The organism is uncultured Campylobacter sp., from assembly GCF_938030145.1.
Classification (GTDB): domain Bacteria; phylum Campylobacterota; class Campylobacteria; order Campylobacterales; family Campylobacteraceae; genus Campylobacter_B.
Map to the genome: position 1 here is coordinate 1 of NZ_CALHGM010000009.1, position 57671 is coordinate 57671.

Genomic DNA, 57671 nt, shown 5'->3' on the forward strand with positions numbered 1-57671 from the left:
CGGTGCGAAACAGAATTGTGATTATACAAGAGCGATGCTTAAAGGGGGCTGAATACGCATTAAGAAATTTAAAAACGGTTTTGAAATTTCAAATTTTATTACGAAATTTTAATTTCGGCGTGTTCCGATACAAAATTTCATATTCTCCGCCCTCCGTAAAAATTTTATAAATTTCGCAAACGACCGCATCCAAACTAAAATTTGATTATACCGCGATATGCCGCAATATCGCTACTGCCGACCGCACCCATTCGCCCGTAAAACCCGCTTGCAAAACACTTAAGCGCACGATTATAAGATTTCGCTATAATCACGTCCGATTTAAAATTTATCAAAATTTAAAAGGACCTTTATGCGCACAATTTTTTCTATTTATATCTTCATCATAGCAGCCCTTATCGGCATCGAGCTCTCACTCGGCGCACTCGTCGCACCCGTAGTATTTTTCCCGCAGCAGATTATCGGAGAGGGCGTGCTATCGCACTTTCAAAGCGGCAAGCTAATGAGCGAGATCTTCGTAAAATACGGCGGCATCCTCATCGCAGTCTCGATCATCTGCCTCGTTTTTGAGATGATAAATTTCAACAACAACAAATCGCAATCCTTTCGCTTGCGCCTTTCGACCCTGATGCTGACGCTCGTAAATATCATACTTGCCCTACTTTTCGTGCTTTACTTTACCGACTACGTCATAAATGCCCAAAAGATCGGCGCAGAAGCGACGATGACGCCGGAATTTGCCCAAATCCACGCGGCTAGCGAGTGGTGCATGAAACTCATCATCGTGTTTCAAACGGTGCTGTTTTTCGCAAAAATTCTCCCCGCCCTCACCGCAAAAAAGGCAGCACCGGAGCAAAGCGCAGCCGATGCAGATTAAGATTTACTACGAAGATACCGACGCGCAGGGCATCGTGTATCACGCCAACTACATTAAATTTTGCGAGCGGGCGCGCAGCGAGGCGCTTATGCAGGCGGGAGTGGACTTCGCGCACGCGGACGCACACTTCGTAGTTAGCGAGCTTTGCGCTAAATTCTTCCGCCCCGCGCACCTCGGCGATACGCTTGAAATTCGTACGAGCCTAGCTGCGCTCAAAAACGCCAGCGCCCTTTTGCGACAAGAAATTTACAAGATCAAAGATATTAAAAACGTATATTTCAGCGAGCTTTTATACGCGCAGGACGTAAAAATCGCCTTCGTAAAAGACGGCAAGCCGATCAAATTTAGCGCCGAAATTTTAGAATTTTTCAAATCTTTGAGATAAATTTATCTCGCGAGTTCAAATTTACCTAGTCGTGTGGTGCAAACATAGCGCAGATCGGCTTTTCAGCGTAAAGTTTAAGAATGCGCAGAGCTCTTGGACAGTAATAAAATTTGCAGGCTAGATAAAATTTTACGACATAGAATTTCGCTCGGCGTTAAGGTTTAAATTTTGATGCTACATCGCGACATAAATCCCTCACGCACCCGAGATAGCCAGATAGAAAACAAAATTTAAAATATCGGAATTTTGCAATGGCGTTAAATTTTGCCTTGCCCCGCCGCTTTATGAAATTTCTCGTCTTCAAATTTCAACCCGCGCAGATCGAGTCTGTGTTTTGCCTCGCTAATCCCGCTAGTCCGTGAAATTTAAGCAGGTCAAATTCGCCCCGTCTGCTTGCCCGCCGCAATGAAAATCGCGGCGCCCGCGCAAAAAGCTGCACACAAAATTAAAATAGCACGCAAAGAAAGCGCCAAAATGCGCCTCACAGCAGCTCTTTTATCTTCTGCAGATCCTCTTTGAAAAGCTCCGCCTTGCTCGGATTTTGCGCGATGAATGCAGGATCGAAGCTCGGCACGAAGCTGATGCCGCCCTCGTTAAAGACCGAGCCGTGTAGCACGTCCATGCCCGCTAGATCGCCGTTTCGCAGCACGATTTTACAGCAGAGCTCCCCTAGGCAAAGCACGACTTTGGGCTTTAAAATTTTGATTTCGTCGGTCAGATAGGGCGCGCATTTTAAAATTATTTCCGAGCTTATGCGCCTATTTTGTGGCACTGCGCACTTTATCAGAAAGCTAAAATAGATCTGCTCGGGCGCGCAAATTTGATCTAGCGCCGCTGCTACTTCAGCCTCCAAACCGCCGCCAAAACCCTCGTTAGCGCCTGGCGCGAGAGCTACGATCATAAGTTTTACGTTCGCGGGAGTTTTAGAATTTTTAAAATTTTTGATAGTTTTGAAATTTTTAAAATTTTGCTCGCTAGAGCTCGTGCGCGTTTTGGCAAGCTCGCAGAGATTGCACTCGGAGGTAGCGGATTTTAGCGCATCCAGCGCCTTAAAAAATCGCGCGCCGCCGCTTAAAATTTCGGCGCCTACGTAGCGGTAGCCGAACGCTTTGTAGTAAAGCAGCCTGCGTAGTTGCGAGCTTTGCACGGCGCGCCTACGATCTGTTTAAATTTCGCGCGACGAATCCGCGATCAAACTGCGCCAAATCTTTGTAAAATTCCGCTCTAAAGCCCTGCTCGCGCAAAAACGCCGACAGGCTCTGTTTTTGATCATAGCCCATCTCGCAGGCTAGAAATTTTGCGCGCCGTGCGGCGATCAGCACGATGCGTTTTAAAATTTCATCCCCCCGCTCGCCGCCAAACAGCGCCTGTTTCGGCTCTTGCAGCACGCGCGCGTCCAATGCGTAGGAGTTTGCGATGTAGGGCGGATTTGAGACGATGAGATCAAACTCGCCCGCGATCTCATCAGCGTAGGCGCAGTGCACGAACTCGACGTCCGCGCCTAAATTTGCGGCGTTTGCGCGCGCCACCTCAAGCGCATCCGCGCTGATGTCACTGGCCGCGATGCGGCAAGAAGGAAGGAGTTTTTTTAAGCAGATAGCGATTATGCCGCTGCCCGTGCCGATCTCGCAAATGCGCGGCTCGCCCAAGCTCTGCGCCAAAGTAAGCGCCTTTTTCACTAAAATTTCGGTCTCGCAGCGCGGTATCAGAACCCGCTCGTCGACGTAAAATTTAAAGCCCATAAACTCGCAGCTTTGCGTGATGTATTCAAGCGGCCGACCGTCTTTGAACTCGGCTATCTTGGCGCGAAAATCCGCTTCATGCGCGAGCTCTTCCGAGCATCTTAGCACGAGCTCTTCGCTGCTAAGTCGCTCGCAAAGCTTTAAAATTTCGCGTGCGACGTATTTTGAGCCGCACTGCCCCAAGCCCCATCTTAGCGCCTCAGCGATCCTCATCAAGCTCTCTTATGCGCTCATACAGGCTCGGGTGCGAATGATACACCGCGGCGTAAATTTTATGAGCGAGCGGAAACGCCTTGTTTTCGCTGCCCAGCTTCTTTAGCGCGCCGATCATGCTCTTTTTATCCTGCATGCTAGCGCCATGCTGGTCCGCGCTAAATTCGTGCATGCGGCTAAGCTTGGAGATCACCGGCTCAAAAAACGCATGCAAAATCGGCGCAAACAAAATCATAAAAACTAGCGTCGCGCCGCCGCCCTCGCTAAGCCCTAGCGCGCCGAACACGCCCGCGGGAAGGTTTCCGAATACCGCGAACGTCGCGCCTAAAAGCACAAAGCTAAGCGCTAAGCCTTTCAAAATATCGCCGTGTTTGAAATGCCCGAGCTCGTGCCCTAAAACGGCTAAAATTTCATCCTCGCTCAGCTTCTCTATGAGCGTGTCGAAAAGCACGACCTTTTTCGTCGCGCCGAAGCCGCCGAAATAGGCGTTTAGGCGCTTGTCGCGCTTACTTGCGTCAATCGTAAAAACGCCGCTACTTTTAAAGCCGCAGCGCTGCAAAAGCTCCTCTATGCGCTCTTTTAGCTCGCCTTGCTCTAGCGGCTGCATCTTATTAAACAGCGGCGCGATAACGGTCGGATAGATTAAATTTATCAGTAAAACTATGCCGAAGCTTAACAGAAAGCCCCAAACCCACCAGTGCGCGCCCAGGCTGTTTACGCAAAAAACGAGCGCAGAGGCTACTGCAAAGCCAAAAACCAGCATGAGCGCGAGCGATTTTAGCGCGTCTTTTACGAAAACGGCGGGCGTTATCGTGGAAAAGCCTAAACGCCTGTCTTTGACGAAGGTTTTGTAAATCTCAAGCGGAAGCGATATCGCGCCGCCGATGATTAAAAATGCCGTTACAAAGCAGCTCCCCGCCAAAATCCCATCGCCCGCTAGATCATATATCGCGCGCTGTAACGCGCCAGCGCCCGCAAGTATCCAAATAAGCGCCACCGCAAACGAAAAGCAGTGCGAAAATATATTAAATTTTAAATTTACCGCGCCGACCTCGCCCGCCTTGCGATAATCCTCCTCGCTAAGCACCACCGCAGGCTCCTTTAGCTTAGCGCGGATGAAACTTAGCTCGAGCAGATCGAGCGAAATTTTATAAATCGTGTAAAGCGCGTATAAAAAGATCAAAAACCAAACCATCGCGCCTACTTTAGGCTCTCGGCGAGCGAAAGCACTTCGTAATATTCATTTTCCATACTGTTTAATGTTCCTCTTTTTTCTTCAAGTTCTTCAAAAAGCCCCTGCATACCGAGCTTTTGATAAATTTCAGGCGTCGAAAGCGCGTGATTTAGTTCTTTTATGCGCGCCTCGATAGCCTCGATCTTAGCGGGATACTCCTCTAAAATTTTATTCTGTTTGTAGCTAAGTTTGGCGGCGCTCGTTTTCTCCTTTTTATTTTCGCGACCGCTCTCGTCTGTGCTCGCGCTCGCGCCAGCGTCGGCCTCGATCTGATCAATCTCCGCCATCTCGTCTTCAAACTCCAAATACTGCGAATAGGGCATTTGAATTTGATCGATCGTGCCGTTTTTTTCAAAAACCCAAAGCTTATTCGTGATCTTATCGATGAAATAGCGATCGTGGCTTACGATGATTACCGCACCTTCGAAGCTTAGCAGATAATCCTCCAAAATATTGATCGTCGCGATGTCAAGATCGTTCGTCGGCTCGTCCAAGATCAAACAATCGTACTGCTCGGTAAAGAGCTTGGCAAGCGCCAGACGGTTCTTTTCGCCGCCGCTAAGCACGCCCACTGGCTTATCCAAAAACTCCTTCGGAAACAAGAAATTTTTCAAATATCCGTATACGTGCATGTAGCTGCCGCGGACGCTTATGTGATCGCCGCCATTGGGGCAGAAAATTTCGATTATGCTTTTATCGTCCGTAATGCCGCTGCGGGTCTGATCGAAGTAGCCGATCCTGATCTCGCCGCGTTTGATCTCGCCCGCATCGATCTTGCTGCGGCCGAGTAGAATTTTAAGCAGAGTGCTTTTGCCCGCGCCGTTAGCGCCTACGATACCGATGCGCTCGCCCTGCAAGACCCGCGCCGAAAAGCCCTTAAAAAGCACCTTGCCGTTTAAAATTTTACCGATATTCGTGCATTCAAAAAGCATCTTTTTGCGATTGTCGCCGCCCGTGCCGTTAAAGCTCCTACTCGCGCGCTCCAGCTCGAGCCGCACGCGACGGATCGCGCCCGGGTTTTTCTTCGCATCCTGCCTCATCTGCATGATACGCGCCTTGCGCCCTTCGTTGCGTTTTAGGCGCGCCTTTACGCCGCGGTGCAGCCACTCCTCCTCGGCGCGCAGCTGTTTAAGCAGCGTCTCGTGGGACTTTTCGAGCGAGGCGAGCATCTCCTGCTTGCGCCTTAAATAATTTTCATATCCGCCGTCGAAATTTGAAATTTTACCCTCTTCGATCTCGATACTGCGCGTCGCCAAGCGGTCGATGAAGTAGCGATCGTGACTGATAAAAACGATCGTCTGCTTCGAGCTAAGCAGCATGTCCTCTAGAAATTTCACCATATAGACGTCGAGGTGGTTCGTGGGCTCGTCCAGCAGCAGCACGTCGGGCTTTTTAAGCACCAGCGCGCCCAGCGCCACGCGACGAATTTCGCCGCCGCTAAGCGTGCAGACGGAGCGGTTTTCGTAAATTTTAAGTCCGAAATTTTGCAGCACCTGCTCGATCTTATTGTCGATCTGCCAGCCGTCCTTAGCCTCGATAAATTTAATCAATTCGTCTTGGCGCGCTAAAAGCTCCTTGTTTTCGGGCTGCGCGGCGATTTCGCTTGAGATCGCGTCGTATTCGCTAAGGGCGGCGTAAATTTCAGCTAGCTCCCTTCGCAGCGCGTCTTTGACCGAGAGATTTTCGTCAAATTTCGGCGTTTGAGCGAGCATCTGGATATTTAGCCCGTTTTGAGTGATGATCCGCCCCTCGTCGATCTCGCACAGACCTGCAATTATCTTCATCAGCGTGGACTTGCCGCCGCCGTTTTTACCGATCACGGCAACGCGTTCATTGGCGTCCAGTGCGAAATTTACGCCGTCTAAAACGACGTGGGAGCCGAATTTTTTCGTAACATCGATAAGCTCGATCAAAGCCAATTTTAAGTTCCTCTAGTGTTAAATTTGATGATTTTACACAAAATTCTATTAAATTTTAATAACTTTTAAAGGTTCAGCGATGCAAAGTTTGGAATTTAACGACCTGCGCGTAGAAATTTTCGCCCCGCACGCGCCGTCTTTTGGGTCAGCCACGCGTGCGCAGCCTCTCAGATCCACGCTGGATACCCTGCTCGACACCTCTGCATCCGCGCAATTTGTCTCATCTGAGCTTCCCGCACCTATCACGTCCGCTCAGGATGATCCACCTGCCGTTTCGTTCGGTCTGTCTGCGCAGGCTACTTCATCTGAGCCTCCCGCGTCTACAGCACCGAATACACCGCTCGTTACGCCCGCCGTACCCGTTTCGCGCTCCTCTCTCGCCGCGCCTAAGGCACAGGCCATTCAACCTGCCGCGTCGCTTGTGTTAAATACTAGAGCAGAATTTACGGCGGCTATCGACTCGATTTCGTCCGCGTCATCGATGCCGAATACAGTGCCAGCCGCGTCCGCACAAACCGCCTCGCCCCGCTTGGGTGCCGTGCCGATCATCTACCTGCACGCCTTGGAGTTTAGCGCGGCCAGTGTGGGCGAAATTTACGAACTCGTCTCGCGACGAAGCGGCGCGGATTTCGTGCTTGCGGCGATCTATCTAAGCGAGGCGCAGTGGGGCGATAAGCTCAGCCCGTGGGCGGCAAAATCGCCGTTTAAGGGGGTGCGCGATTTCGCAGGCGGCGGCGCGGCGCACTTGGAAAAATTTACGAACGAGTTGATCCTGCGTGGCGAGCGGCACGTATTCGGCGCGGGCAAACCTGCGTGGCGAGCGTGCGCGGGATACTCGCTGGCAGGGCTTTTTAGCGCGTACGCGGCGTTTGCAAGCGATAAATTTCAAAAGATCGCCTGCGTCTCGGCGTCGTTTTGGTTCGGCGGATTTGACGCCTTCGTCGCCGCACACTCGCCGCAAAGGGGGCTGGCGCACGTCTACGCGTCCTTGGGCGAGGCCGAGATGAACCCGAAAAATCCGCGCGGAACACTCTGCGGCGAGACGGCGCGAAATTTCATCGCAAAATGCCGCGGTGCGGGCGCAAAAGCGGAGTTTGAGCAAAATCCGGGCGGGCATATGCAAGATGAGATCGCAAGAATTTCAAAGGCGCTTTTAAAGCTGGTAAACTCCTAAAATTCGGGTAAATTTAAAATTTAGCTGGGCGGGCAATTAAATGGCAGGCTCGACAAATTGGCGCTGCGAGAGATTGAAACAAACGAGCCGAGAAGCGACACGAAGCGTAAATTTAAAGCGAGCCGCCGCTAGAATTTTTCGCGCAACGGTTTTTTGTGTGATGCGATGAAATTTAAAACAAACTCGCATTAAAATTTTATAGCGCAAGCGGTGTGGCAAGGATGGTGCAGCGCAATTCGGCGCGAATAGGACAGCGCGTCGTCATACTATACTCGCGTAAAGCGGTAGTTCCGCCATAAGTACACTAACAACACGGAACGTCGTTGGTATTTTAGCAGCTTTGAGCGTAAATCATACGACGCGGCGCCGATGCGGCACAGGCGGCGTGGTGTATGCGGATTTCAAGCAGACTGCCGCTAAATTTTTGCAGGTTGCGCTAGCGGTTTGAAACTTAAAACGAGCCGTCGTTGTAAAATTTAAAGCAAATCGTGTCGCGGCTAGGATTTAGCGTGCCTGCAAGCTAAATTTAAACAGCAGCGCGCCGCGTATGATCTCGCCGTTTCATTTAGTGTAACTGCTAGCTAAATTAAATCACTGAAATTTCAAGATTTGCGCTGCGCCAAAGAGTGTTTTGATACTACGATACACGCCGATAGGTTTAAATTTTAAAATTTAGCGTCGAGTGAATGTACTCGACCAATATCTGCCGAATTTGCGGCGGCGTAATCGGCGTAATATGCGGAATTTTGCCCTGTGAAATTTCGCGGCGCATGCTTCATTATCAGCTCTCTACTGAGCGCTTTGCCCGACGCACGTTTCGCCTTTTCTCTCGCTATACAGACAGCGCCGACCGCTCCATTACTCGCGCTCACTATGTCATTTGCTACATTTGCTCGGAACCAACTGCGAAAAGCTGCAAATGCACCGAATTCTAACCGCACGCCCGAATTTCACCGTCTACGCAAAGGGCAGAATTTTTTTGTAATTGCTCCACAGCTCGCTATCCTCGCCGAAATACGCGAGCAGTCCGCGTGCGTTGCGATCGAAAGGGTTGGGCTCTTTATGCAGCGCGATACGCTGCGACAGACGCAGATCGTAGGTATTGTATATCGCAGAATACGGCACCGGAAAGTCCGAAGCGTAAAGCAGGCGCGAGTGCACGTCCGTTTGGCTCGCCAGATGCGGCAGGGCTTTCGCGCGCACCGGCGTCATTAGCGCGGAAACGTCGGCGTAGAGGTTTTTGTGCGTACGCAGAAGCGCCAGAAGCGCGAAATAATCGTGTCCGAAATTTCGCGGACGACGCGAGAGCGCACGAAAGATATGCGAGTACTCATAGTTAATCGCCATGTGCGCGCACACCGTCGTAACGCCCAGCTCAAGCGGCGCGTAGATCATCTCCAGCGCCTCGCAGCGGCGAGTGCTCGGCACCGAGCTTTCGTTGCCGACGTGGATCACCAGCGGCAAGCCAAGCTTGGCGAGCTTTTCAAAATACGGCACGTAGCGAGGCAGCCTCGTATCCAGATCCCAATAGTTTTGTAAAAATTTCGCCCCCTTAAATCCTAGCTCAAAGCAGCGATCGATCTCATCGAGCGCGTCCGCTCGCTTCGGATTGATGCTAAAAAACGGCACGATGAGATCTGGGTTTTTTTGATAAATTTCAAACACGCTGTCGTTGTCCGCGCAAACGGTCTTATCGCGATGGATTAGCTCGCCTGCGTCGCTAAATTTAGCATCCACGCCGAAAAGCACCGCTTTTTTAACGTATTTCGAAGCTCTAAGCCCGCCGAGTAGAGCGTCCACATAGGCTTCATAGGGCTCTTTGATCGCGCGCGATACGTCTATGCCGAAGCGCCTGCCGAAAAGGCGCAGCGCGAGCCTGTCGTAAGGGCGATCGAAGCGCACCTCCTTGCTTAGCAGATGGACGTGAAAATCAAGCGTTTGCATCGGGGATCCTTGGGAAAATTTTGCCGAGTTTATATCAAATTGCGGTAAATGGTTAGATTTTAATTCGGGTTTAAATTCGCGCTCCGTGCCTTGCCGCGCCTTTAAATTTTAAAATTTAAACCTCTCCGCAAGAGCCGCTAATTGATATTTAATGCCGTTTTAAAGCTATGGCGATATACTTGCGATTTGAAAAGCTATTTCAATTAAGGAGCGAAGATGGAGTTTGAAATTTTAGAAAATTCCGCCGATTTCAAGCCTAGTGATCTGGATGAGATAATGATCGGGGTCGCTGGGATACGAAGCAAAACGCAGCCTCCGTGCCGCCGCACGAGACATACAGAGTGTGGCGCACCTATGATTACGTGGCGATCTCCAAAACGCAGGGCAAGACCTTGGGGGTGCTGGAGGCGTTTTGCGACCGCGACAACTTCGCTACGAGCTATCTTTACTGCGTGATAGTTCATAAAGATTATCAAAGGCGCGGTATCGGCACGGCGCTCGTAAATGCCTTTAATAAGCGCTTTGCGCACACCACCACCTTTGTCGTAACTCCTCTGCATAAGGCTGAGGGCGCCGGAGAATTCCTACAAAAGTGCGGCTTTAAGGACGCGTCGGAGCACTTCACGGTTCATATGAGGAAGCGAAATTCGATCTAGCGGGCGTAAATTTTAAAATTTTATCGAGCTTTAGCTCTAAAACGGTTGGAATTTTAAATTTAGCTATGAGCTGCTATAATCGCTAAAATTTAAGGAGCCAAAATGATCACTATGCAGATCCAAAGCAGTGTCGATCGCGATACTCTCGAAACTTTTAAGAAGCTTTTTTTAAAAATTGATCCCTCCGCACAGATCACTCTAAGCGGCGAGAAAAGCTTAGAAACGATTCTATCGGAGTTTAAATCCGGCGAAAGTTACGACGAGATAAAAAACGGAATGGATACAGATTTAAAATCATACGCAAACGGCGATCTAAGCGGCTTCGAGGAGCTAGGCAAGGGCTGGAAAAATTGAAAATAATCCAGTCTAAAAGATTTCGTGCGCAGCTTAGCAAGATCGTAGAATTTATCGCAGAGCACTCAGAGGATGCGGCGGAAAATTTTAAAAACGAGCTTTTTGCGCGAGCAGGCAAGCTTGGCTTTATGCCGTACAAATTTCGTAGATCAAAAAGCTTTGACGATGATAAAATTAGAGATTTCATATTTAAGGGTTTCGTAATCCCGTATCTAATAGACGAACCCAACGATACAATCGTTATCCTGGCGATATTTAAGCAAAATTTATTGAGATAGCTTGACGCCTGTTTAAAACATCCGCGTTTAAATTCCGCGCTCCATTTATTAAAACCGCTCATTCGCCGCCGCGGCAGCGCCAAATAAACCAACCGCTCGCCCCGCTAAATCACCGCATATTCGCGCCGGGCGCCGTAAATTATAATTCTATGCGCGGCGCGCGAAAACAACTCCGCTCACCCCCTGCGCAAAAGCAAACCTAAAAGATTTTTCGGCTACAATTTCCCCCCAAATAAAGGCAAAATATGAAAGAAATCTCGCTGTTAAGGCTCTCGCTCGCAATCTACGTCGATATGTTTTTGCGCCTAGTAACCACGTTTATCAACACCTACATGATCTCGCGCGTGGACGTCTCGCTAGTAGGCGCGCTGGGGGCGGGCAACGAGATATTTTTGCTCTTCGTCACCGTTTTCGGCTTCCTCGCCGTGGGCTGCTCGGTTCTCGTAGCGCAGGCGCTGGGGGCGAAAAACAAAGTCCTAGCGATGCGCGCGATCCACACAAGCATCGCATTCAACGCGCTAGTGGGGCTTTGTAGCGGCTTTTTCGTCTTTAGCTGCGCGCCATTTTTACTCCGCGCGCTGCAAGTGCCCGCCGAGCTTTTGAGCGAAAGCGCGATCTATCTTAAGGTCATCAGCATTGTCTTTGCGATAGACGCCGTCGCGATCGTGCTTAGCGCCATCGTTCGCGTCTACGGATACGCAAATTTCATCATCGCAGTCTCCGTGGTGATGAATCTAGTAACTCTCGCGGGCAACTACGTCGTGTTATTTAGGCCGTTCGGACTACCGTACTACGGGCTTGAGGGTATCGGCGTGAGCACGATCGCGGGGCGCATGATCGGCGTATTTTTATTCTTTCTCATCATCACGAAGGTGCTAAAGATAAAATTTTACCTCACGATGTTTTTAAAGATCAAGCTCGCCACGCTGCGTAAAATTCTATCCGTAGGGCTTCCGAGCGCGGGCGAAAACATGCTGTGGATCGTGCAGTATCTAGTCGCCTTCGCCTTCGTCGCGAGCATGGGCGAGGCGAGCCTTACCGTGCAGACGATCTATTTTCAAATTTCATCATTCATCTTCTTCGGCGGAAGCGCGATCAGTATGGCAAACGAAGTGATCGTAGGCCGCCTCGTAGGCGCCGCCAAGCCACAGGAGGCGTACCGACACACTTTTACCGCGCTGCGCTTCGGGCTCGGGGCGACGGCGCTTTTCGTCGCGATCGTATTTTTAGCGCGCGAGCAGATCATGGAGATGTTAAGCCTAAGCGAGGCGCACAAGCAAGTCATGCGGCCGCTTTTTTACCTAACGCTCGGGCTTGAGTTCGGGCGGACGCTTAATATCGTGTTCGTAAACGCCCTGCGCGCAAGCGGCGACGCGAGGTTTCCCTTTGCGATGGGCGTGATCTTTATGTGGGGCGTCTCGATCCCGGTGGGCTGGCTTTTGGGCATCCATCTGGGGTATGGAATTTTGGGCGTTTGGATCGGGTTTTTCTGCGACGAGTGGCTGCGCAGCAGCGCGAATACGGCGCGATGGATAAGTAAAAAATGGCAGAGCAAAAAGTTAGTCTAAATTTGCTAGGCTTGCCGATCAGCCTGCGCTTTAAGCGGATGAAATACGCGCGCATCCGCATTAACAAGGACTGCGAGATCAGCGTGAGCGTGCCGCGCTCCTACACCGCGGCGCAGGCGAAAGACTTCATCCTAAAGCACGAAAGCTGGATTCGTCAAACGCTAGAGCGGCTGCGAAGCAAGCTCTTAGCAAGCGATCAGGTTAGAATTTTAGGCAAAATTTACAAGCTGAAATTTAGCCGCGAGGTTGAGCTCGGTACAAACTGCGGCGCAGATGAAAGTTTAGGTGAGAGCGGCGCGCGGGACTGCGTAAACTGGGCGAATGGCGATGCGGGCGACGACGCAGGCGGCGTAAATTCAGCTCATTTACAAAGCAGCGCAGGCATAAGCGGTAGCGGCGGCGATGGCGACGATGTGAGCGGCAGCGCAAACAATGCTATGGGCGACATGGGCGACGGTGCGTGCGGCGGCACGGGAAGTGAAATTTTAAAATTTCACTCGGGCGAACGCACTTCGCAAAGTAGTGCGGCGGGCGAGAATTTGAAATTTGACCTACCCGGCAATGCTGCGCAAGGGCTCGCGCAACAGAGTGAAATGCGACAAGGCGGCGGGTTTATAAATATCGCAGTGCAAAATGGCGCAGCGGACGCAGATTTGAAATTTAATCTCGCACGAGAGGACGCAAGCCTGGAAGGCGGCGAAAATTTAAAATTTAACCCAAATGCTTTGGGCGCGCGGGGGCAAAATTTAAATCGCGACGGCGCACAAAATTTAGCGGGCGAGGAATTTTTCAAATCGAGCCGTATCCAGACAGAAGCGCTAGAGCAAAACGGCGGCGAACAATCCTGCAGCGAAAATTTAAAATTTCACTTGGGTGGGCGCGTTCCGCAAAGCAATGATGCGAGTAAATTTAACTCCGCCTCAAGCGGCGAAATTTTAAAATTTGATCCCGCCGCAAAGGGCGAAATTTTAAAATTTAAACCTATCGCGGGTGATGGAATTTCAAATTTTAAACCCGCTGTGAGCGGTGAAATTTCAAATTTTAGCTCTGTCGTGGGCGAAGGAATTCCGCTCATGAGCGAAAGAATTTCAAAATCCGCGAGCAAAAACGTGCCGCAAAATGTAGCACAAAGCGCGCAAGCGGCGGATATCGAGCGCGACGAGCCCGATTTTACGATCAAAAATTTTATCCAAAGCTCTAAATTTAAAGATAAAATTTTCGTATCGGGGGGCGCGATCTTTTGCGAGAGCGAGGGCGAGTTTGCGGCGTTTAAAAAGGCTTTTGCGCTTGAACTTTATCTGCGCTATATCGAGAAATTTTCGCCGCGGATAGGCCGCAAGATCGCGCGGGTGCGGGTACGCACAATGCAGACGCGCTGGGGCAGCTGCAACCACGCTAAGGGCTATCTCAACTTCTCGCTAAGCCTGATAGAGCGGGATCCGCGCTTCGTCGAATACGTCGTGCTGCACGAGCTCGCGCACCTCATCCACGCAAACCACGGAGCGGACTTTTACGCGCTCATCGCGCAGATCATGCCCGATTTTAGGGAACGTATCAAGCTAGGCAAGGGCTAATTTGCGAACGGGCGCTCGTTTAAATTTCACGCCGCTGCGGCACAGTTCTTGCCGCAGTCGATAAATTTCAACTGATCTTTCACTCCTCTTTCGCCCCGCCGTAGCCGCGCAACCCGCCCCGAACTTGCGCAGCGTAGGCGGCGAAATTTCGCAAATTTTCGCGGATCCAAACGCTAATCTAAAGCCGCAAATTCCACGTATTTCTCCATCGCAACTAGCAGGAGCCAGCGCGCGGTAGGGCTGAAAAAATAGTGGTGTTCAGGGACCTGCTCCATTATAAATTTTAAAAAATCGTAAAAATATTCAGGCGCAAATTTAACCTCGGCGCTCGTTAGACTATCGCCCAGATAGTAGATTTCGCCGCTCAAAATCCTCGCTTTTACCGCGGGGGTTGCGTCTATGAAGTTCCCGGCGCCAGCAAAGCTCAGGCAGTCCGCGGTCGCGTAATCTTTCAAACCCCGCAAGACGGGCTTGGAGCCGACAAAGGTAAAATTTTCCTCTATAAAGCGCGCTCCGCCCTCGCTCACCTGCCAGCAATCGCCCAAACTCGATAAAAACGCAAACATCTCATCATCCGCGGATTTGAAATTTATAGGCTCATTTTTGCGATCCATCTTTGTCCTTTTTAAATTCATAGTTGCTTTTATTTTGAAATTTTTACGATAAAGAATAGAAAATATGTTTGATTTAATCTTTTTAAAATCATTATATTAAATTAGGCTAATCAAGGTTTTCCGAGCTCTTTTTATTTCAAGCGAAATCCTTTACCGCCCTTTAAAATTCAACCAATTCAAATAATCGTTCTTTCTTTATTTTTTTTGAACTTTATTTATTTGTTATCATCAGTGAACTGCTCTTTGACAAGATCTTTGATATCGCTTTTAATACTTTTAGTATCAACTATTGAATCCTCACCCAGCTTCTGAAATTTTTCTTTATCCGCCTTCGTATATTCCTGTTCATCATCATATTTTTTTGTGATCAACCGAATCATCTTGCGACGCAAAAACTTCTCATCTCTAATATTTGACCTCTCTTTGATCCACCCAATTAGTAATACCATCAACATTATAAAACCAATATAACCTAGAATTGGATACATAATCGATACTAATTTTTTAAAGCCCATAAAGGATAATATATACCCTACAACTACGGTGCCAATCATAATTGGATAAAAACGTTTTGATTGATTAGATGAGAAACGTTTTGCTAAGGCATAGAATAAACTGAAAGCAGTATTAAAGATCAAGCCGAAGATAACAAGTGCATACACAAACGCAAATGCAGGGTGAATCTGTTTGGCAATAGCCAACATAGGAATATCAACAGTCGTTGCAAGTTTTACATTTGCATATAAGATACAGGTTGTAACTGTGATGATAATACCGATTATAAATCCACCCAAAGTACCACCTTTTTCTGCTACACCAATCCTCATAATGGATCCCCCTAATACAAAAGCCATTGATACACCTGTCATAACGCAGAGCGAAAAATAATTCAGAACAGAAAACCAGATATTTGGCATTGGAGTAGAGATTGTATTTGCAAGTGTTTCTAATTCTTTAAAATCAAAACGTTGACTTGCAAAGGTATACACTGCCATAATCATAATCATGATAAAAATAATAGGCGTAAATATTCCGATCACATTCGTGATTTTTTCAAAATTAAGAAAGCTAACAAGGATTATCAATACGGCACATAGGAGTGCTCCTGACCAGAATGGCATGCCAAATTGCTGATTAAGATTTGATCCAGCCCCGGCAATCATGACAAAACCTACCACAAAACAGCAAATAATTAAAGAAATATCAAGAATTTTATTAGTGATAGATCCAGCAATTTGTGAAAGAACTTCAAAGTGATCATTGGATCTAAAATAACTACCGAATGTAATAATGATTTTACCAAAGACGGCATTGAGGATACCAAGAATAACGGCTCCAAGAATACCCCATTTGCCAAAACTGACGAAATATTGCATCAGATCCTGACCGGACGATAATCCAGCACCGACAATAACCCCAACATATGCTAACGCTACATTTAAAATTTGTTTTAACATCATCCTACCTCTTAATTATAAAAATTTTAATTTGCTTTACTAATATTAAGAATCTTTAAATTTAAATAATATTAAATGCTAATTAAATTTTATCCAAATAATGACACGAAATTTACACCGAAATTACATCCAAACTCTTAGCGAGATTCCAAGCGAAAATCCCGTACTTTGGTGAATAAAACCGCAAGACCACCGCGCAAAACAGATCAAGGCAAATCAAGGCAGTTTACTTGAAAAAATTCTTGATTTTATCGAGTATCCCCTCGTCGTCTCCGCCCTTGCTACCGAAGCTTTCTTGAAGCTCGCGCAAAAGCGCCTCTTGCTTCTCGTTCAATTTTTTAGGGGTTTGGACGTTTACCTGCACGATCAGATCGCCGTTTTTCTTGGTGCGGATATTCGGCGCGCCCTCGCCGTAGATCGTGAAGCGCTGCTTGTCCTTCGTGCCTACTTTGAGCTTCAGCTCCGCCTTGCCACGCGGCGTCGGCACCTCGATACTCTCGCCCAAGATCGCCTGCGTGAAAAACACCGGCACCTCGATATATAGGTCATCTCCATCGCGCAGGAAGTGGCTGTCTTCCTTCACGCGCACTATCACATACAGATCCCCGATCTCGCCGGTTTTAGAAACGTTGCCCTTGCCGCTTAGGCGCACGCGCTGTCCGTCGTCTATGCCTGCTGGAATGTCAAATTTAAGACTTACGTCCTCTTCGGTAAAGCCCCTGCCGCCGCAATCCTTGCATCTATCCTTTACGATCTCGCCCGTACCACCGCATTCGGAACAGCTTTGGATGAAGCTCATATATCCGCGCCTGACCGCGACACGCCCCGTGCCGCCGCAAGCGGAGCAGGTATGTCTTTTTTTGTCCTTCGAGCCGGTAGCGTCGCAGGCAGGGCACGGCTTTTTGATTTTGTATTTTATCTCCTTGTGAACGCCCTCTAAGGCCTCTTTAAACTCCAGCGTTACGGCCAGCTCTGTATCTATGCCATATGGATCGCTAGGGCGAGTCGAGCGACCGCCGCCGAATGCCTGCTCAAAAAAATCGCCGAAAATGGAGCTAAAATCAAATCCTCCGCCGCCCGCGCCGCCATATGCGCCGCCGATGCCCTCTTTGCCGTAGCGATCATACATCCTGCGCTTTTGATCGTCACTTAAAATTTGATACGCTTCGTTGATCTTTTTAAATTTCTCCTCCGACTCCTTGTCGCCTTGGTTGCGGTCAGGGTGGAATTCTAAAGCGAGTTTTCGAAACGCCTTTTTTATCGTCTCGGCGTCCGCGTCGCGCGCCACGCCTAAAATTTCATAATAATCCTCTTCCATGGAATTCTCCTTAAGCTATAACAAAAGGGGCAATTTTATCTAAATTTAATAAAACTCAAGTTAAGACTTAACTATTTTTATGTATAATGCAATATTTAAAATTTCAAATCAACGATTCAAAGGATAAAAAATGATAAATGTATTGATGATAGAAGACGACAGCGAGTTCGCACAGCTTCTAACCGAATATCTGGCTAAATTTAACATCCAAGTTACAAACTTCGAAGACCCGTATTTGGGCATTAGCGCTGGGATCAAAAACTACGATCTGCTGATTTTAGATCTTACGCTTCCTGGGATGGACGGACTTGAAGTCTGCAAAGAGATCCGCGAGAAATATGACATCCCGATCATCATCAGCTCGGCTAGAAGCGACGTGAGCGATCGCGTCGTAGGCCTTCAGATCGGAGCGGACGATTATCTACCCAAGCCTTATGATCCAAAAGAGATGCACGCGCGCATTATGAGCCTCATCCGCCGCTACAAAAAAGCTAGCGAAAAGGAAGAAACCGCCGCAGACAGCGTATTTCGTATCGACGATAAGCGCCATGAAATTTACTTCGGCGAGGAGTCGCTCGTGTTAACGCCTGCGGAGTATGAAATTTTAGAATACCTAATCAAGCAGCATAGCTTTTCGGTATCTCGCGAGCAGCTCGTATACCATTGCAAGAGCCTAAAAGATAAGGACTCAAAGAGCTTAGACGTCATCATCGGACGCTTACGCACCAAAATCGGCGACAGTTCCAAGGCGCCTAAGCATATCTTTTCGGTTCGCGGTATCGGCTACAAGCTCATCGGATGAAACACTCCTTAATCACTAAAATTTCGGTTTTTTTTGTAATCGCGATCATCTTAGTCTGCGTGCTTTTTATCACGTTCGCACGGATGCAGATGAATAGAGCTTTAGGCAGCATGCAGGCTAATCAAATAAACGCGGTCAATAATCTACTTGAGCTATACAAGCGTAATGCCCCTCCCAGCGATATTGAGCGCTACTTCTCCAGCTATGGCTTGGAGCTTGTAAAAGACAAAAATATCATCCAAAACATCATCACGAGCGGTAAAATTTTTTTCGTCCAAGACACCTCTATCGGGGAGTTTAGCTCGGTCGAGTATAATAATTCACTGTTTTTAAATATCAAAAACAACTCTTTCGTCGTGGTTTTCGAAAGCCTCGGCACGAAGAATTTAAACGATCCGCTTTGGGTCGGGTTTTTGCTTACGATGGCGGTTTTGATCTCACTTTATCTATCGATAGTGCGAAGCTTCACGCCGCTAAAAAAACTAAGCAAAAATATCAAAAAATTCGCCCAGGGCAACTTGGACGTAAATTTAGCCGCCGCGCACAGCGAGGATGAGATCGGGCAGGTCGCGCAGGAATTTAACAACGCAATTGCCAAAATTCAAGAGCTGATCCGCTCGCGCCAGCTGTTTTTGCGCACCATCATGCATGAGCTTAAAACCCCGATCGGCAAGGGCAGGCTCATCACCGAAATGCTAGATGACGAAACACAAAAGGTGCGGCTCGTAAATGTCTTCGAGCGGCTTGAAATTTTAATCAACGAGTTTGCCAAAATTGAGCAACTGCTCTCAAAAAGCTACTCGCTAAATTATCAGGATTATCATTTCAGCCTCATTTTAGAGCAAGTAAAAGATATGTCGATGCTCGATAACTGGGACGAGCTCATCAGCACGGATATCGAGTGCGATGCGGTGATAAACGTGGATTTCGGGCTATTTGCACTAGCGATTAAAAATTTAATCGATAACGCCCTAAAATACTCCAGCGATAAAAAAGTCCGCATCATCTGCGATGAAAACAAAGTAAGCGTCGCCAACCGCGGCGCAGCGCTTGCAAAATCATTCGAGCACTACAAGCAAGCCTTTATCAGAAATAAAGACGAGAAAGCCACCGGCATGGGGCTTGGGCTTTACATCATCGATAAAATTTGCGAGCTGCATAAATTCCGCTTCGAGTACAATTACAGCGACGGCACACACTACTTCTCGATCGTCTTTTCGCCAAAAGGCGCCATATGAGCGGCGGAGATAGGTTCGAAGAGCTCGTTGCAAGCTTTGAAAAGCTTCCCGGCGTGGGCAAAAAGTCCGCCCTGCGCTTTGCGTACTACGTAAGCGTGCAAAATTCCTTCCTAGGGCTAAATTTAGCGCACAATATCGAAGAGGCGGTGCGCGGACTGCACAGATGCCGCATCTGCGGTGCGGTATGCGAGGGCGAGATCTGCGAATACTGCGCTGACGATGAGCGCGAAAGCGATAAAATTTGCATCGTCGAAAACCCAAAAGATATCTTTATTTTAGAGAGCAATAAAATTTACAACGGTCGCTACTTCGTGCTAGACGCCGCTGACGAAGATAAAATCGCGGCGCTGCGCGAGATGGTGAGCCGAAACGGCGCGCGCGAGCTGATATTTGCGCTGACGCCGGGCATCAACTCCGACGGCATCATGCTTTATGTCGAGGACAAACTCGCGGATCTGGGTTTGAAATTTACCAAGCTCGCTCAGGGCGTGCCTACGGGCGTGAGCTTAGACAACGTCGATATGCTCTCGCTAATAAAGGCGATCAACGGGCGCACCGATATTTAAAATTTCGACGAAATTTTAAATTTATGCGGGTAAATTTGAAGCACAAGGCGACAAATAGGATTTGCCGCGAAGCTCAAGCGGCGAAATTTGAGGCGTAAATTTATATAGTTTGGTGCGCGATGAAATTTACCGAAATTTACGCGGCTTCGGCGGCGCGATACGATGCGGCAGGCACGGCGGCAAACGGCTTCTCGCTCGCTGCGAGGTTTTAACAGCGGATTTGAGCCGTAAAATTTAAGCACGCCGTTTCGAAGCGGAGTTTCGGGCGCGGAATTTCTAGCGCTTAAATTTTAAAAGGCGAAATTTTAAGCAGCAAATTTCGGGCGCTAAATTTTAAAAGCGGTTTGGGGGCTACCGAGACTGCACGACGCAGCGAGCTCGTAAAACTAAAGGTGAATTTTAAGGCGCACGGGAATGGTTTAAATTTTTCAATTTCGCCGGCGCGGGTGGGATTTAAAAATTTAAACGTAATTTTCCATTATAATATTTAAGGACAAAGGTGAAAAAGGTTCATTTTATCGGCATCGGCGGCATAGGGATATCGGCATTGGCGAGATTTTTACACGAGAAAAATTTTATCATCTCAGGCTCTGACATCAAAGAGAGCGAGACGACCTACAAGCTAAGAGCGGACGGTATGGAGATCATCACTCCGCACGACGCTTCGGCGATAAAAGATCAGGAGATCGTCATCTACTCCGCCGCGATCAAAGAGGACAACGTCGAGCTGCAAGCCGCGCGCAAAAAAGGGATCGTCTGCCTCTCGCGTAAGGAGGCCCTGCCCTTCGTGCTAAAAGACAAGCGCGTCTTCGCAGTCGCCGGCGCGCACGGCAAAAGCACCACGAGCGCGATAACCTCGGCGCTGATAAACGGCTCGGTCATCATCGGCGCGATCTCCAAGCAGTTCGGCTCGAATATGAAGTACGAAAACAGCGAAAACATCATCTTCGAAGCCGACGAGAGCGATTCTAGCTTTTTAAATTCCAACCCCTACGTCGCGGTCGTGACCAACGCCGAGCCCGAGCATATGGATCATTATGACAACGATTTGGATAAATTTCACGCGGCGTATCGCGGCTTTTTGGAGCGCGCCAAGATCCGCGTGATAAACGCCGAAGATGAGTTTTTAAGCTCGATTAAACTCGGTTGTATCAAACTCTTTCCTTCGCGCGACATAACGGATCTGAAGGTGCTGCTGCGCGATCATCAGCCGTTTATGAGCTTTAATCTTAAAGAGCTCGGGCGCTTTGAGGTTTACGGGCTAGGAAGGCACATCGCCATAGACGCGTCACTAGCGATCCTAGCCGCTGCATGCGAGACGGGGCTAGAGCAGATCCGCAAAAATTTACTGAATTACCAAGGGATCAAAAAGCGCTTCGACATCCTGTGCGCCACCCCAAACTTCGTGCTCATCGATGATTACGGCCACCATCCCACCGAGATCAGAGCGACGCTGCAAAGCGCGCGCGAATACGCTAGCCTGCTAGGGCTTAGCAAGATCACGGCGATCTTTCAGCCGCACCGCTTCAGCAGGCTTAAGGCGAATTTAAACGCTTTTAAGGAGTGCTTTACGGGCGTGGAGGAGTTAGTCGTACTGCCCGTTTACGCCGCGGGCGAGCCGAGCAACGGCATCGATCTGAAAGAGGAGTTTAAGGGGCTCGGCGCGCTATTTACCGAGCGGGTCTTTAGAAACGGCGAGAAGATAGAATTTAGCGATATTTTCGGCGTCCGTCACATCATAAACGATGGCCTCGTGATCGGATTTGGCGCAGGCGACATCACCTATCAGCTGCGCGGAGAATTTTAGACTTGAAAACTCTCGCCGAATTTACGAGCCAAACTCCGCTGCGAGCGGGCAAGGATAAAATTTGAGATTTTTAGTGTTTATTTTCGCATTTTTATTTATCGCGGCGATCTTTTTCGTGCGGGACGAAATTTTAAGCAAAAGGGCTAAAATCATCGCCACGGCGCTGATCGTGCTGCTGTGCGCGGGGGCGTATTTTTACGAAAGCGTGAGCGAGCGATCCGCCAAGCTTGAGGAGGAGATGGTGTTTAAATTTAACGCGGGCGCGCGGCTAAGATGCGGCGGCGCGATAAATTCCGCTGCCGAAGCTCGCGGCGCGGCAAATTCCTTCTCCGAAAAACATAGCGCGGATGCGAAAAATTTGGGCGCGAAAGCCGGCGAGGCAAATTTAAACGCGCAGAGCAAGGCCGCTTCCACCGCGCAAGCAAATGATACGCAAAACTCCGCGGTGCAAACGAACGAGCAGGCTTCCGCCGCGCAAGTAAACGGCGCCGTCTCGGGCGGGCAAAATTTCGCACAAAGCCCTACTTCGAAAAATTCTAAGCAGCAAGGCGATACGCAGAGTCTCACGCCGCAAAATTCCGCGAATCAAGGAGGTACGCGAAGCTCTGCCTCACAAAATTCTACGCAAAATTCCGCGCAACGAGACGACACGCAAACCTCCAATCCGCAAAGCTCCGCACAGAATTCTAAAACTACGCAAAATTCCGCGCCGCAGAGCTTAAATTTGCAAAGCTCCGCGCAGATCGTAACGCGAGAAAATTTCACCTACTCCTTTTCGATGGGCGCTTTCATCGCCAAAAAGAGCGCGGGCGCGGAGTTTAAGGGCAAAACCTACAAGATTAAAGAGTGCGTTTATGATCAGTGACGAACTCTTTACGCGCCTCGATCTGGGCGAGTATCTAGCCAAATTTAAAAGCTTTTTGGCGCGCGAAAAGCCGCTGTTTTTAAGCGGCGATAGCAAGCTAAATTTTGAAAAAATTTCAGAGCTTACGAAATTTGATCTCGCGCAGTGCGAGAGCGTTGCAAACCTAGACGACGCGCTGATGCGCATCTCAAAGCATGGCGTGCTTCATATCAGCGAAATTTACGAGTTTAGCAAGATCGTCCGATATTTTCTGTACCTTAAAAAGCAGCCCTTCGAAGGCAAACTCGCCGCTTGGCTTGCAAAGATCGAGATTCCTGCGCCCATAGCGCAATTAAAGGATTATTTCGACGACCAGGGCGGCTTTCGCGACGCGATAGACGAGCGCTTCGGCGCGCTAAACGAGGCGTTTAAGATAAAAAAGGGCGAGATCGAGCAGACGCTAAAAAGGCTGATCTATTCCAAAGCCCTTTCGCCCTATCTCGCCGACACGCAGATCCACTACATAAGCGACACCGAGGCTCTGCTGGTGCGCGGCGGCTTTAATCACGTGCTAAAAGGCAGCGTCGTAGCGCGATCAAGCGGAGGCTATTTTTACGTGCTTCCAGACGCGATCGCGGCTCTGAAGTCCGCTCAAAGCGCGATTTTGGATAAAAAAGAGCAGATCGTTTTCGAGCACTGCAAGCAGATCAGCGCGGTTTTTAATAAGAATTTAGCTTTTTTAAAATTTATAAACGCCGCTTTCGATGCGATCGATGCGCTGATTGCGCGCGCGGCGATGGCAAGAGCGAGCGATTATGAGTTCGTCCTGCCTGATCCCTCGCGCGACATCGTCCTAGATAGCTTCGCCCACCCCGCGCTTAAAAATCCAAAGCGCGTGAGCGTGGAATTTAGCGGAAAAATTCTGCTCATCACCGGCGTGAATGCGGGCGGAAAATCGATGCTTTTAAAAAGCATTCTAAGCGCGGCGCTGCTAGCTAAGTACCTCCTTCCGATGCCTATTCGCGCAAGCGGCAGCCGCATCGGCACCTTTAAAGAGTTCGAGCTCATAATGGAGGATCCACAAAACTCCAAAAACGACATCTCGACCTTTGCGGGCAGGATGGTTGCCTTTAGCAAGCTGTTCGGGCGCAAAGAAATTCTAATCGGCGTCGATGAAATCGAGCTGGGTACCGATTTTGAGGAGGCTGCGAGCCTATACGGCGCGATGATCGAGCAGTTGATAGGCGGCGACGTGAAGATGATCATCACCACCCATCACAAGCGCCTGGCGATGCTACTTGCGAAGGATCCGCGCGTGGAGCTGCTGGCGGCGCTTTACGACGAGAAAAACAGCGCGCCGAAGTATGAGTTTTTAAAGGGCACGATCGGCAAATCTTACGCCTTTGAAACCGCACTGCGCTACGGCATAGCGCAAAATTTGATCGCCGCGGCGCGCAAAAACTACGGCGAGAGCAAAGAGAACTTAAACGAAGCGATCTCAAAAGCGATAAATTTAGAGCTTGAGCTAAAGCAAAAACTAGCTCAGACGCAGCAAAAAGAGGAGAAGCTGGATGCGCTGAGCGAAGCGCTAAAAGATCAGCGCGAGCGCGCGCAAAGCGAGCTGAAGGCGGAGCTTTCAAGGCTACAAAACGAATACTACCGCGCCATTTCGGAAGCCAAACGCAGCGTGAGCCTAAGCGACGTGCGCGAAAAGCAGCGCGCCATAAACCGCGCAAACGAGCTCGCACGGGCCGTGCAACAGCCCGAATTAAGCACGCCGGAGCCGCAAAGCCTCAAGGTGGGCGATCGCGTAAAATACGGAAAGATCAAGGGCGAAATTTTATCGCTTAGCAAAACCCAGGCGCTGATGCTAAGCGACGGCATTAGGCTGCGCGTGCCGCTTAGTGAGCTAAAACGTAGCGGTGCGGCGCCCGCGCCCGCAAAAAATATCAGTATCAAGGTGCAAAAGCCCTCCTCTGCGTCGCTCGTGCTCGATCTGCACGGCTTGCGCGCCGAGGAGGCAATCAGCAGGCTCGATAAATTCATCAGCCAAAGCCTCGTGATGGGCTTTGATGAGATCATCGTAAAACACGGCATCGGCACGGGCAAGCTCGCTTATGCGGTAAAGGAGTTTTTAAAATCGCACCCGAGCGTCAAGGGGTTTCGCGACGGCACGCCCGCAGAAGGGGGCTTCGGCTCAAAGGTCGTCTCACTTTAGGCTTTGACTAAAGAGCTTTTCGCTCCAGGCGTGAGCGCGAATGATGCGGAATTCGCTCATTTCATCTATGCCTTCGCCGAGGTTTTTTAAGCGCGGGTACTTTTAACGTAGAATTTCGCCGCGGAATTTTAAATTTTACGCCCGCGAAGCTATAAAGCTTTTAAATTTAAACTTAGGATTTTAAAAATTTAAAACGCAAGAGCTCAATTTGAAATTCTAAAATTTTATGCGGCGTAAGCCGCTAAATAAAAATGCGCGGACGCAGTCCGCCCCTTGAGCGTACCAGGGGTTAGGGGATTTTAAGGGGGAAGGGGAGCGCCTCGCAAGTAGCGCCCCTTCCCCCTTAAGAGAAAACGCCGCCACGCCCCAAATTCTAGAGGTAAATTCTACATAGAGAAATTTTAAATTTATTACAAAATGAAATTCCGTTTAAATTTTAGTCCGTGATATGTTTCTATTGGGACCGAAAGGGGCCCCATTGCGAGGTCACACTTCTCGCAGAGGCGACGTTGTCCCACAGCACCGCATTGCTCTGCTCGCCCACAAGCCCCCACCCATCCCCCTACGACGCTTTAAGCGGTGCGAGCCTTATGGCTCGCGCAATTTATTTAACGGGGCGCGGCGTGAAATTTTAAAATTTGCAAACAGGGACGTAAAAATTTTAAAATTTCACCGCTACGGAATTACAAAATTTAGCCGAAATTTATAGCTCACAAAATTTTAAAATTCCAAGCGCAAAAGAATTTTGAAATTCCAAATACGATAAAATTTAAATGGCGGCGGAATTTTAGAATTCCTATTGGCGGCGAAATTTCGGAATTCTGATCGGTAACAGAATTTCAAAATTCCGTAAATTTGAGCGGAATTCTGAAATTTCGTAAATTTAAAACGATTGAATAAGGAGGCCTCATTGAACCCGATTACCGAAAAGCGCAGCGTTTCGGGCTACTACTACGCCGAGGATCGCGAGTATGTGTACTTCGTGACGGACGCGCCGCGCGAGCAAAACTATCGCTTTATTTTTGATGCGGGTGCGATCTATTCGCAAGATGACGCGGACGGCGAGGTACGGCTTAGCAGCGAAGCGGAGTTTTTCGCGATCGTTAAAAAGATCCTCGCGCAGTACCGCGATAAAATTTTAGAGCACTCCGCAGAGCTTGAGAATTACGAAAAGATCTACACGCGCCGCGGCGATTTTTCAAAATTTATGAAAAGGCACTCTGTCCTAAAATACGAAATCCGCAAATTTCAAAACAAAATTTCGCATTTCTACGAGGCGCTTCTCATCTGCGCAAATGAGCAGCCGGCGCTTAAAAAGCGGTTGAAAAACTACGCCTACGAAGCGGGCGTTTTTAAAGGCGTAATGAGCGAATATGCCGTCAGGATCGAGGATATCTATCAATTCATCCAAGGCCTCAAAAACGACAAAATTAGCCGCAACATCTACATTCTCACGATCATCTCGTCGCTGCTGATGCCGCTAAATTTCATCACGAGCTTTTTTGGGATGAACACGACGGGGCTGTTTTTAAGCGGCTCGACGCATGGCACGCTCATCGTGACGCTTGCGATGTGCATGATCTTCGCGGCGATGGTTGGCTTTCTTATGCTCTACACCAAAAAGCGAAACTAAAGCGGAGAAATAAAATTTGAATAAAAACGAGCTAAGAAATATCCTAGGCGGATACCTCGGCAGGGAGATTGCGGGCGATTTTAGAGTGCTGAAAGAGTATGAGATCGCACGCTGCAACGATGCGGTGAAATTTCCTTTTGAGGGCGATAGCGAGCTGCTGCGCGAGTTTTGTATCTTCGCAGACAGCGGCAGCGGCGATCTTTGGCTCGCGAGCTTTAATAGCGGCAAGATCGCGTTTTACGACCATGATTTGGAGTTTTTGTCCGAGGCAAATTTGAAAAAATTCGATCTAAATCTTGCGGGCTGGCTAAAGATCGCCGAGCTTTTTTCCAAATTTGAAGCCCTTGGCGACCCGAGTAGCACGCAAAAGGCGGAGTTTAAGCAAAGCGTAGCTAAAATCTGCCCGCAAATTTTAGAAATTTGGGAAATTTAGGCGCTATTTGCGGCGCTAAATTTAATCGCAAAAGCGCAAAATAGGAGCAACGATGAAATTTATATCATATTACGACTCGCCGCTTGGCAAAATCACGCTCGCGGGCGATGAGGCGGGACTTTGCGGACTGTGGTTCGAGGGCGAGAAGTACTACGCGCACGCTCTTGCAATGGGCAGCACGGACAGCAAATTCTGCGCGCGCGATATTGCGACAAAAACAGATGCCGCCGCGAGAAAGGGTTGCTACGAGAAGAGAGGCTGTGCGCTAGAGGCGAAAAGCGGCGCGGATAAAAAGCGGGACAGCGCCGATCTGCTCGCAAAAGAGCAGCGCGCCGCGAGCGAAAAATTCTTCACGCGCGATTTTGTGGCTCAGGATGCGGGCGAAAAATCTCGCGCGACCAATCTTTCGGTGCAAAGCGCGGGCGGAAAATTCTGCGCAAACGAGCAAAGCGGATACTTCGAGGAGAGAAACCTGGTCGTTTTCGATCAAACCAAGCGCTGGCTCGATCTGTATTTTAGCGGACGCGAGCCGGGTTTTACGCCCGCTCTAAATCCCGTGGGTTCGGCGTTTAGGCGCGCCGTGTGGGAAATTTTGCTTAAAATTCCTTACGGACAGACCACGACCTACGGGCAGATCGCGCGCGAAATAGCCGCAGCACGCGGGCTAGCGAAGATGTCCGCGCAAGCCGTAGGCGGCGCCGTAGGGCACAACGAAATCTCAATCATCATCCCATGCCACCGCGTCGTAGGCACGCACGGCAGCCTCACGGGCTATGCGGGCGGCATCGATAGGAAAATAATAAAGCTGCTGCAGCCAGGGGGCGTCGATATGCGAGGATTTTTTTCACGCCCCCAAATAGCACCGCGCCGTAAGAATGCAATTTAAGCGGCTGGTAGCGCGCCCAAGGCCTAAATAGCTAGCCCGGATAGCAAAACCGCGCAAGATGTGGGGCCTGCCGCCAAAAGGACGATAAGCGTTGCGAGCTGTATTGCTAAATAAGCCTAGCTGCGCCGCCGAAACGGCGTCCCGTGCGAAGCTCAAATCGGCGCACCGCAAAACGTCCCGCACCGGTGCGCTCAAAGAGCGGATTGAGTAAATTTTAAAATTTCGCCGCTTTTTCTCCGCCTCCCACAGAAGCCGCATCGATTTAAAATTTTAACGCGCCGAGGACGGACAGATCGGCCGCCAGTTCGGCCGCTACAAAATTTGCGATAGCCAAAATCTATAAGCGGCGCCGAAACGGGCGCAACAAAGCCTGCAGTGAAAAAACTAATAGGCGGCGTCGCGCCTGCTTCGTAAAACTGCGGTGGGCTGATTACCAAGGAGCCCGCTTGAATTAGCGTTTTAAACCGCCGCGCAAAAAAGATAAAATTTATCTTTTCGCGCATGATGATTTGCGCCGCATCTACAAACAAATGAAGCTCGCAGGCTCTTAGCGATCGGTAGCGCTGCCGCTACGCCGCTTAAACCTGCGCGGATCTAAAAATTTTATAAATTAAAATTCCATGTCGCGAACAATTCAAAATTTCGCGCTTCAAACGATCCGCAAATTCCGTGCTTCAGTCTGCGGCGATTAGGTCTTAGCACTCCCAGCGGTGCTTTTTCATACGGGCGCGCTCGCCTCTAAATTCCACGCCTTCGGCCTCTAGCAGTTCGCGCTGAGTCGCAAAGCTCGCCGCCAAGGCTCCTGCGTGGTTTACGACGCGGTGGCACGGGTAGCTGCCGTAAAGCTCTGCTTGCGAGAGCACGCGCCCCACGAGCCGCGAGCAAGCGGGTAGCCCGATCAAGCGTGCGATCTGTCCGTAGCTAGCGACCCTGCCCGCGGGGATCTCCTCCACAAGGGTAAAATTTCATAGATCAAATTTTGTGTCAAAACCATGGCGTAATTATACTTTTTCGCATTTAAATTTAGACCTAAATGTAGCCGCTTTGCAGCGCCAAATTCGATATAATTTCTAAAATTTAGCGCTTTAAAAGGAGCGAGCTGTGGACGAGAAATTTCAATCAGACACGAAAGAGCTGGACGAGAAATTTGCCGCTATCCCTGAAAATTTAAAGAAGCGATACGATATGCATAGATTTATTAGACGCGTGATTATAGGGTATTATTCGTCGGCGGCTACAACCATCTATTTCTCGCTAATGCTACTGTTTTTTCTTGATTTGCTTTTTTCGAATATCGGTATAGAATCGTCGTCTAAAATTTTTAAAGATATCCGTGATATCGCGATAATAGTTTTGCCCATATGCGCGACGATCTGCTTTTTAAGATGCACTAAGACTAAGCGATACAGCAACCTTTTTATTAAGGATCAAGGAGATAGTTTGTTGGTCTTTACGATAGAAAATTTTGCCAGTATAATTTTGCTTTTATATCCGACCTTGATTTTTACCGGAATATTGGAAGGTGCCGCAGCTCATATATTTTTGTACGCCTTAATCGTAGCGCCGATTTGCGGAATAGTTTTTGGGGTATGCTATTTTTTCAATACGGGCTCATATACCCCGAAAGACGAAGCGTAAATTTCATTAAATTTAGCCGCGCTTTTAAAATTTTACAGCGCGGCGCCTCGTCGAATTTTGAAATTTAATAGCTTTAAAATTTTACCTTGCCGAGAGCTCCGCGCAAGCGAAATTTAAACCGAATATTCAGCCCCTCTTTATATGCAAAGGAATATAATTTCAAAACAGATATCAACTTTGATTTAAAGGAGAAAAGATGCAAAATCAAAGACGAGACCTACTAAAGGTAGCCGCTTTGGCGGCGGGCGTTGCGATGCTCGGTACGAGCAAACTAGCTGCGAGCGAAAAGACGTTTAAGCTCTCAAAGCGCGATCATAGCAAGCAAAGAGCGCTGCTGCTCTCAAGCTCGGGCTACAAAGACACGAAGTATCTATCGCACGCGGTGTCGTGGATCGGTAAATTTGCGCAGGAGAACAACCTCGCGGGCAAAAAGATCGTTTTCATCCCTTACGCAAGCCTTCGCAGGAGCTACGACGAATATGAAAAGCGCGTCAAAGAGGCGCTTGCGAGCTTAAATTTAAACATAGTCGGCGTCCATCACGCTAAAAACGCCGCGAAGGAGGTCGCGAGCGCGGATTGCATATTCGTAGGCGGCGGCAACACCTTCAAGCTCGTGCACGATATGTACGAAAACGAGCTCATCGCTCTGATTAGCAAAATGGTCGAGGACGGCACGCCGTATATCGGCTGGAGCGCGGGCTCGAACGTCGCGGGCGCTACGATGATGACGACGAACGATATGCCAATCATCGAGCCTGAGTCGTTTAATACCTTCAACATCTTCCCGCACCAGATCAATCCGCACTTCATCTCGGGCAAGCCTGCGGGGCACAACGGCGAGAGCAGAGAGGAGAGGCTGGAGGAGTTTCTGATCGCCAATCAAAAATCGACCGTTTATGCGATGCCGGAAGGTACGGCGCTTTGGCTTGAAGGCGAGAAGGCGACCGTGCTCGGGCCTGCTGCGGTGCTAAAGATGAATTATAAACAAAAGGTTAAGTTGATCGAGCCGGGCAGCTCGTTTAAGTATTGATCGCACCCGCTTAAATTTAACCAAGAGGTGCGCCTGATCACACCGCTCGTTTGAATGCGCAAATCGGTTAAATTTTTAATTGCGGCGCTCGGCTAAATTCGGGCGCCGCTTTTTAAATTTATGCGGCAAAGCGCGCTACTTATGTGGACGCATGGTCAAAAGATAAGCATCGATTTAAAGCGACGCGCGACCCCTGAAGCCATAAAAAGTAAAATTTAAAACGCAGATAAAATGCCCCGCGTCCGCCTTCCGATGCCTCTTTTACCTCATATATCGCGCAGATGTCCTTGCCGGCTGCGGCGGGACGGTATATTTGCAAAAAGAGCGCCTATGGTGCCGCCAAAACCAGTTCGAATGACCTCCGAAACTTAACCGACCTGAGGCAAAGCTTAAAATTTTTTATTTCGCTGGAATCGCCGCAAGAGCCCGAATTGCCTGCAAAGGTATTTTACGACGATCTATATCGAAGCATCATAGAAGGCACGGGCGAGCAGAAACGCAAGAAGCTATAGAGATGATCGCGCTGCGACTCGTCGCAAAAAAATCCGGGCGCGGCTACTTGGGAAAATTTTCTCCGGAAATAAACTAGAAAATGACGAGGCGATCCGTCACGGGCTTAGCTGCGGCGCTTCTTTTTACAAAGATTATTTTTACGCGAAGCGCTGCGTGGACGGTAAAATTTTGAAATTTGATCTGAACAACGACAAACTGCCGAATATTACGACGCCGTAAACGGGCGGCATCGTTAGCGCGAGCAAAAGGTGGCGCCTACGCAAAAAAGCGCCGCTTGGATCACGCGCGCTTTTAGAATTTAATCGTTTTCCCGCCTAAACGGCTTGGTTATGCAAGAAAAGGCGATCACTCGCACAAGGGCGTCCATGTAAGCAAAAATCGCTCCGCCGCATCGTAAGCCGCACGATCTCAAAGCCGCCTTCGCCGCCGCTAGTTTGCGCCGCTTCGCAGACGGCTCGCAAAGGGCTATAAATTTAAAACGCCTGCAAAATTTAAGCGTTTAGCCACTATAAACGTATCCACTCAGACGCCACATTAGGCTTCGTTGCAGGCGCAAATTTAAACGGCAGGGCACAAGCAAATTAAATATAGCTAACCCTGTAATGATCGCAGCTAGGCTTACGCTCCTCGCATTTAGCGCCGCTTTTACCGATCGCAAGCGAGCAAAGCGGCGAGTATCCCTCGGGAATGCCCGCACGAGCTGCGAGAACAGGCTCGTCAAAAAGCGTAACGACGACTGTATTTATCGGGCACGAAGTAAGCTCAAGCGAGGTTGCGCGAAGCTGCATATTTTGCATCACAGAACCCATCGCCCAGTAAATCCCGCGGTGTAGGTTTTCAAGCTTGGCGCCTTCGCATTCCTTCGGCAGTTCCGTCGCGAGTTTACCCGAAAGCAAGATAAGAACGGGCGCGCCGTAAAGTGTAGTTTTGGTTTTCATCCCCATGTTTTCAAGCATTTTGCCGAATTTCTTAACGGCCGCCGCATCAAGCTCGCGCAAAAGATCTTTGTCCGTAATAACGCTTATGTGAGCGTCCTTCGTGGTAAAAAGAGCGGGCGCCAGATACGCTGCCTCCAAAATCGCCTGGATTTCCTCTTTTGACGGGACTTCGGCGTTAAATTCGCGCACGCTTCGACGCTTTTTCATAGCTTCGAGTAGTTGCATTTTCTCTCCTTAAATTTGATTTTATATTTCAGGCTCGCCGCGCTTTACTCAAGCGCCCGCGAGCAGCCGTTTAGCCTAGTATTTTTTTCACGCACGCTTTTATCTGTTCAAAGCTAGCCGTCGGCTCAAATCTCGCTACGACTTCGCCGTTTCTATCCACTACGAATTTCGTAAAATTCCATTTCACGCCGTCGCCTTCTAAAATTTCGGGGAAGTTGCTTTTTAGCGATTCTTCAAGTTTTGCGCTTAACGGATGGGCTGCATCAAAGCCTTTAAATCCCTGTTTTGAAGTTAGAAATTTAAACAGCTCTATCGCGCTCTCGCCGCGCACGTCGCCTTTTTTAAATAGCTCAAACGTTACGCCAAAATTTAGCTTGCAATTTTGCTCTATCGTCTCGTCGTCGTCGGGTTCCTGATGAGCGAAATTATCGCTAGGAAAGCCCAACACGCAAAGTCCTTTGTCTTTAAACTCCTGATTTAGCGCCTCAAGCTCCTCGTATTGGTTCGTAAAGCCGCATTTACTGGCCGTATTTGCGATGAGCAACACCTTATCGCGGTACTCGCCTATAGATTTTTGCTCGCCTCTGCCTGTAATTACGTTAATGTCGTAGATTTGCATTTTTTCTCCTTTGTGGCACTTTTCGCCTTAAAATTTTGGATGGATTTTAGCGAGCGAATGTGTTCTTAGTGTGTTCTTTTGCGATTTTAAAAATTTATCTGCCGTCCCATTCGCCGCTCCTGCATTAAATTTGCCGAATTTTAACATAATTCGGCCGCTTCCTTGCAGCACGAACGATCTTTTTGATCGGCTCATTACGAACACGGACGAGCCTGCGCGGCGCCGTATAAATTAGCAAGACGAGGCGCGGAATTTCCGTCCGATTTGCAAAGCTTGGGTTTGAGCTTAAATTTAAAAATCCGTCCCGTCGCCGTAAGCTGAAATTTTGCGCGATTGTTTTAAAATGCGTTTAAAATTTTAAAGAGAGCTCATGGCATTTTCAGATTTTTTCAAAAAAGGCGGCAAAAATAGCGCAAACGCCGCAAAGATCGGCAAGACCGCGCAGGAGCGCAAGGATATAAGCATCGAAATTTTAAAATCGCAGGGCGTGCCGTATATAGATCATCTGCCGCTACGGTACGAGACGAGCGAGATCACTCCGCGCGAAAAAGACGAGGTCATCGCTCGCGCGATCTGTTCGTACGCGGCGATAATGTGCGCCTGCTCGATCAGAGACGAGGGTAAGCTTGCAGACGAGGATAAGCAGGGCGTGCGGGGCTTTCTAGATAACCGCTACGGCTGCATAGGCAAGCTCACGCGCATGGAGCGCCGCATCGTGCAGGGCGAGGCGAGCCGCGACGAGGCTGTGAATATGGGCTGGAAATACGAGTCGCTGTGGGCGCTGATGTGGGCGATGGGGCTCGTGGAGGAGCTTAGCTTTCCAAGCAAGATCTGCGACTGCACCTTTGTGATGGACACCTTTGGCGGCGATTTTTCGGCGCGCGTGAAGCTGCGCGATACGGATGAAATTTTACAGGCGCTCGATCTCGTCTACCGCTACCACTGGGCGTGCGTCAATGCTCGCGTGCACGGCTCAGACAGCGCGGGGCTCGACGAAGAGGTCGTGATGGAGAGACGTGGCGGGCTAGAGTGGCTGTGCTGCAAGGGAGCGGAGAATGATAATCTGACGGATGAATATAATGCGTGGGATTATCCGGACTTGAACACGTAGCAACCCCTTTTTCCTTTATACGTCGTTAGAAATTTCGCCGAATTTCAGTCACGTATTATAATATACGCTCCTTCATTCGGCTCATTTCCGCCTCGTCTAAAGAAAAATACTGCGCCTTATCTCGCGAGCGTCTTTAAATGAGTTTGAAATTTTAAGTCCGCAATAGGCTATATGCCTTATCTTGACTTAAAATTTCTGCACAACATTTAAATCCATCTCGCGATACTGCCGCTCTTGCATTCTTTAACTCAAATTTCAACTAGCCTACGCCTAAAAATTAAATTTCGCCTCGTTTAAGCGAAAAATACTTCGCCTTAATTCCCGCGTTTTTTCTTTTTGCTATACATCGTTGCGTCTAAAATTTGCTCGGTTGCATATTTACATACACGCTCCGCCCGCAAATTTCATTCGCGCCTAGTCTAGTTTCGCAATACTGCCGCCTGTATTTTTGCGCTAAAATTTAACCCCGATCGCGCGCTGTTTTTTCAAATCATAATATGCGTGAGTAGATAAAAAGTACGCCGAATATGAGATAAATTTATAAATTGATTGGGGATAGAATTTTAAAATTCTATTGCGAACTGCACAAGAAATATCGCAAACGCGATTCGCCGAAATTTAAAACATGGCCTGCTAATTTAAGGGCGCCGTGGAATTTTAGAATTTAAAGTTGCTGGCGAGCGAGGCGCCCGTCCGCGTATTTTAAGCCCGCTAAATTTAAGCGGGCAACGTCTGCACCGCAGACCTAGAAATTGCATCAACCCTGCGTTGCAGCGCTTCCGCTCGCAAATGCCGCCGCATTGAGCGCCGCATCGTAATCGGGCTCATCTACGATGTCGTTCGTGATCTGCTTGTAGGCGATCTTGCCCGCGGTATCCACGACGAAAACCGCGCGGCACGTTAGCCCTGCAAGCGCGCCGTCCGCGATCAGCACGCCGTATGCGCGCGCAAACTCCTTATCGCGAAAATCGCTTAGGGCGCGTAAATTTTTGATCCCCTCGGTCGAGCAAAATCTGCCCGCGGCAAACGGCAGATCCATCGAGATCACGAAAACCTCGGTATTTTTTATACTCGCGGCGCGCTCGTTAAATTTGCGCGTCTCGGTCGCGCACACGTCCGTATCCAGGGACGGCACGGCGATGATGACCTGCGCCTTGCCCGTGCCGCCGCCGACTTTGACCTCGCTAAGATCGGCCGCGACTAGGCTGAGCTCGGGCGCCTTATCTCCCAGCTTAAGCTCGCTGCCCGAAAGACCGACGCTTACGCCTTGCAATTTGGTTTGTTGCATGATTTTCCTTTGTTTTGAAATTTAAAACGGGCACATTATAAGCCCGTGAAGGCAAACGCCTGCTAAATCCGAAAATGGGCAAGTTCGTGCGTCGGCTCGGCCTATATGAACGGTGCGTAGATCGCTGCGCTAAGATGAAATTTTACGGCGCAAAGCGGCGGCGCAATTAAAGTACCCCGAGAATACCACTACTCACATAAAGCACTGATGGTCGCGATCTGATATAAGTCTATGATAGTTGCGCTCCGCCTTAAGGCTGTGCCGAAGGTAAAATTTCGCCCCGTTTGCGCGATCCCGCTTGCGGCGACTTTGTCCGTGAATATAAATCAAAGCGCGATAGCGTCGCACGCGCTTTATCTGCGAATGAATAAATCTCTAGTAAAATGATAGGTGCGGCATCATGGGCACATTTTAAGTTATGCTTTAAATTTTTAAATTTAATTGAAATTTTTTAATCTAAATTTGCAATCTACAGAAATTAAAATTTATGGGTTGAAATTTTATTTGAAGCTAGAGTGTGAGTTAAAATTTCGGCTTGTAAAGCAGGTTAAATTTAAGCGCCTTTTAAAATTTAAAGAAACGCCGGGGGTTGGCGATAAAGCTATCGCCGCGCCCTAGCGCCCGTTAAATTAGCCGTTACGCTTTTTGATGATCTCTTCGCCGACGTTTTTAGGAACCTCGTCGTAGTGATCAAATTCCATCGAATAGGTCGCGCGACCCTGCGTCTGAGAGCGCAGATCGGTCGAGTAACCGAACATCTCCGAAAGCGGGCAGAACGCGTCGATGATCTTGTTGCCGCCGCGCTCGCTCATATTATTGACCTGTCCGCGGCGCTTGTTTAAATCGCCGATGACGTCGCCCATATACTCCTCAGGGGTTTCTACCTCGACTTTCATCATAGGCTCCAAGATTACGGCGCCCGCTTTTCTAGCGCCCTCTTTAAAGCCCATAGAAGCGGCAAGTTTGAATGCCATTTCGGAGCTATCGACTTCGTGGTAGCTTCCGTCATAGACAGTTACGCGCACGTCCTCGACCGGGTAGCCCGCCAAAACGCCGTTTTGCATCGCCTCTTGGCAGCCCTTATCGACTGCGGGGATGTATTCTTTAGGAATCGCGCCGCCTTTGATATCGTTTACGAACTCATATCCGGTGCCAGGCTCCAAAGGCTCTAGGCGCAAAAATACGTGACCGTATTGACCGCGACCGCCCGATTGTTTGGCGTATTTGTACTCTTGCTCGACCGTTTTGCGGATAGTCTCGCGATATGCGACCTGCGGCTGTCCGACCTCGGCCTCAACCTTAAATTCTCTAAGCATTCTATCTACGATAATCTCAAGGTGTAGCTCGCCCATTCCCGAAATGATTGTCTGTCCACTCTCCTCATCGGTCGCAACCCTGAAGCTCGGATCTTCTTGCGCCAATTTTTGAAGCGCGATGCCCATTTTTTCTTGATCGGCTTTGGTTTTAGGCTCTACCGCTACGCTGATAACGGGATCAGGAAATTCCATACGCTCTAAAATTACTTTATCTTTTTCGCTAGCTAGAGTATCGCCCGTAAGAGTGTCTTTAAGACCCACAACGGCGCCGATCTCGCCCGCATATAGCTCTTTGATCTCTTCGCGTTTATTCGAGTGCATCCTTAGCAAGCGTCCGATGCGCTCTTTTTTACCCTTGCCGGTATTTACGACGTAGCTACCGCTTTCCAAAACACCGCGATATACGCGCACGAATGTAAGCTGACCTACGAAAGGATCGGTCATAATCTTAAATCCAAGACCCGCGAACTCGCCCTCGTCGGTAGAGCTTACATGAACCTCGCTGCCGTCCTCATACTGACCCTTAATCGCAGGCACTTCATCAGGCGCAGGTAGATAATCTACGACCGCATCTAGCAAAGGCTGCACGCCCTTATTTTTAAATGCGGTACCGCATAGCATAGGAAAGAAGCTTAGGCTTAAGCAGCCTTTCTTGATACCTTTTTTGATTTCCTCCACGCTTAGCTCTTCGCCGTTAAAATACTTCTCCATCAAAGCTTCATCAGTCTCTGCTACCGCTTCGATCATCTTGTCGCGATATTCCTGTGCTTTTTCTCGTAATTCAGCAGGAATTTCAACGATCTCGGGAGCAGAAGGACCCTTGCTATCATCCCAAACGAGCGCCTTCATAGTAACCAAATCAATAACGCCTTTAAAATCGTCCTCAGCGCCAATCGGAATTTGAATCGGAACCGGATGAGCTTTGAGCCTATCTTTGACCTGCTGTTCGACATTATAAAAATTTGCGCCTACGCGGTCCATCTTATTTACGAAAATGATGCGCGGAACATGGTATTTATTCGCTTGACGCCAAACGGTCTCGCTTTGAGGCTGAACGCCGCCTACAGAGCAAAATACTGCTACCGCACCATCTAAAACGCGCATCGAGCGCTCGACTTCGATAGTAAAGTCAACGTGGCCCGGGGTGTCGATCAAATTTATCTGATGATTATTCCAAAAGCATGTGGTAGCGGCAGATGTGATCGTGATGCCGCGCTCGCGCTCTTGCTCCATCCAGTCCATAGTAGCGGCGCCCTCGTGAACCTCGCCAATCTTATGGCTCATACCGGTAAAAAATAGAATTCTTTCGCTCGTAGTCGTCTTTCCGGCGTCGATGTGAGCGGCAATTCCGATATTTCTAACCATATGTAAAGGGGTTTTTCTTGCCATGATGCCCTCCTACCAACGATAATGCGCAAAAGCTTTGTTGGCTTCTGCCATCTTGTAGGTGTCTTCTTTCTTTTTAAATGAAGAGCCTTTAGAATTTGCGGCGTCTATAAGCTCGTAAGCCAGGCGCTCTATCATCGTGCGCTCGCTTCTTTTTCTTGCAAAAGAGATGATCCAGCGAATAGCCAAAGCCTGCTGTCGAGCTGGCCTGACCTCGATCGGAACCTGATAAGTTGCACCGCCTACACGACGAGATTTTACCTCCATCAAAGGCTTAACGTTATCAATGGCATCGTTGAAAACCTCGATACCTTTCTTCTCGCCGCCTTTATTGTCGATGAAATTTAAGGCGCCGTACATGATCTCGGTAGCGACGCTCTTTTTACCGTCGAACATAAGCGAATTAATAAATTTTGTGATTACTTTGCTGTCATAAATCGGATCAGGCATAACTTCCCTAACGGGAGCTTTTCTTCTTCTCATTTTATTCCTTCAAATTTTAAAATTTTACTCAAACTCGGCAAAATCTAGTGCCGGTCTGTTTCGGCTAAACTATTTTTTAGGTCGTTTAGCACCGTATTTTGATCTTGCAACGGTTCGTTTCGCAACGCCTGCAGTATCGAGCGCACCGCGGACGATGTGATATTTAACGCCCGGAAGGTCCTTTACGCGACCGCCGCGAACTAGCACGATGGAGTGCTCTTGTAGATTGTGACCTTCACCGCCGATATAGCTGATGACTTCAAATCCGCTAGTAAGCCTTACTTTGGCAACTTTACGAAGCGCTGAGTTTGGCTTTTTAGGGGTCGTGGTGTAGACCTTAGTACAAACTCCTCTTCGTTGAGGGCAATTCTTTAGCGCCGGAGACTTCGATTTCTCGGTAAGCTTCTTGCGCTCTTTTCTGACCAATTGATTTATGGTTGGCACATCTTTCCTTTCACAAAAATTTATTCAAAAAGATTTGGATTATACTTTGTTTAAACTTACAGAAACGTAAATTTAACTAAATTTTAATCTCTAATCAGTACAAACTCTCCGCCGCCGCAGATCACTAAGCAGATCGCAGTGGAAAGATACAGATATACGATTTCAAGCTCAAATCCGCCCACGCCGGTAAGCGCGCTCAACGGAGTGTGTAGGACATATATTATCATGAGCACGTTTGCGATCACAAGCAGAGCGCCTATGCGGCAAAATACGCCTATGATTATCATCGCTGGCGCCAGCACCTCGCCTACGTATGCGCCGTAAGCCACTAAATCCGGAATTCCTCTGGCTACCAGCATCGATTTTACGCCGTCGATACCATGAGTAAGCTTAAAAATTCCGTGCATTAAAAGACAAACTCCAAGCCCCAACCTGATAAACAACAGACCGAAATTTATGTTGATCATATTCATGTTTCATCCTTTAAATTTAGGGCTTGCGCCCAAAATTATTTTTTGAGTTTAACTTCCTTATCTTTATACAGACCCGTTCCCACAGGGATTATGCGACCTAAAATCACGTTTTCTTTTAAGTCCTCCAATCGGTCAAATTTACCCGCGATACTAGCCTCGGTTAGAACCTTCGTAGTCTCTTGGAAGGACGCTGCCGAAATGACGCTATCGCTTCCTACGGCCGCACGAGTTACGCCCAGTAGCACGGACTCCGCGATCGCAGGCTCGCCACCAATTTTCATAATGCGCTCGTTTTCTTCTCTAAATCTACGGCGGCTAATCAGATCGCCGACGATTAGCTGAGTATCGCCGCTATCGACAATTCGAACCTGGCGGAGCATCTGAGATACGATAATCTCGATATGCTTATCGCTGATGACGACGCCTTGAGAGCGGTAAACCTGTTGAATTTCGCTTATCAGATAGTAATGCAGCGCCTTTTCGCCTAAAATTCTAAGCACGTCGTGCGAGCTGATAACTCCGTCGGTAAGCTTCTCGCCAGCGTGGACGAACTCGCCGTTTCGCACCTGTATCTGGCGGCTCTTATCGATTAGATACTCGGCGCTCGTTCCGTCCTCGCCCTCTATTATAATGCGCTCTTTCGCGCGCAAAGCTTTATCGAAGCGGACGGTTCCGTCGATGTCTGCGATGATCGCGGTATTTTTTGGACGGCGCGCCTCAAATAGCTCCGATACGCGCGGCAAACCGCCGGTGATATCTTTTGATTTCGCAGCAGCTTTCGGCGTCCTAGCCAAAATATCTGCAATCGCTACCTGATCGCCTTTATTCGTAAAAATCGCGGTCTTCGGCCCTAGGTTGTATTTGATAGGCTCGCCCTTGCTAGGAGTTACGACGATGGCCGGTTTAACGCCTTGAGGCAGATACTCGTTGATGACCAAGCGGCTCTGGCCGGTAGTCTCGTCATATTGCTCCGTAGCGGTATATCCAGGCTCGATATCCTCAAAGCTAATCTTACCCTCGCACTCTGCGGCCACAGGGATGGAATACGGATCCCACTCGGCGATAATCAAGCGATCGTCTTTTTTAGGCTTAGCGATAAGATCTTCGCTTTTTACGACGCTATTATCATCATAAGTAATGACCGATTCGCGCGGTATATAGTGGCGGATCGCCTCCCTGCCATTTTCATCGGAGATGACTACGTACATACCCTTCTCGCTTACGACATGACCTTTTTTGATATCTCTTAGTCTCTCTAAATAATCGCCCTTTAGGATGAAATACTTAAGCGTACCATTTGCTCCCGCTTTGATCTTTTGAGTTACCGGCTCGCCATCTTTTACGCGAAGTTCGCTGGCAAACGGAATTCGAGTAGGGATATTCCAGTCTTCTTTTATAACCTCTACTAAACTATCATTTTCTCCAACGGTTTCGCCGTCTTTAAATACGATGTAGAATTTCCCCTCAACTTTACCACTTACGCCCGCAAGCTCGGTAGGCTTAGCTAGATCATGGCGGCGGATGGTATATTTAAATTCTTCCTTCTTGCCCTTTAGCGTGATATTCACATCATCGTGGGTTATATCGATGCTTACTTTGCCGGTAATCGGAGCTTTGATCTTAGGCTCGACCAAAAGCACCGCGGCGTTTCTGCGGTTCATTACGATATTTTTGCCGCCGTTTTCGTAGGTCTTTACGTTGTAATATCTGATAAAGCCCTCTTTATCGGCGATTACTTGGCGATCTTGCTGCTCGGTAGATGCTGTACCGCCAGCGTGGAAGGTTCGTAGCGTAAGCTGCGTACCCGGCTCGCCGATTGATTGCGCAGAGATGATACCGACCGCTTCACCCGGTTTTACCAGCTTGCCCTCGCCTAAATTTACGCCGTAGCACTTCGCGCAGACCCCTTTTTCAGCCTTGCACGTAATAGGCGTACGGATGCTTACGGATTTGATGCCGGCATCGACTATGGTGCGTACCTCATTAACGCCTAGAAGCGTGCCTTCGGTGAATAAAATTTCATTCGATACCGGATCAATCACATCCGAGCTTAGCACCCTACCCATAATCCTATCGGCTAGACTTTCTATTTGCGTTCCGTTCTCTACAATCTCGGTAACCTCGATACCCTCGTGCGTACCGCAATCGTGCATCGTAACTCTAACATTTTGCGCGACATCGATCAGCTTTCGCGTCAGATAGCCCGCATTTGCAGTCTTGAGCGCAGTATCGGCAAGACCCTTACGCGCGCCGTGGGTCGAGATGAAGTACTCATTTACATTCAGACCCTCTCTAAAATTTGAAGTGATCGGCGTCTCGATGATCGAGCCGTCCGGCTTACTCATCAGACCCCTCATGCCCGCTAGTTGCTTGATCTGCTCCGCGCTACCTCGCGCGCCGCTATCGGCCATCATATAAATAGAATTAAAGCCGTCCTTATCCTTCTCCATCATCTTCATCATCTCATCGGCTAGCTTCTTGCTGGTGCTGGTCCAGATGTCGATCGTTTTGTTATAGCGCTCGCCGTCGGTTAGCAAGCCCGCGCCGTATTGGTTCTGAACTTCTCTGACCTGCTTTTTAGCTTCTTCTACAAGACCCGCCTTAGACTTCGGCACGATGATGTCCGAAACGGAAATCGAAACGCCCGCTTTAGTCGCGGATTCAAAGCCTAAGTTCTTAAGATTATCCAAAAATTCCGCGCTTATCTCAAGGCCGCCGTTTTTATAGACGTAATCGACAAGCTCGGCGATATCCTTCTTCTTCATGATCTTATTCCAAAGATGATCCGGAATAAAGCTAGGCAGGATCGATTTGATGATCAAGCGGCCCGCGGTCGTAAAGATAATGCGGCGATCGATCATCGTTTTGATTTTAGCGTGGATGTCTAGGGCGTTTGCCTCCACGGCGAGCATTACTTCATCGACGTTTGCAAAAATTTTATTTGTTCCTTTTGCACCCGGCTTTTCGAGGCTTAGATAATAAATTCCTAAAACCATATCCTGGCTAGGCACCGCGACAGGCTTTCCGCTCGCAGGAAGCAAGATGTTCATCGAGCTAAGCATTAAAATTTTACATTCCGCGATCGCCTCTTGGCTAAGCGGCACGTGCACCGCCATCTGATCGCCGTCGAAGTCCGCGTTGAACGCGGCGCAGACTAGCGGATGCAGCCTGATCGCCTTACCCTCGACGAGCACCGGATGAAACGCCTGAATAGACATCTTATGAAGCGTCGGCGCGCGGTTTAGCATAACCGGGTGATCTTTAACGACCTCCTCCAAGCACTCCCAAACTTCATTGATCCTATTTTCGATCATCTTTTTGGCCTGCTTGACGGTCGTAGCATAGCCCTTTTCTTGAAGGCGAGCGATTAGATGCGGCTTGAATAACTCAAGCGCCATCGTCTTAGGCAGACCGCACTGATCCATGCGTAAATTTGGACCTACGACGATGACGGAGCGACCCGAAAAATCCACACGCTTGCCGAGCAAATTTTGACGGAAGCGACCTTGCTTGCCTTTAATGATCTCGCTTAGAGATTTAAGCGGTCGCTTATTGGCGCCTTTTACGGCATTGGCGCGACGTCCATTGTCAAAAAGTGCGTCCACCGCCTCTTGAAGCATTCGTTTTTCATTGCGGATGATGATCTCGGGTGCGTCGAGTTCCATCAGCCTTTTAAGTCTAGAATTTCGATTTATGACGCGGCGATACAGATCGTTTACGTCCGAAACCGCAAATTTACCGCCCTCAAGGCTTACAAGCGGGCGTAGATCGGCAGGCAGTACGGGCAGATTTGTAATCATCATCCACTCGGGCTTATTGCCGGAATTTAAAAAGCTCTCGACGACCTTTAGACGCTTGACGATGGTTTTTTTCTTCGCTTCGGAGTTTGTGTTAGCCATCTCCTCCTTCAAAGAATTTAAAATTTCGACCAAATCAAGCTCGGCTAGCATATCGCGGATCACCTGACCGCCCATTTTGGCGACGAAGCCTGTCTGCGAAAAGCGCTCTTTTAGGCTCTGGTACTGCTCTTCGTTTAAAACGTCGTATTTTTCGACCTTTTTAGAATTTTCGTTGTCGTAAAATGCCTCGCCTGCACTTTCTACGATGTAAGCCTCATAATAAAGCACGCGCTCAAGATCTTTCATCTTGATATTTAGAAGCGTACCGATGCGGCTAGGCAAGGAATTTACGTACCAAATATGCGCTACCGGCGTTACCAGCTCGATATGCCCCATTCTAGTGCGGCGAACCTTCGAGCTCGTGATCTCGACGCCGCACTTTTCGCACTTCCAGCCTTTGTAGCGCATCTTTTTATATTTGCCGCAGATGCACTCATAATCCCTTACGGGACCGAAAATTTTAGCGCAAAAAAGCCCGTCGCGCTCCGGCTTAAGCGTGCGGTAGTTGATAGTCTCCGGCTTTTTTACCTCGCCGTGGCTCCATGCTTTAATCTGCTCGGGGCTAGCAAGCCTAATAGCAAACGCGTCGAAGTCGTGAACTCTGGCGTCCTCTTTTATTTCTATTCTTTCTAAATTTGAATTATCGCTCATTTATTCTCTCCATTCTCGTAAATTTCAACGTCTAGAGCAAGCGATTTAAGCTCGTTTGTTAAAACAAAAAATGTCTCAGGAATTCCGGTAGACGGAACGTTCTCGCCTTTTGTCAGCGCCTTATATGCAGCCAAGCGTCCGTCGACGTCGTCGGATTTGATCGTTAGCATTTCGCGGAGCGTGTATGCCGCGCCATATGCCTCCAGAGCCCAAACTTCCATCTCTCCAAATCTTTGACCGCCGAATAGCGCCTTGCCGCCGACGGGCTGCTGCGTGACTAGGCTGTAAGGACCGGTGCTTCTTGCGTGAACCTTCTCGTCGACTAGGTGGTGTAGTTTGAGATAATACATGCAGCCCACGTTTACGCGCTCTTTGATCTTTTCGCCGGTGCGGCCGTCGTAAAGCTCGGTCTTGCCGTCCTGATCGATGCCCGCCATTTCAAATAGCTTTTTGAAATCCTCCGGCACAATGCCTTCGAATATCGGAGCGGAAAACCTAACCCCTTTCGCCCAGTCTCTAGCGTATTTTAAAAGATCCTCATCGCTGATCTTTTCAAGAGTTTTTTTAGCCTGCATTAGTTTAGAAACGCCCGCGATCTCAATCATTTTGGCGCGAAGGGTTTTTAACCATTCGCCTGTTTTTTCCTCTAAAATTTGAGCAATCTGCTCGCCTAAGCGCCAGCCCACAAGACCTAAGTGGCTCTCCATTATCTGACCGATATTCATACGACTTGGAACGCCGAGAGGATTTAGCACGATATCCACGCGCTGTCCGCTAGGCAGATACGGCATATCAACCTCAGGGACGATGTTTGAGACGATACCCTTGTTTCCGTGGCGACCCGCCATCTTATCGCCCACTTTTAGCTTGCGCTTGGTAGCGATATAGACCTTTACGAGCTTAACGACGCCGCTTGGCAAGATATCGTCTTTTTCTAAAATTTCGATCTTTTCGTCGTGTTCCTCTTTGAGCTTGCGCTTTTCGTTTTGGAAGTGGTTTTTTAGCTCCTCGTATTCCTTCTGAACAGCTTTAGAATAGGCCTTGACGAAGGAATTTAACGTAAAGCGGTTGGAGCTTTCAAGCTCCTCTTTTTTAACCTTATCGCCCTTTTTATAATCTTTTTTATTTAGACTTTGATCGCTTTGTAAAGCGCTTTTAGAAAGAAGTGCCACTACCTTTAGCATCTCCTCGCGATCAAGCATCAAAAGCCTATCGTGATGCTCCCTTTCGAGCTCTGTTTTTTCATCCTCATAGGCTTTGCTCGTGCGTGGATCCTTCTCGTAGCCCTTTTTGGTAAAAATTTTAACGTCGATTACCACGCCTTCCATCGAAGCGGTAGCATAGAGAGATTTATTTACTACATGCCCCGCCTTCTCGCCGAAGATCGCGCGTAAAAGCCTCTCCTCTGGGGTCGGCTTAACCTCGCCCTTCGGAGTTACCTTGCCTACCAAGATCATGCCGGGCTTGACGTGAGTACCGATCTTTACGATGCCGCTATCATCAAGGTGGGTAAGCTCCTCCTCTTTGATATTAGGGATGTCGCGCGTGATCTCCTCTACGCCGTCTTTAAGCTCTCTAGCCTCGATCTCCTTTTCATAAACATGCACGCTGGTGTATTCATCAGCACGAATCATCTTTTCGCTCATTACGACGGCATCCTCGTAATTATAGCCATGCCACGGCATGAAAGCTATAAGAGCGTTTTTGCCGATCGCAAGCTCGCCGCCGTCCATGCTAGGACCGTCGGCTATGATTTGACCGGCCTTTATCACGTCGCCTTTTCGCACGATCGGGCGCTGTGAAAAGGTAGTGTTTTGGTTAGTGCGTAAATTTTTCTCCATCGAGTAGTGATCGATAAACGGCCCCTTCTCGTCCTCGCCCAAAATAAATATATTTTTATTATCGACCTTTTCTACGACGCCGTCGCGTTTAGCTTTGATCGCTTCCCACGAATCGCGCGCGATGATAGCTTCCATACCCGTTCCGACGATAGGAGCAGTGGAGTGCAGAAGCGGCACGGCTTGGCGCTGCATGTTTGAGCCCATAAGCGCGCGGTTGGCATCATCGTGCTCCAAAAACGGAATCAGCGACGCCGCTACGCCCGCAACCATACCCGAACAAAGGTCTATCAGCGAAATATCCTCGCGCTTAGCCATGATATTTTCGCCGTCTTTTCTAACCTCCAAAAGCTCCTCTACGATATTGCCATCTTCGTCCAATTTGGCGGACGCCGGAGCGATTACGAGCCCCTCTTCCTGCGTAGCGGTAAGATAGACGATCTCGTCGGTGACCTTGCCGTTTACGACCTTTTTATACGGAGCTTCAACGAAGCCTAGATCATTTACCTTCGCATAGGTCGCTAGGGTGTTGATCAGGCCGATATTTTGGCCCTCAGGGGTCTCGATAGGGCAAATTCTACCGTAGTGCGTAGGATGGACATCGCGCACCTCAAAGCCAGCGCGCTCTTTAACTAGTCCGCCTTCGCCCAGCGCAGATAGACGACGCTTATGCGTAACCTCGCTAAGCGGGTTGGTCTGATCCATAAACTGGCTTAGCTGGCCGCCGGTGAAAAATTCCATAAGCGTAGTGGTGATGATTTTAGGGTTTACGAAATCATACGGCATAAGCTCGTCTAAATTTCCGCTAATGCCAGTAAATTTATCCTTGATCGCCTTTTGAACCTTGATAAATCCAAGATGCATCTCGTTCGCCAAAAGCTCTCCGATCGAGCGGATGCGGCGATTGCCGAGATTATCGCGATCGTCGATGAAGCCGTCGCCGTTTTTAACCCTGATTAGATATTTAGCCGTCTTGATAATATCCTCGCTGGTTAGTACGGTTACGTACTCCGGCGCCTCGATACCCAGCTTGTGATTCATCTTCATACGACCGACTTTGGTCAGATCGTAGCGCTCAGGGTTGAAAAACAGATCGTTTACGAAGCTCTTTGCCGCTTCTTTTACCACCGGCTCGCCCGGGCGCATAACCTTGTAAATTCTAATCGCTGCCAGATCGTTCTCGTCGTCTATACCCTCGCTTTGCTGCAAGAGCTTAAGCGCGTCGGCGTCTTGGATGAAGGAATTTATGATTGAAGTATCTACGCCACTAGCTAGGTCGTTGGCAATCGTAAATTTTTTCTCGGTGTTAGCGATCTTGGCTAGCTTGCCCTCATCTAGCGCAGTTAGCGAATCAAAAAGCACTTCGCCGCTGTTTTTATCTACAATGGCGCCCGCTAGGTAGCGCTCGGCTAAAATTTCAGCCGGATACTCGATGAGTTTTAGTCCGTCCTCCGCCAGCTTCTCCGCTTTTTTGGATGTTAGGCGCTTGCTTGCTTGATGAAGCACCTCGCCCTTTTCGTTTATAATGTCGTAATCGAGCCTGCCGGAATACTCTTTAGGATCGAAATCGGTTAGGAATTTTCCTTTTTTAATATATATCGTCTTAATAGGATAAAATAATTTTATGATGTCTTGTTTTTTGTAACCGAGTGCGCGAAATAGGATCGTGATCGGAACCTTGCGCCTTTTATTTATGCGCACGTATAGTACGTCTTTTACGTCGTATTCGAAGTATAGCCAGCTGCCGCGATCAGGTATTATTTGAGCGGTGTAGATAAGTTTATTTAGAACGGTTGGACTCTCTTCCTCTTTGAAGATTACGCCCGGGCTTCTGTGCAGCTGATTTACGACGACGCGCTCTACGCCGTTTATGATAAATGAAATTCTATCGGTCATTAAAGGAATGTCGCGGATAAATATATCTTGCTCTTTGATCTCTTTTACGCCGATTTTTTTACCCGTCTTTTCATCGCGCTCATGCACGAGCAGACGGAGCTTCATCTTTAAATTTACCGAATAAGTAAGCCCTCTTTCCATGCATTCTCTAATCGAATACTTTGGCTTTGAAATTTCGCTACTTACATACTCGATACTTAGTCTATTCTGTGCATCGTGGATAGGAAAAATGGCTTTGAAAACCTTCTCTATGCCGCTTTCTCCACCCGAGTTATCAAGATTTAAAAAATGATCAAAACTTTTCTTTTGTAGTTGTAATAAATTCGGAATTTCGATGTCTTTGGGAACCTTTGAAAAATCCACTCTAAGACGATTTCCTGAATATAGGCTGTTTAACATTCCACTACCTCGTAGTTGTATTTTAAAGAAAGAAGTGCCGATGCAGCGCACCGGCACACATTTGTATGCGAAATTTCAAAATTTCGCGATTTATTTGAGTTCGACTTTAGCGCCTGCTTCTTCAAGCTCTTTTTTAGCCTTCTCGGCGTCTTCTTTGTTAAGTCCCTCTTTAAGAACGGACGGAGTAGCCTCGGTAGCGTCTTTGGCTTCTTTTAGACCAAGACCCGTTAAGGCGCGAACAACCTTGATTACGTTGATCTTCTTATCGCCTGCATCAAGCAATACGACGTCGAATTCTGTTTTCTCTTCAGCCGCTGCCGCACCTGCGCCGCCTGCACCTGCGCCGCCAGCCACCATAACCGGAGCTGCGCTTACGCCGAATTTTTCTTCGAATTCTTTAACTAACTCGCTAAGCTCTAGCACCGAAAGATTAGAGATATACTCTAAAACATCTTCTTTTGAAATTGCCATTTTATTCTCCTAAATTTTAATTAAGCGCTAGCTTCTTTTTTCTGCTTAAGCGCATTTAAGCCGATCGTAAAATTTTGGATCGGCGCATTCCATACTTGAAGTAGCATCGCGATAAGCTCGTCTCTCGAAGGCATCTTCGAAAGCGCTCTAACCTTATCTATGCCAGCTACTTCCCCATCGATATGAGCGGTCTTAAGCTTAAAAATTTCATTTTTCTCTTCAAATTTAGCCGCTACTTTGCATACAGAAAGCTGCTCGCCCCATAAGAAGATATTGGTATCTTTAAAGCTAAGTCCGTTTTTTTCGGCATTTTTTAAAGCGATATTAGCTAGGGTATTTTTGATAACCCGAACCTTTACGCCCGCTTCGCGCGCGCTATTTCTAAGATCTTCAAGCTGCTTAACGCTAAGGCCTTTAAAATCGGAAATTACTATAGCTTCGCTAGCCTTGAAAGCCTCGCCAAGCTCCGCTACTATCTTTGATTTTTCGTCTCTCGTCATTAGGTCTCCTTTCCGATCGGTGATTTCAAGCCAAGCGATCGAAATTTTAAAATTTCGATCAATTAAGTTAAAAACCTTGAGCTATCTCCAATCTAAGATAAAAATTTAAAATTTTATTTTAAATCGATTATTTCTTGATTATCCAGCGTAACCGCAGGGCTCATAGTGAGTGAAAGCGATGCATGAGTTACGTATCTACCCTTCGCAGTCGCTGGCTTATGCTTATTTATGGTTTTGATAAACGTCGTAAGATTGTCTAAAAGCTGCTCTTTGCTAAAGCTCGCCTTGCCAAGGCCTGCGTGGATATTTCCCTGCTTATCGACGCGGAAATTTACCTGTCCACCCTTAGCATTTTTAACGGCCTGAGCGACATCCATAGTAACGGTACCGGTTTTAGGGTTCGGCATAACGCCTTTTGGACCAAGAATACGACCTACCTTACCGACTAGTCCCATTAAATTTGGAGTGGCGATAAGAACGTCAAAATTTATATTTCCCTTTTGAATCTCTTCGATTAGATCATCGGCGCCCACGATATCGGCACCCGCTTCGCTAGCCTCGCTAGCTTTTGCGTCCTTTGCAATCACGGCTACTCGAACACTCTTACCCGTACCGGCAGGTAAAACGACCGAGCCGCGCACCATCTGATCGGCATGTCTTGGATCTACGTTTAGTTTAAGAGCGATCTCCACCGTCTCGTCAAATTTAGCAGAAGCTAGAGTTTTTACCGTGCTTACCGCTTCGTCTACGCTATAAATTTTATTTACGTCAACTTTTTTTAAAAGTTCATTGAATCTTTTTGAATTTTTTGGCATATATTTCTCCGCAATTAAAGTGCTACCGCTTTTTTAAACCTTAGCGGTCAAAAGGTCTAGTCAGTGACCGTAATGCCCATAGAGCGAGCCGAACCGGCTATAATCCTAGCAGCCTGCTCTCTATCTTTGGTATTCAGATCGGCGATCTTTTTCTCGACGATCTCTAAAACCTGAGCCTTGGTTAGGGATGCTACCTTCTTTTTAAGAGGGTTGTCCGAACCTTTATCTATCTTCGCCGCTTTTTTGATCAAATCCGTCGCAGGCGGTTGCTTAGTGATGAAAGTAAAGCTTTTATCGGCATAAACCGTGATGATAACGGGAATATTAAAGCCCGCCATATCTTTGGTTCGCTCGTTAAACGCTTTGCAAAATTCCATAATATTAACGCCCTTTTGTCCTAGCGCAGGACCTACCGGCGGGCTTGGATTTGCTTTTGCGGCCGCTATTTGCAGCTTGATTTCGCCAACAACTTTCTTAGCCATAAATTTACTCCTTATAAAATTTAAATAATCTTTTCAACTTGCGAATATGAAATTTCAATCGGCGTGCTTCGTCCGAAGATCGAAACATTAAGGCGAAGCTTGCCGTGGATCATATCATACTCTTCTACGATGCCGTTGAAATTAGCAAAAGGTCCGTCGACGATCCTAACCGTCTCTCCGTCTTCGAAATTTATCTTCGGCTTAGGAGCCTCGCGATTATTGATCTTTTCTAGAATTATTTCGATATCTTTTTCCGGTAACGCAGAGGGCTTTTTCGCCTCGCCGATAAAGCGACTGACCTTAGGCAGCATCTGAATTCTATGCCATAAAGTGGTATCCAAATCTAAATTTGCAAAACAATACCCTGGATATAAGCTACGCTCTTTGATGGTTTGCTTTGTATTTTTGACCTCTATAACATCTTCGGTAGGCACTAGCACTTCGCCGATCTTAGCCTCAAGCGCTTCGTCTTGCTTTAGCGCTTCTATCGCGCGCTTTACCGCCATCTCGCTGCCGGCGTAAGTTTGTATCGCATACCATTTATTTGCCATATTACGATCCTTACTTAAGCAGTTATCAAAGCGGACATAATAAGATCCACTAGCGCTAAAAACAGTGCGATAACTACGACTACGACTACTACAGAGATATATGCTGTTTTAGTCTGATCTTTAGTCGGGAAAATTACCTTATCTAACTCTACTTTCGCTTGTTTATAATACTCTTTTACTTTTTCCATACCCAATCCTCGTGGCAGGGCAAGAGGGATTCGAACCCCCAACCATCGGATTTGGAATCCGGCGCTCTACCGTTGGAGCTATTGCCCTATAACAATTAGCCTTTTAACTTGACTTCTTTATGAAGCGTGTGCTTTTTTAATCTAGGGCAATATTTTTTAAGTTCTAGTTTTTCGGTCGTAGTTTTGCTATTTTTATAAGTAGTATAGTTAATATCGCCACTTTCGGAGCATTTTAATCCGACCTTTACTCTACTTGAATTCTTTGCCATTTGGTTTCCTTGAATAAAAAAGCAAGCGGAATTTTAAAATTCCGCTTGCAAAAAAATTAAGCGATGATTTTCGAAACGACGCCTGAACCTACGGTATGACCGCCTTCGCGAATCGCGAAGCGAGTACCTTGCTCAAGAGCAATCGGAGCGATTAGCTCAACGGTGATCTTAACATTATCGCCAGGCATTACCATCTCGGTTCCTTCAGGAAGGGTAATCGAACCGGTAACATCTGTCGTACGAACGTAAAACTGCGGTCTATAATTATTAAAGAATGGAGTATGGCGTCCGCCCTCTTCTTTAGTTAGGATATAAACCTCGCCCTCAAATTTAGTATGAGGAGTGATAGATTTTGGTTTACATAAAACCATACCGCGCTCTACTTCCTCTTTCTTAGTACCGCGCAATAAAACACCTACGTTATCGCCGGCTTCACCTTGATCCATCTCTTTTCTAAACATCTCAACGCCAGTGACGGTAGTAGTCTGAGTAGGTTTAATACCTACGATCTCGATAGTATCGCCAACTTTAACGATACCTTTTTCGATTCTACCAGTCACAACGGTACCGCGACCTGAAATCGAGAAAATATCTTCGATCGGAAGAAGGAAATCTTTATCGGTATCGCGAACAGGAGTTGGAATATAGCTATCAACAGCATCCATAAGCTCCATAATCTTTGCAGACCATTCGCCATCTTGTCCAGCTTTTGCTTCCTCAAGAGCCTTAAGAGCAGAGCCCTTAATGATTGGGGTCTCGTCGCCAGGGAATTTATACTCTTTTAAAAGATCTCTAACTTCCTCTTCGACTAGCTCTAAAAGATCCGGATCATCAACCATATCGGTTTTGTTTAGAAAAACTACGATGTATGGAACACCTACTTGGCGAGAAAGCAAGATATGCTCACGAGTTTGAGGCATAGGACCATCCGCAGCAGAAACAACTAAAATAGCGCCGTCCATCTGAGCCGCACCGGTAATCATATTTTTTACGTAGTCGGCGTGACCAGGGCAGTCAACGTGAGCATAGTGACGTTTCTCGGTCTCATATTCGATGTGAGACGTAGCGATAGTAATACCGCGCTCTTTTTCCTCTGGAGCGTTATCGATATTGTCGTAGTCTTTTAGCTCGGCTAGACCCTTCCTGGAAAGAACAGCAGAAATAGCAGCTGTCAAAGTAGTCTTACCATGGTCAACGTGACCGATGGTACCAATGTTTACGTGTGGCTTGTTACGATTAAATTTTTCTTTAGCCATCATATCCTCCGTTATTGATTTGTGGATTACACAACAAACTAAGCGACTCTATTTTATGGAGCTCATAGCGGGACTTGAACCCGCGACCTCTTCCTTACCAAGGAAGTGCTCTACCTCTGAGCCATATGAGCCTAAACTCAGGCAAAGAGAAATCGCTACCAATACCCAACAATGCGACCAAAATTTAGATTATGTAAGCATATAAAAGCAGTTAAGTTTTACAGCTCCCAGTAAACCTAAATGGTGGAGCGGGAAACGGGGCTCGAACCCGCGACCCTCAGCTTGGAAGGCTGATGCTCTAGCCAACTGAGCTAATCCCGCATCAAAAATTCATGGTGGTGAGACGTGGATTCGAACCACGGAAGGCAAAGCCAGCAGATTTACAGTCTGCCCTCGTTGGCCACTTGAGTATCTCACCCTTTGATGAAATCTGGTCAAACACTGTTACAAAAAATGGAGCTGGTGGACGGGATCGAACCGCCGACCCACTGCTTACAAGGCAGTAGCTCTACCAGCTGAGCTACACCAGCATTTTGAAATTGAAGTGGCAATTATAACCGAAAAATCCCCAATTGTCAAGGCTAAAACAGCCTATTTTAAAATTTCATAAAATTTCTGCTATAATGCGCGCAATTTTAAATTTTAAGGAATTTTATATGAAAATCGTACCTTGGATCATAATAGTTTTTATGATTTATTTGATTTATTATTTTATCTCCCGCTCCGAAAAGCGTCTAAATACCCTTGAAAAGCGCCTAAATAAGATAGAAGAAAACTTAAGCGAGATAAAAAAAGCTACCGAAGCCAACAGGCTTTTGATTGAAGAAGCAAAGCTGGACTCTGAAGATGACGCAAAAGAGCAAGAATAAAATTAAATTTAAATCCATGATTTCACTAGCTTAGCCTTTTTGCCAAATATCTCGTACTGAAAATTGTGAGTATATTTTATGCATACTTTGACATTTTTGAAAGAAATTTTGCCCCAACGTCAAAACCACAAAGCGCAAGAAGCCCATGCGTAACTAATTTGAAATTTTACGAAATTTAAAATTCGCGCTTTAAGCCTGCTGCGCCAAGCAAATCCGCGCAAATCAATAAATCAAAATTCCAGCCATTAGCCGCAAATTCCATAGAACTTCAAATAATGCCACGTAAAATTAAAATTCTGCCAAAATCCATCTTACAATTCAACTCCTTAAAATTTTGCGCAAATCCCTCAGCTAAAATTCTAAACTACAAAATTTTAGTATTTAAAATCATATTGCTCAATCCCACCGCAGCAGCAAAGCCTATGGGTTCGCACCGCACGCCACTTCAGGCTGATATATCCGAAAGCTTAAAAGCGTAGACCACAACCTCTGCAAGCTAATGATAAAATTTCATCATAATTTTTAAAAATCAAAATTTAAAAAGCACAGAATTTTACCCCAGGATTTGAATTGAGTAAAAAGACGGCGAAATGCAGGAGCTTCTAAAACGCAAAATTTATCCATTGGAATTTTCCTCGCCCACAAGCGCTTCAGCGATGAGTTCCAGCGGATTTACGCACCTCATCTGCGAGCCACTTAAAGAAAGCGAGTTATTTAGCTGCATCCTGCACGCGCTGCACTCGGCAGAAACTACGCGCACGGGTAAATCCGCCATTGCGCGCGCCTTAGCTAATCCTGCTTCACGCGCGAGCTCGTAACGCTCGGTCTGCATCGTCACACCGCCAAATCCGCAGCATTTATTAAGTTCATCCATCTCGATTATTTCGTAGTTTTGAGCGAGCAAGCCGCGCGGCTCTTTCCAAATACCCTGCATTTTGCGGGCATGGCACGGATCGTGATAAGTAATCGCTAAAGCCCTTTTGCCGCGGCGCATCAAAAGATCACTTAAGTTTGTAAATTTATAAAAGTATTCGCTCGCCATAAAAATTTTACTCGCAAGCTTTTGCGCACGGGCTTTCCATTGCGGCTCGTTTTCAAAAAAATGCGCGTAATCCACCCGCAGCATTGCAGAGCACGTAGCCTCGGGCACTATAATCGCATCAAGAGCAGGCAGAGCTTTTTCGAAATATGCTATATTAAATTTTGCCACGCGTTCAACCGCTGCAAAATCTCCCGTAAAATACGCAGGGGCGCCGCAACAGGCTTGTTCCTTCATTAAATTTACGTTTAGCTTTAGCGCTCGCGCGATATGTAAAATCGCCTCGCCTACGCCCGTGTAAGCGTAGTTTGCCATGCAGCCTATAAAAATTCCGATAGTTTTTTCGCCGCCGTTGTCGATAAATTCTGCGTGCGAGTTCATAAAGCTCTTTTTCGCAGGAGCAGGCAACAAGCGCTCTTTTTTAAGTAGTGGCAAGTCAAATCTAGGCGACATAGAGCTTTGCGTATCTTTTCGCATCTTAAAGCCACAGCTAAGAAACACGTATCCAAGCGCTGCTGCTAGATCCAGCGCTTTGCGGTGCCCGAGCAGCCAAAACGCAGCTTTTTTGTACCACGCGATGCCAAATTTTTCCGCAATGCGCGCGCGAACATTCTCGATTGCCGTATCTATGGGCAAAGACTCGCCGCAAATATCTACGCAGTTGGTGCATAAAAAGCAGCTTTCAAAAATTTTCTTAGTGTTTTTATCAAGCTTTAGCTCATTTCTGCCGTAAGCGCCCAAAAGATCCACAAATCCGCGCGGGCTCGTTACTTCATCGCCGTTAATGCCATGAACCGTGCAGACTTGGATACATTTACCACATTTTACGCAGCGCTCGCTAAGTGCCGCAAAATCGAACGCTACAAGCTTTGCCCTACTCATAGCCGCGCCGCTTAGACGGTTTTAGAAAAGCGTTTCTCGCCCAAATTTTTATCCATATACTCATCAAAGCACATCGCGATATTACGGATCAAAAGCGTGCCGGTGGGTGTTACGGAAATTCTATGCGGCGAGACTTGTACGAAATCCTTTAGCGCCTCAAGCTGCTTTAGGCTCGCGCCGAAATGCTCGAAAAATTTTATCTTAAATTTCTCCTCTATCGCTTCTATATCAACGCAAAAATTACTCATCAGCCCCATAATCACCTCTTTGCGCAGCAGATCCTCTTTATTTAGCAAAATGCCCTTGCAATACGGCAGCCTGCCTGCATCGATCGCAGCTTCATACGCGTCCATATCTTTGAAATTTTGCGCGTAGTGGCGTGCGCCCTCGCCGATGCTGGTTAGCCCGATGCCGATCAGATCGGCGCCGCCCTTGGTCGTATAGCCTTGGAAATTACGGTGCAGCGAGCCGTTTTTAAGCGCGGCGTGAAGCTCATCGGCGGGCTTTGAGTAGTGATCCATACCGATCATCTCATATCCGTTCGCGCTTAAAAAATCGTGCGTAAATTTTAAAATTTCAAGCTTCACTTTAGGCTCCGGCAAGGTCGTTTCGTCAAATTTACGCATAGATTTTTTGATCCACGGCACGTGCGCGTAGTTAAAGATCGCAAAGCGGTCCGGATCAAGCGAAAGCGCAAGCTCCAGCGTGTGCTTAAAGCTAGCTAGGCTCTGATACGGAAGACCGTAGATCAGATCCATATTTATCGATTTTATCCCTCTCTCTCGCGCCATGGCTATGACATCCCTCGTAAGCTCGAAAGGCTGGATGCGGTGGATCTCCTTTTGCACTTGCGGATCGAAGTCCTGCACGCCGTAGCTGATGCGGTTAAAGCCGTTTGAGACGAGCACGTCTAGCTGCTCGGCGTTTAAAAACCGCGGATCGATCTCGCAGCTGATCTCGGCTTCGGGGCTAAAATTTGTAAAATATTTTTTGATATTTTTTATGTGGCGCGCGAGCTGTTCGGCGCTAAAATACGTAGGAGTGCCGCCGCCGAAGTGCATCTGCACGACCTGGCGCGAGCCGTCCACAACGCCGCTTAAAATTTGCATTTCGCGCTCGATATAGTCCAAATACCGATCCATCTTGTCGCGCTTGCCCGTGTATATTACGTTGCAGCCGCAAAAATAACAGGCGGAGCGGCAAAACGGCATGTGAAAGTAAAGCGACAGCGGCGTAGAGCTTTTCTGATTTTTCAGTTCGTTCAAATACCCGTCGTAACTGAAGTTTTCACTAAATTCCAAAGCGGTCGGATAGCTCGTGTAGCGCGGTCCAGGGCGCGAAAATTTCGCATAAGCGTCGAAGTCTATGCTATTCACGGCCGCCCGCCTTGGTTTTGATAAGCTCTTCGATGTCGATGAAAAGGTTTGGATGCAGGCTTTTTACGCGTGAGACGACGGCATCGACGTCTAAGCTTAATCTTTTTGCACTCGGATTTGCGCCCGTAAGCCTTCTGATCTCGTCCATACACACGATCCACGCGTCGCCGAAATCCACCGGCGTATGCTGCAAGATCGAGCGCTCAAGCTTGAGATTAAAATTTTCCTGCATCGCGTTTTTGGTCGCGGCGATGAGATTTGCAAGCGATTTTATCGAGATCATCGTGTGCACTTTGTTATTTTCGTCGATGCCAAACCACGGCTCCTCGTCGCTCCACGAGCCACTTTTTAAAGTGAGTTTTTTCTCGTTGTCCTCGCCCTGCGAAATTTCAAAAACCGTCCTTTTCGAACTATCCAGCCCGAAAAATTCGCTCGCTTTGTCGATCTTTTTTAACGCTTTCTCTTTTTCTTCCATGCTTTCTCCTAAATTTACCTTCTTTGATTCAGCCAGACCATAACGCCTTTTTGCGCGTGCACGCGATTTTCCGCCTCTGCAAAAATTTCATCCGCGTGCGTTTCAAACACGGCCTCGCTCACCTCGTATCCGCGGTACGCCGGTAGGCAGTGCAAAAAGATCGCGTTTTTTTCAGCCAGAGCCATTAAGCTTTCATCCACGCAAAAGCCCGCAAAGTCGCGAATCCTTTGCTCCTTTTCGGCTTCTTGCCCCATCGAGACCCAGGTATCGGTCGTCACGACGTTTGCGCCCGCTACGGCTTCTTTTATATCGTTCGTTATTAAAATTTTAGCGCCTGAAATTTTAGCATTTTCTTGCGCCTGCGCCAGTATCTGCGGATCGGCCTCGTAGCCCACGGGCGTCGCTATTCGCAGCTCAAAGCCAAGCTTTGAGGCTAACATAAGCCACGAGTGCGTCATATTGTTGCCGTCGCCCACGTACGCGGCTTTTATCTTTGAAATTGGGATGCCGCACTCCACGATCGTCATTAGATCCGCCATCAGCTGCACGGGATGAAATTTATCGCTTAACCCGTTTATCACCGGCACGCGGCTAAATTCCGCAAGCTCTATTAGCGT

51 protein-coding genes and 5 tRNA genes (1 of these 56 running past the window's edge) are annotated in these 57671 nt (G+C 48.0%); 21 read left to right on the top strand and 35 right to left on the bottom strand.

The genetic code is table 11. The features are described 5' to 3' along the window. Window positions 1-352: 352 nt before the first annotated feature. A complete protein-coding gene (locus Q0323_RS02110) occupies window positions 353-877 on the top strand; it encodes a DUF4149 domain-containing protein (protein WP_298051029.1) in 525 nt (174 codons plus the stop codon). Then, the gene (locus tag Q0323_RS02115; protein WP_298051031.1) at window positions 867-1262 is read left to right on the top strand and encodes a YbgC/FadM family acyl-CoA thioesterase; all 396 of its coding nucleotides are present in this window, start codon (window positions 867-869) and stop codon (window positions 1260-1262) included. The genes Q0323_RS02110 and Q0323_RS02115 overlap by 11 nt, the downstream gene beginning before the upstream one ends. Before the next feature lie 481 nt (window positions 1263-1743). On the opposite strand, the gene Q0323_RS02120 is transcribed toward Q0323_RS02115, so the two are convergent. From Q0323_RS02120 to abc-f, 4 genes are read right to left on the bottom strand one after another with little or no spacing between them, the layout of a single operon-like run. Next, window positions 1744-2409, bottom strand: a complete 666-nt coding sequence (locus tag Q0323_RS02120) for a uracil-DNA glycosylase (RefSeq protein ID WP_298051033.1) — start codon at window positions 2407-2409, stop codon at window positions 1744-1746. Between the two features lie 7 nt (window positions 2410-2416). Continuing rightward, window positions 2417-3217, bottom strand: a complete 801-nt coding sequence (prmC, locus tag Q0323_RS02125; RefSeq protein WP_298051035.1) for a peptide chain release factor N(5)-glutamine methyltransferase — start codon at window positions 3215-3217, stop codon at window positions 2417-2419. Beyond that, entirely contained in the window at window positions 3204-4412 is a 1209-nt protein-coding gene (locus Q0323_RS02130; protein WP_298051038.1) for a M48 family metallopeptidase, read from the bottom strand. Before Q0323_RS02130 ends, prmC begins: the two co-directional genes overlap by 14 nt. Before the next feature lie 5 nt (window positions 4413-4417). Continuing rightward, window positions 4418-6370 (bottom strand): ribosomal protection-like ABC-F family protein, encoded by a 1953-nt coding sequence (abc-f, locus tag Q0323_RS02135; protein WP_298051041.1) that lies wholly within the window; start codon window positions 6368-6370, stop codon window positions 4418-4420. A 79-nt stretch (window positions 6371-6449) separates the two neighbouring features. On the opposite strand from abc-f, the gene Q0323_RS02140 reads away from it, so the two are divergent. Beyond that, entirely contained in the window at window positions 6450-7544 is a 1095-nt protein-coding gene (locus Q0323_RS02140; RefSeq protein WP_298051043.1) for a hypothetical protein, read from the top strand. 957 nt (window positions 7545-8501) lie between these two features. Here the strand turns inward: Q0323_RS02140 and Q0323_RS02145 are convergent. After that, window positions 8502-9488, bottom strand: a complete 987-nt coding sequence (locus Q0323_RS02145; RefSeq protein WP_297949821.1) for an amidohydrolase family protein — start codon at window positions 9486-9488, stop codon at window positions 8502-8504. 317 nt (window positions 9489-9805) lie between these two features. Here Q0323_RS02145 and Q0323_RS02150 point away from each other — a divergent pair, with 317 nt between their 5' ends. From Q0323_RS02150 to Q0323_RS02170, 5 genes are all read left to right on the top strand, one after another. Continuing rightward, window positions 9806-10144 (top strand): GNAT family N-acetyltransferase, encoded by a 339-nt coding sequence (locus Q0323_RS02150; RefSeq protein ID WP_298051046.1) that lies wholly within the window; start codon window positions 9806-9808, stop codon window positions 10142-10144. A gap of 102 nt (window positions 10145-10246) precedes the next feature. Next, on the top strand, window positions 10247-10498 hold the full coding sequence (locus tag Q0323_RS02155) for a hypothetical protein (protein ID WP_298051048.1): 252 nt from the start codon (window positions 10247-10249) through the stop codon (window positions 10496-10498). Then, window positions 10495-10776: a type II toxin-antitoxin system RelE/ParE family toxin gene (locus Q0323_RS02160; protein ID WP_298051051.1), complete on the top strand. Its 282-nt coding sequence runs from the start codon at window positions 10495-10497 to the stop codon at window positions 10774-10776. Before Q0323_RS02155 ends, Q0323_RS02160 begins: the two co-directional genes overlap by 4 nt. Before the next feature lie 245 nt (window positions 10777-11021). Further along, window positions 11022-12344: an MATE family efflux transporter gene (locus tag Q0323_RS02165; RefSeq protein ID WP_298051053.1), complete on the top strand. Its 1323-nt coding sequence runs from the start codon at window positions 11022-11024 to the stop codon at window positions 12342-12344. Further along, the gene (locus Q0323_RS02170) at window positions 12320-13918 is read left to right on the top strand and encodes a M48 family metallopeptidase (protein WP_298051056.1); all 1599 of its coding nucleotides are present in this window, start codon (window positions 12320-12322) and stop codon (window positions 13916-13918) included. The genes Q0323_RS02165 and Q0323_RS02170 overlap by 25 nt, the downstream gene beginning before the upstream one ends. A gap of 173 nt (window positions 13919-14091) precedes the next feature. Here the strand turns inward: Q0323_RS02170 and Q0323_RS02175 are convergent, their stop codons facing one another. From Q0323_RS02175 to dnaJ, 3 genes are all read right to left on the bottom strand, one after another. Further along, a complete protein-coding gene (locus Q0323_RS02175; protein ID WP_298051059.1) occupies window positions 14092-14532 on the bottom strand; it encodes a hypothetical protein in 441 nt (146 codons plus the stop codon). A 215-nt stretch (window positions 14533-14747) separates the two neighbouring features. After that, window positions 14748-15992, bottom strand: coding sequence for a hypothetical protein (locus tag Q0323_RS02180; protein WP_298051061.1), 1245 nt, complete (start codon window positions 15990-15992; stop codon window positions 14748-14750). A 223-nt stretch (window positions 15993-16215) separates the two neighbouring features. After that, window positions 16216-17307, bottom strand: a complete 1092-nt coding sequence (gene dnaJ, locus Q0323_RS02185; protein WP_298051063.1) for a molecular chaperone DnaJ — start codon at window positions 17305-17307, stop codon at window positions 16216-16218. A gap of 130 nt (window positions 17308-17437) precedes the next feature. Between dnaJ and Q0323_RS02190 the strand changes: the two genes are divergently transcribed. From Q0323_RS02190 to Q0323_RS02230, 9 genes are all read left to right on the top strand, one after another. Next, window positions 17438-18109: a response regulator transcription factor gene (locus Q0323_RS02190; protein ID WP_298051066.1), complete on the top strand. Its 672-nt coding sequence runs from the start codon at window positions 17438-17440 to the stop codon at window positions 18107-18109. Next, window positions 18106-19347: an ArsS family sensor histidine kinase gene (locus tag Q0323_RS02195; RefSeq protein ID WP_298051068.1), complete on the top strand. Its 1242-nt coding sequence runs from the start codon at window positions 18106-18108 to the stop codon at window positions 19345-19347. Before Q0323_RS02190 ends, Q0323_RS02195 begins: the two co-directional genes overlap by 4 nt. Next, the gene (recR, locus tag Q0323_RS02200; RefSeq protein ID WP_297987545.1) at window positions 19344-19913 is read left to right on the top strand and encodes a recombination mediator RecR; all 570 of its coding nucleotides are present in this window, start codon (window positions 19344-19346) and stop codon (window positions 19911-19913) included. The genes Q0323_RS02195 and recR overlap by 4 nt, the downstream gene beginning before the upstream one ends. 499 nt (window positions 19914-20412) lie before the next feature. Further along, window positions 20413-21720 (top strand): UDP-N-acetylmuramate--L-alanine ligase, encoded by a 1308-nt coding sequence (gene murC, locus Q0323_RS02205; RefSeq protein ID WP_298051072.1) that lies wholly within the window; start codon window positions 20413-20415, stop codon window positions 21718-21720. 61 nt (window positions 21721-21781) lie between these two features. Continuing rightward, a complete protein-coding gene (locus Q0323_RS02210) occupies window positions 21782-22585 on the top strand; it encodes a hypothetical protein (RefSeq protein WP_298051075.1) in 804 nt (267 codons plus the stop codon). Beyond that, window positions 22575-24782 (top strand): endonuclease MutS2, encoded by a 2208-nt coding sequence (locus tag Q0323_RS02215; RefSeq protein WP_298051078.1) that lies wholly within the window; start codon window positions 22575-22577, stop codon window positions 24780-24782. Before Q0323_RS02210 ends, Q0323_RS02215 begins: the two co-directional genes overlap by 11 nt. 910 nt (window positions 24783-25692) lie before the next feature. Next, window positions 25693-26415, top strand: a complete 723-nt coding sequence (locus Q0323_RS02220) for a CorA family divalent cation transporter (protein ID WP_298051081.1) — start codon at window positions 25693-25695, stop codon at window positions 26413-26415. A gap of 16 nt (window positions 26416-26431) precedes the next feature. Further along, window positions 26432-26848 carry a hypothetical protein gene (locus Q0323_RS02225; RefSeq protein ID WP_298051083.1) on the top strand — a complete coding sequence of 139 codons (417 nt, stop codon included), beginning with the start codon at window positions 26432-26434 and terminating at the stop codon, window positions 26846-26848. A gap of 52 nt (window positions 26849-26900) precedes the next feature. Then, complete coding sequence (locus tag Q0323_RS02230; protein ID WP_298051086.1) at window positions 26901-27734, top strand: methylated-DNA--[protein]-cysteine S-methyltransferase; 834 nt, start codon at window positions 26901-26903, stop codon at window positions 27732-27734. Window positions 27735-28429: 695 nt separating this feature from the next. On the opposite strand, the gene Q0323_RS02235 is transcribed toward Q0323_RS02230, so the two are convergent. Then, the gene (locus Q0323_RS02235; protein WP_298051089.1) at window positions 28430-28687 is read right to left on the bottom strand and encodes an MGMT family protein; all 258 of its coding nucleotides are present in this window, start codon (window positions 28685-28687) and stop codon (window positions 28430-28432) included. Between the two features lie 148 nt (window positions 28688-28835). Here Q0323_RS02235 and Q0323_RS02240 point away from each other — a divergent pair, with 148 nt between their 5' ends. Further along, window positions 28836-29372: a hypothetical protein gene (locus Q0323_RS02240; RefSeq protein WP_298051092.1), complete on the top strand. Its 537-nt coding sequence runs from the start codon at window positions 28836-28838 to the stop codon at window positions 29370-29372. Window positions 29373-29568: 196 nt separating this feature from the next. Continuing rightward, window positions 29569-30402, top strand: a complete 834-nt coding sequence (gene pepE, locus Q0323_RS02245) for a dipeptidase PepE (protein ID WP_298051094.1) — start codon at window positions 29569-29571, stop codon at window positions 30400-30402. Window positions 30403-31496: 1094 nt separating this feature from the next. Here the strand turns inward: pepE and Q0323_RS02250 are convergent. After that, on the bottom strand, window positions 31497-32078 hold the full coding sequence (locus tag Q0323_RS02250; protein ID WP_298051096.1) for a nitroreductase family protein: 582 nt from the start codon (window positions 32076-32078) through the stop codon (window positions 31497-31499). A 70-nt stretch (window positions 32079-32148) separates the two neighbouring features. Continuing rightward, a complete protein-coding gene (locus tag Q0323_RS02255) occupies window positions 32149-32697 on the bottom strand; it encodes a glutathione peroxidase (protein ID WP_298051099.1) in 549 nt (182 codons plus the stop codon). 370 nt (window positions 32698-33067) lie between these two features. On the opposite strand from Q0323_RS02255, the gene Q0323_RS02260 reads away from it, so the two are divergent. Next, the gene (locus tag Q0323_RS02260) at window positions 33068-33808 is read left to right on the top strand and encodes a DUF4272 domain-containing protein (RefSeq protein ID WP_298051101.1); all 741 of its coding nucleotides are present in this window, start codon (window positions 33068-33070) and stop codon (window positions 33806-33808) included. 757 nt (window positions 33809-34565) lie between these two features. On the opposite strand, the gene tpx is transcribed toward Q0323_RS02260, so the two are convergent. The 20 genes from tpx to Q0323_RS02360 all read right to left on the bottom strand — a co-directional run bounded on the left by tpx (window position 34566) and on the right by Q0323_RS02360 (window position 52943). Beyond that, entirely contained in the window at window positions 34566-35096 is a 531-nt protein-coding gene (gene tpx / locus Q0323_RS02265; protein ID WP_298051104.1) for a thiol peroxidase, read from the bottom strand. Window positions 35097-35725: 629 nt separating this feature from the next. Further along, complete coding sequence (gene fusA, locus Q0323_RS02270) at window positions 35726-37801, bottom strand: elongation factor G (protein ID WP_005872609.1); 2076 nt, start codon at window positions 37799-37801, stop codon at window positions 35726-35728. 9 nt (window positions 37802-37810) lie between these two features. Continuing rightward, on the bottom strand, window positions 37811-38281 hold the full coding sequence (gene rpsG / locus Q0323_RS02275; RefSeq protein WP_298051106.1) for a 30S ribosomal protein S7: 471 nt from the start codon (window positions 38279-38281) through the stop codon (window positions 37811-37813). Between the two features lie 69 nt (window positions 38282-38350). Beyond that, a complete protein-coding gene (gene rpsL / locus Q0323_RS02280; RefSeq protein ID WP_291939381.1) occupies window positions 38351-38725 on the bottom strand; it encodes a 30S ribosomal protein S12 in 375 nt (124 codons plus the stop codon). Window positions 38726-38808: 83 nt separating this feature from the next. Continuing rightward, a complete protein-coding gene (locus tag Q0323_RS02285; RefSeq protein WP_298051109.1) occupies window positions 38809-39198 on the bottom strand; it encodes a DoxX family protein in 390 nt (129 codons plus the stop codon). Between the two features lie 35 nt (window positions 39199-39233). Next, window positions 39234-43748 (bottom strand): DNA-directed RNA polymerase subunit beta', encoded by a 4515-nt coding sequence (gene rpoC / locus Q0323_RS02290; protein ID WP_298051112.1) that lies wholly within the window; start codon window positions 43746-43748, stop codon window positions 39234-39236. Then, on the bottom strand, window positions 43745-47881 hold the full coding sequence (gene rpoB, locus Q0323_RS02295) for a DNA-directed RNA polymerase subunit beta (RefSeq protein ID WP_298051114.1): 4137 nt from the start codon (window positions 47879-47881) through the stop codon (window positions 43745-43747). The genes rpoC and rpoB overlap by 4 nt, the downstream gene beginning before the upstream one ends. 90 nt (window positions 47882-47971) lie before the next feature. After that, window positions 47972-48352, bottom strand: a complete 381-nt coding sequence (gene rplL / locus Q0323_RS02300) for a 50S ribosomal protein L7/L12 (RefSeq protein WP_177386842.1) — start codon at window positions 48350-48352, stop codon at window positions 47972-47974. Between the two features lie 20 nt (window positions 48353-48372). Continuing rightward, window positions 48373-48852, bottom strand: coding sequence for a 50S ribosomal protein L10 (gene rplJ / locus Q0323_RS02305; RefSeq protein ID WP_291939396.1), 480 nt, complete (start codon window positions 48850-48852; stop codon window positions 48373-48375). A gap of 113 nt (window positions 48853-48965) precedes the next feature. Then, window positions 48966-49667 (bottom strand): 50S ribosomal protein L1, encoded by a 702-nt coding sequence (gene rplA, locus Q0323_RS02310; RefSeq protein WP_291939398.1) that lies wholly within the window; start codon window positions 49665-49667, stop codon window positions 48966-48968. Between the two features lie 56 nt (window positions 49668-49723). Beyond that, complete coding sequence (rplK, locus tag Q0323_RS02315; protein WP_005872629.1) at window positions 49724-50149, bottom strand: 50S ribosomal protein L11; 426 nt, start codon at window positions 50147-50149, stop codon at window positions 49724-49726. Window positions 50150-50169: 20 nt separating this feature from the next. Then, a complete protein-coding gene (gene nusG / locus Q0323_RS02320) occupies window positions 50170-50700 on the bottom strand; it encodes a transcription termination/antitermination protein NusG (protein ID WP_298051116.1) in 531 nt (176 codons plus the stop codon). Window positions 50701-50714: 14 nt separating this feature from the next. Further along, window positions 50715-50888 (bottom strand): preprotein translocase subunit SecE, encoded by a 174-nt coding sequence (gene secE, locus Q0323_RS02325; RefSeq protein WP_005872632.1) that lies wholly within the window; start codon window positions 50886-50888, stop codon window positions 50715-50717. Window positions 50889-50900: 12 nt separating this feature from the next. Beyond that, a tRNA-Trp gene (locus Q0323_RS02330) sits at window positions 50901-50976 on the bottom strand. A gap of 7 nt (window positions 50977-50983) precedes the next feature. Continuing rightward, the gene (rpmG, locus tag Q0323_RS02335) at window positions 50984-51157 is read right to left on the bottom strand and encodes a 50S ribosomal protein L33 (protein ID WP_005872634.1); all 174 of its coding nucleotides are present in this window, start codon (window positions 51155-51157) and stop codon (window positions 50984-50986) included. A 56-nt stretch (window positions 51158-51213) separates the two neighbouring features. Continuing rightward, complete coding sequence (tuf, locus tag Q0323_RS02340) at window positions 51214-52413, bottom strand: elongation factor Tu (protein WP_040304280.1); 1200 nt, start codon at window positions 52411-52413, stop codon at window positions 51214-51216. Between the two features lie 56 nt (window positions 52414-52469). Continuing rightward, window positions 52470-52544 (bottom strand) — tRNA-Thr (locus Q0323_RS02345). Window positions 52545-52657: 113 nt separating this feature from the next. Next, a tRNA-Gly gene (locus tag Q0323_RS02350) sits at window positions 52658-52734 on the bottom strand. Window positions 52735-52746: 12 nt separating this feature from the next. Beyond that, window positions 52747-52831: transfer RNA gene (locus Q0323_RS02355), tRNA-Tyr, on the bottom strand. Window positions 52832-52867: 36 nt separating this feature from the next. Further along, window positions 52868-52943 (bottom strand) — tRNA-Thr (locus Q0323_RS02360). A 126-nt stretch (window positions 52944-53069) separates the two neighbouring features. On the opposite strand from Q0323_RS02360, the gene Q0323_RS02365 reads away from it, so the two are divergent. Beyond that, window positions 53070-53282, top strand: coding sequence for a hypothetical protein (locus Q0323_RS02365; protein ID WP_297882846.1), 213 nt, complete (start codon window positions 53070-53072; stop codon window positions 53280-53282). Between the two features lie 616 nt (window positions 53283-53898). Here the strand turns inward: Q0323_RS02365 and Q0323_RS02370 are convergent. The 4 genes in view from Q0323_RS02370 to argF are tightly spaced (at most 14 nt apart) and all read right to left on the bottom strand, a layout consistent with a single transcriptional unit that may run on beyond the window. Continuing rightward, window positions 53899-55203, bottom strand: a complete 1305-nt coding sequence (locus Q0323_RS02370) for a (Fe-S)-binding protein (protein WP_298051119.1) — start codon at window positions 55201-55203, stop codon at window positions 53899-53901. Window positions 55204-55214: 11 nt separating this feature from the next. Then, the gene (gene hemN / locus Q0323_RS02375) at window positions 55215-56579 is read right to left on the bottom strand and encodes an oxygen-independent coproporphyrinogen III oxidase (RefSeq protein WP_298051121.1); all 1365 of its coding nucleotides are present in this window, start codon (window positions 56577-56579) and stop codon (window positions 55215-55217) included. Next, a complete protein-coding gene (locus Q0323_RS02380; RefSeq protein ID WP_298051124.1) occupies window positions 56572-57054 on the bottom strand; it encodes a DUF2603 domain-containing protein in 483 nt (160 codons plus the stop codon). Before Q0323_RS02380 ends, hemN begins: the two co-directional genes overlap by 8 nt. Window positions 57055-57068: 14 nt before the next feature. Then, on the bottom strand, window positions 57069-57671 hold the 3' portion of the coding sequence (argF, locus tag Q0323_RS02385) for an ornithine carbamoyltransferase (RefSeq protein ID WP_298051126.1). It continues 321 nt past the right edge of the window; only the last 603 of its 924 coding nucleotides appear in the window; its start codon lies off the right edge, out of view — the gene reads right to left on this strand; the stop codon is at window positions 57069-57071.

Coding starts and splice junctions, on each gene's coding strand:
- Q0323_RS02110 (WP_298051029.1), top strand. CDS start 353: ATGCGCACAATTTTTTCTATTTATATCTTCATCATAGCAGCCCTTATC.
- Q0323_RS02115 (WP_298051031.1), top strand. CDS start 867: ATGCAGATTAAGATTTACTACGAAGATACCGACGCGCAGGGCATCGTG.
- prmC (WP_298051035.1), bottom strand. CDS start 3,217: ATGAGGATCGCTGAGGCGCTAAGATGGGGCTTGGGGCAGTGCGGCTCA.
- Q0323_RS02130 (WP_298051038.1), bottom strand. CDS start 4,412: ATGGTTTGGTTTTTGATCTTTTTATACGCGCTTTACACGATTTATAAA.
- Q0323_RS02140 (WP_298051043.1), top strand. CDS start 6,450: ATGCAAAGTTTGGAATTTAACGACCTGCGCGTAGAAATTTTCGCCCCG.
- Q0323_RS02145 (WP_297949821.1), bottom strand. CDS start 9,488: ATGCAAACGCTTGATTTTCACGTCCATCTGCTAAGCAAGGAGGTGCGC.
- Q0323_RS02155 (WP_298051048.1), top strand. CDS start 10,247: ATGATCACTATGCAGATCCAAAGCAGTGTCGATCGCGATACTCTCGAA.
- Q0323_RS02165 (WP_298051053.1), top strand. CDS start 11,022: ATGAAAGAAATCTCGCTGTTAAGGCTCTCGCTCGCAATCTACGTCGAT.
- Q0323_RS02170 (WP_298051056.1), top strand. CDS start 12,320: ATGGCAGAGCAAAAAGTTAGTCTAAATTTGCTAGGCTTGCCGATCAGC.
- Q0323_RS02175 (WP_298051059.1), bottom strand. CDS start 14,532: ATGGATCGCAAAAATGAGCCTATAAATTTCAAATCCGCGGATGATGAG.
- Q0323_RS02180 (WP_298051061.1), bottom strand. CDS start 15,992: ATGATGTTAAAACAAATTTTAAATGTAGCGTTAGCATATGTTGGGGTT.
- dnaJ (WP_298051063.1), bottom strand. CDS start 17,307: ATGGAAGAGGATTATTATGAAATTTTAGGCGTGGCGCGCGACGCGGAC.
- Q0323_RS02190 (WP_298051066.1), top strand. CDS start 17,438: ATGATAAATGTATTGATGATAGAAGACGACAGCGAGTTCGCACAGCTT.
- Q0323_RS02195 (WP_298051068.1), top strand. CDS start 18,106: ATGAAACACTCCTTAATCACTAAAATTTCGGTTTTTTTTGTAATCGCG.
- recR (WP_297987545.1), top strand. CDS start 19,344: ATGAGCGGCGGAGATAGGTTCGAAGAGCTCGTTGCAAGCTTTGAAAAG.
- Q0323_RS02215 (WP_298051078.1), top strand. CDS start 22,575: ATGATCAGTGACGAACTCTTTACGCGCCTCGATCTGGGCGAGTATCTA.
- Q0323_RS02230 (WP_298051086.1), top strand. CDS start 26,901: ATGAAATTTATATCATATTACGACTCGCCGCTTGGCAAAATCACGCTC.
- pepE (WP_298051094.1), top strand. CDS start 29,569: ATGCAAAATCAAAGACGAGACCTACTAAAGGTAGCCGCTTTGGCGGCG.
- Q0323_RS02250 (WP_298051096.1), bottom strand. CDS start 32,078: ATGCAACTACTCGAAGCTATGAAAAAGCGTCGAAGCGTGCGCGAATTT.
- Q0323_RS02255 (WP_298051099.1), bottom strand. CDS start 32,697: ATGCAAATCTACGACATTAACGTAATTACAGGCAGAGGCGAGCAAAAA.
- Q0323_RS02260 (WP_298051101.1), top strand. CDS start 33,068: ATGGCATTTTCAGATTTTTTCAAAAAAGGCGGCAAAAATAGCGCAAAC.
- tpx (WP_298051104.1), bottom strand. CDS start 35,096: ATGCAACAAACCAAATTGCAAGGCGTAAGCGTCGGTCTTTCGGGCAGC.
- fusA (WP_005872609.1), bottom strand. CDS start 37,801: ATGGCAAGAAAAACCCCTTTACATATGGTTAGAAATATCGGAATTGCC.
- rpsG (WP_298051106.1), bottom strand. CDS start 38,281: ATGAGAAGAAGAAAAGCTCCCGTTAGGGAAGTTATGCCTGATCCGATT.
- Q0323_RS02285 (WP_298051109.1), bottom strand. CDS start 39,198: ATGAATATGATCAACATAAATTTCGGTCTGTTGTTTATCAGGTTGGGG.
- rpoC (WP_298051112.1), bottom strand. CDS start 43,748: ATGAGCGATAATTCAAATTTAGAAAGAATAGAAATAAAAGAGGACGCC.
- rpoB (WP_298051114.1), bottom strand. CDS start 47,881: ATGTTAAACAGCCTATATTCAGGAAATCGTCTTAGAGTGGATTTTTCA.
- rplL (WP_177386842.1), bottom strand. CDS start 48,352: ATGGCAATTTCAAAAGAAGATGTTTTAGAGTATATCTCTAATCTTTCG.
- rplJ (WP_291939396.1), bottom strand. CDS start 48,852: ATGACGAGAGACGAAAAATCAAAGATAGTAGCGGAGCTTGGCGAGGCT.
- rplA (WP_291939398.1), bottom strand. CDS start 49,667: ATGCCAAAAAATTCAAAAAGATTCAATGAACTTTTAAAAAAAGTTGAC.
- rplK (WP_005872629.1), bottom strand. CDS start 50,149: ATGGCTAAGAAAGTTGTTGGCGAAATCAAGCTGCAAATAGCGGCCGCA.
- nusG (WP_298051116.1), bottom strand. CDS start 50,700: ATGGCAAATAAATGGTATGCGATACAAACTTACGCCGGCAGCGAGATG.
- secE (WP_005872632.1), bottom strand. CDS start 50,888: ATGGAAAAAGTAAAAGAGTATTATAAACAAGCGAAAGTAGAGTTAGAT.
- rpmG (WP_005872634.1), bottom strand. CDS start 51,157: ATGGCAAAGAATTCAAGTAGAGTAAAGGTCGGATTAAAATGCTCCGAA.
- tuf (WP_040304280.1), bottom strand. CDS start 52,413: ATGGCTAAAGAAAAATTTAATCGTAACAAGCCACACGTAAACATTGGT.
- Q0323_RS02365 (WP_297882846.1), top strand. CDS start 53,070: ATGAAAATCGTACCTTGGATCATAATAGTTTTTATGATTTATTTGATT.
- Q0323_RS02370 (WP_298051119.1), bottom strand. CDS start 55,203: ATGAGTAGGGCAAAGCTTGTAGCGTTCGATTTTGCGGCACTTAGCGAG.
- Q0323_RS02380 (WP_298051124.1), bottom strand. CDS start 57,054: ATGGAAGAAAAAGAGAAAGCGTTAAAAAAGATCGACAAAGCGAGCGAA.